We start from the raw sequence: 40644 nt of genomic DNA, 5'->3' as shown, positions 1-40644 counted from the left end.
CTCGGCGAGCACGCCCCGCGCATCGAGGTCATGCAGATCCCGACCGACAAGATCCGCGACGTGATCGGCACCGGCGGCAAGGTGATCCGCGAGATCGTCGAGAAGACCGGCGCCAAGATCAATGTCGAGGACGACGGCACGATCAAGATCGCCTCGTCGGACGGCAAGCAGATCACGGCGGCCCGCAACTGGATCCGCTCGATCGTGGCGGAGCCCGAGGCCGGCACGATCTATGACGGCACCGTCGTCAAGACGATGGAGTTCGGCGCCTTCGTCAACTTCTTCGGGCCCAAGGACGGCCTCGTCCACATCTCCGAGCTGGCCCCGCAGCGGGTCGCCAAGGTCACCGACGTCGTCAAGGAAGGCGACAAGGTGAAGGTGAAGTTCCTCGGCCAGGACGACCGCGGCAAGATCAAGCTCTCGATGAAGGTCGTCGACCAGCAGACGGGCGAGGACATCACCGAGAAGCTGCGCGCCCTGCGCGACGCCGACCGGGCCGAGCGCGAGGCTCGTGGCGAGGTCGTCGAGGACCGCGAGGAGCGGGGCGAGCGCCGCCGCGACCGCGACCGGGGCAGCCGTGACCGCGGCCCGCGCCGCGACCGGGACCGCGATTTCCGCGAGCGTGACTTCCGCGAGGAGCGCCCGCGCCAACAGAGCGACGAGCCGGCCGACGCCGGCGAGTAGGCCTTCCCCCAGGTCCCAAAAAGCGAAGAAGCCCCGGCCCCGGCCGGGGCTTCTCTTTTGTGGCGCCTCCTCCCTCGCGCCTGCCCGTGGCGAGCACGGCTTCAGGGCAATTGGAAAAAACTCCCTCCCTGTCATCCCCGGCCGCGCTCTTCACCCGATCGCCTCGAGGGAGGCCCTTCTCCCCATTGCCCCCCGCCCCCGGATGTGAAAAGCGCCTCGCATCCGCCGGCGCCCGCCGGCTCGCATCCGAGGGTCCCGTGTCGCATCCCGTCTCGCCCCTGGCGCCGAAATCGGTGCCCGCCCTGCCGCCGGTCGCCGGCGTCCGGCTCGCGACCGCGGAGGCCGGCATCCGCTACAAGGGGCGAACCGACGTGCTCTTCGCCCTGCTCGACGAGGGAACCCAGGCCGCCGGCGTCTTCACCCGCTCCCGCTGCCCCTCGGCCGCGGTGGATTGGTGCCGGGCCCATCTCGGCGGCGGCACGGCGCGCGCGCTCGTCGTCAATTCCGGGATCGCCAATGCCTTTACCGGCCTCAAGGGCCGGCAGGCGACGGAACTCACCGCGCAGATCGCCGCGAAGGCGGCCGGGTGCGGCCCCCACGAGGTGATGCTGGCCTCGACCGGCGTCATCGGCGAGCCGCTCGACGCGACGAAATTCGAGGGCGTCCTCGCCGATTGCGCGGCGCGCGCGGAATCCGGCCGCTGGCTCAATGCGGCCCGCGCCATCATGACCACCGACACCTTCCCGAAGGTCGCGACGCGCGTGGCCGAGATCGGCGGGGTGCGCGTCATCCTCAACGGCATGGCCAAGGGCGCGGGCATGATCGCGCCGGACATGGCGACCATGCTCTCCTTCTGCTTCACCGATGCCGCGATCCCGGCCCCCGTCCTCAGCGAGCTGCTGGCGGCGGGCGCCGCGCAGAGCTTCAATTGCTGCACGGTGGACGGCGACACCTCGACCTCCGACACGCTGCTTCTCTTCGCCACGGGCAAGGCCGGCCACAAGCCGGTCACGCGCGCCGACGACCCGGCGCTCGCCGGGTTCCGCGCCGCCCTCGACAACCTTCTCGCCGACCTCGCCCAGCAGGTGGCGCGGGACGGCGAGGGCGCGCGGAAATTCGTCACGGTGCGGGTGCGCGGCGCCGAGAGCGACGCCTCCGCCCATCGCATTGCGATGTCCATCGCCAATTCGCCACTGGTGAAGACGGCGGTGGCCGGCGAGGACGCCAATTGGGGCCGCGTCGTGATGGCGGTCGGCAAGGCCGGGGAGCCGGCCGACCGCGATCGCCTCGCCATCTGGTTCGGCGATATCCGGGTCGCCTGCGAAGGCGCGCGCGATCCGGCCTATGACGAGGCCGCAGCCTCGGCGGTCATGAAAAAGGACGAGGTGACGATCACGGTCGATCTCGGCCTCGGCCAGGGCTCGGCGCGGGTTTGGACCTGCGACCTGACCAAGGCATATGTCGAGATCAACGGGGATTACCGTTCGTGAAGCATCATCTGGCGGCCCTCGCCGCGCTCTCCTTCTCCCTTCTGCCGGGATTCGCCATGGCCGAGACCAGCGGGGCGAGCCGGCCCCTCATGACGGTGACCGGCCGGGCGACGCTCGAAGCCGCGCCCGATTTCGCCTCGATCTCGATCGGCGTGACCAACAAGGCGCCGACGACGGCCGCGGCGATCGACGCCACCTCGGCCGCGGCCGGCAAGATCGCGACCTCGGCCATCGCCTTCGGCATCGCCCCGCGCGACATCCAGACGAGCTATGTCGCGCTCCAGCCCGCCTATAAGAGCGTGCGCGACCCGAACGGCAACATGGAGCCGCGCCCGGACGGCTATGTCGCGAGCAATTCCGTGGTCGTGCGGGTGCGCGACCTGGCCAAGCTCGGCGGGTTCCTGCGCAGCGTGGTCGATGGCGGCGCGAACCAGATCGGGGGCATCTCCTTCGAGCTGGCCGATCCCGGCAAGCTCGAGCGCGACGCGCTGGCCGCCGCGGTCAAGGATGCCCGCCGCCAGGCCGAGGTCATTGCCGGGGCGGCGGGTGTGAGGATCGAGCGCATCGAATCGATCAATGCCGGCGGCTCCTACCGGCCGATGCCCCGCCCCGCCCCCATGTCCGCGCGGGCCGCGCGAGCCGACGTCCCCGTCCAGCCCGGCTCCCTCGAAGTCTCCTCCGAGATCCAGATGACCTTCTCCTTCGAGCCTGCGCAGTAGCGGGGACGCCCCCCGCCGCCCTCCCCTCTTCCCGGCCCGGATCCATGAAGCTCCTTCTCGTCGCCGCGGTCGCGCTGATCGATGCGGATGGCCGCGTCCTCATCTCCGAGCGCCCGGCCGGCAAGGCGCTCGCGGGCCTCTGGGAATTTCCCGGCGGCAAGGTCGAGGCCGGCGAGCGGCCCGAGGAGACGCTGATCCGCGAATTGCGCGAGGAAATCGGCATCGAGGTCGCGGAGCCCTGCCTCGCGCCCCTGACCTTCGCGAGCCATCCTTACGAGGATTTCCACCTCCTGATGCCGCTCTATGCCTGCCGGCGCTGGCAGGGGACGGCGCGGCCGCTCGAAGGCCAGCGTCTCGCCTGGGTCAAGCCGGCGAAGCTGCGCGACTATCCGATGCCGCCGGCCGACGCGCCGCTGATCCCCGCCCTGATCGACCTCCTCTCTCCCTTCGGAAACTGAGTGCTTGCCCCGGCCGCCCCCGCCGGGCGAGATGCGCAAGCGGAGCGGCGGGCGAAGCCGGATCAGGGGGCGCAGATGCAAGGGGTCACGGTCGTCGGGCATCCGCTGGTGCAGCACAAGCTGACATTGATGCGGGAGAAGAACCGCTCCACCAAGGGCTTCCGCCAGCTCCTCAACGAGATCGGCATGCTGCTCCTCTACGAGGTGACGCGCGACCTGCCGCTGGAGGAGGTGGAGATCGAGACGCCCCTCGCGCGCATGCAGGCGCCCCAGCTCGCGGGCAAGAAGCTGGTCCTGGCGCCGATCCTGCGCGCCGGCGTGGGCTTCCTCGACGGAATGCTCGGGCTCGTGCCCTCCGCCCGCGTCGCCCATATCGGCCTCTACCGCGACCCGGAGACGCTCTCGGCCGTCGAGTATTACTTCAAGGCCCCCTCGGATCTCGGGGATCGCCTCGTCCTCGTGCTCGACCCGATGCTGGCCACGGGCCATTCGGCCGTCGCGGCGGTGGACCGGCTCAAGGAGCGCGGGGCCCGCGACTTGCGCATGGTCTGCCTGCTCGCGGCGCCCGAGGGCATCCGCCACCTGCGCGATATCCATCCCGACGTGCCGGTCTGGACCGCCGCCATCGACGAGAGGCTGAACGACCACGGCTATATCGTGCCGGGCCTCGGCGATGCGGGCGACCGCATGTTCGGCACGCGGTAGAGGAAGAAGGCCGGGGACGCATCGCATTCGAGCGCCCGCCTTCACCATCCGGCGATCATTGACGCGCAGGGTGGGAGCGGCGGGAGGCCTTAAGCGTGACACGACCCATTGTCTGGGCGCTCGGAACCTTCGCGAGCGTCGGGCTCGCGGTGATGGGGGCGGGCGAGAGGCTCGCCTCGCTCGGCCTCTCCGGCGACCGCCCGCCGCGGGAGCAGGGCTTTGTCGCGCGCAACGCCGCAACCCTCCCGGCCGCCTCCTTCGAGGCAGGCTCCCGCACCGAGACCATCGCCGGCGACCGGCGAGGCCATTTCGCGGTCGAGGGGCGCGTCGAGGGGACACCCGTCCCGCTCATGGTCGATACGGGCGCGAGCCTCGTCGTCCTGCGCGAGGAGGATGCCGAGCGCATCGGCATTCATCTGCGCCGCTCCGATTTCACGGGGCGCAGCAGGACCGCCAACGGCACCGGAACCTATGCCCCCGTGACCTTGCGCCGGCTGAGCGTCGGCGGGATCGAAATCCGGGATGTCGAAGCGGCCATCGTCCCGCGCGGGCGGCTCGGCGTGAACCTCCTCGGCATGTCCTTCCTCCGGCGCCTGCGCAGCTTCGATATCTCCGGCAACCGCCTCACGCTCCAGGGCTGAGCCGGCGCCGCGGAATCACACCGGCCACAGCCCTCCCAGCACGATCGCCGCGATCAGGACGAAGGAGCCGGCGACGGCGAGCACTTCGAGAATGCGGCGCAAATTCGCGCCCGCGGGAAGTCCGAGACTGCTCATCATCTTCGTTGTCTTTCTCTCGACGACGGATGATGGGGCGAAAGACAGGAGGCGGACAAGTAGTTCGGAATATTTATTATGGCGGACTACGGAGAGATCCGCCTCCCGGCGGGGCGCAGGCGGAGAGGTTCCGTCTCTCTCTTCACCGCGCCGGGAAGATGCGGGCGGCCTCGATCGTCACGCCCACGGCCTGACCGACCGCGAGGCGCTGCTCCGGGTCGTCGGCCTCGATCTCCACGCCGGCCTCGTCCAGCCTGATATCCGCGCGGCGGACACGCCCCACCCGCCGCACGGCCACGACGCGGCCGGGCAGCTCTCCCTCACCCCCGGGGGAAAGACGCAGGGCATGGGGCCGCACATGGAGCACGGCCTCGCCCGGCGCCTGCCCGGCGGCGGAAACGGCGAGAGCCCGGCCGCCCACATGCGCGGCGCCGGCCTCGATCCGAACCGGGATCGCGCTGCTCTCGCCGACGAAGGACATGACGAAGGCGGAGGCCGGATCGTCATAGACCTCGTCGGGCGAGCCGAGCTGCTCCAGCCGGCCGCGATTGAGGATCGCCACCCTGTCGGCGAGTTCCAGCGCCTCGTCCTGGTCGTGGGTGACGAAGATCGTGGTCTGCCCGGTCTCGCGGTGGATCTCGCGCAGCCAGCGCCGCAGGTCCTTGCGCACCTGGGCGTCGAGCGCTCCGAAAGGCTCGTCGAGGAGGAGGACGCGCGGATCGGTCGCGAGCGCCCGCGCCAGCGCCACGCGCTGGCGCTGCCCGCCGGACAACTGGGCCGGAAAGCGCCCGCCGAGCCCTTCGAGCTGCACGAGGGCGAGCAATTCCTCGACCCGCCGCTTCAGCGCGGCCTCGGCCGGCCGGTGCCGGCCGCGCGTACGCGGCCCGTAGGCGATGTTGTCGTGGACGCTCAGGTGTCTGAACAGCGCGTAATGCTGGAATACGAAGCCGATGCCGCGATGCTGGACCGGCCGGTCCGTGACGTCGTCCGCCCCGAAGAAGACACGGCCGGTATCGGGAATCTCGAGCCCCGCGATCACGCGCAGCAGCGTCGTCTTGCCCGAGCCGGAGGGCCCGAGAAGCGCCAGCAGTTCCCCCTCGCGCACCGTCAGGTCGACATCGGCGAGCGCGGACGCCTCGCCGAAGATCTTCCCGATGCCCGCGGCTCGAACCTCGGTGGCCTGCACGCGATCTCTAATGTCCGGTTCGGGAGGCGAGCTTATCAGCGTGCCGCCATTCCAGGAAGGATTTGATGACGAGCGTGACCAGGGCCAGGAGGGCAAGGAGCGAAGCGAGGGCGAAAGCCGGATAGATGGGGTATTCATTGTACAGGATCTCCACCTGTATCGGCATGGTGGTGGTGAGGCCGCGGATGCGGCCGGACACCACCGCGACGGCGCCGAACTCGCCCATCGCGCGGGCATTGCAGAGCAGGACGCCGTAAAGGAGCGCCCAGCGGATATTGGGCAGCGTCACCGTGAGAAAGGTGCGCAGGCCGGAGGCGCCGAGCGTCAACGCCGCCTCCTCGTCTCCCGTTCCCTGCTCCTGCATCAGCGGGATCAGCTCGCGGGCGACGAAGGGAAAGGTTACGAAGACCGTCACGAGCACGATGCCCGGAAGCGCGAACAGCACCTTGAGGTCGTGCGCCTGGAGCCATCTCGCGACCGTCCCGTCGCCGCCGAAGACGAGGACGAAGATCAGGCCCGCCACCACGGGCGAGACCGAAAAGGGAAGATCGATCAGCGTGATGAGGAGGCTCTTGCCCGGAAACTCGAATTTCGCGATCGCCCAGGCCGCCGCGATGCCGAAGACGAGGTTCAGCGGCACGACGATCGCCGCGACGATCAGCGTCAGCCGGATCGACGCGACCGTGTCGGGCTCGCGCAAAGCCTCGACGGCCGCCGCCGCGCCCTGGCGGAAGGCTTCCGCCAGGACGACCGCGAGGGGCAGCGCGATGAACAGCGCGAGGAAGCCCAGGGCCAGGACGATCGCGAGCCGGCGGACCAGCGGCGATTCGGTCCCGACCTGATAGGTCTGGCGCGGAGCGGCGGGCTCAGACATGGCCGTATCTCCGGCGGGAAGCGGCCTGGATCAGGTTGATGACCAGGAGCGCGGCGAAGGAGATCGCCAACATCACGACGGCGATGGCTGTCGCGCCGCGATAGTCGAACTCGTCCAGCTTGATGACGATGAGGAGAGGCGCGATCTCCGACACATAGGGCAGGTTGCCGGCGACGAAGATCACCGAGCCGTATTCGCCGACCGCCCGCGAGAAGGACAGCACGAAGCCCGTCAGAAGGCCCGGCACGAGCGGCGGCAGGATCACCCGCCGGAGCGTCTGGGCGCGCGAGGAGCCGAGCGTCGCCGCCGCCTCTTCCAGTTCCCGGTCGATCTCCTCGATCAGCGGCTGGAGGGTGCGGACCGTGAAGGGCAGCGAGACGAAGACGAGCGCCAGATAGATGCCGAGCGGCGTGAAGGCGATCCGCGTGCTGAAGAGGCCGCCCACCCAGCCATGCGGCGCATAGAGGGTCGCGAGGGCGATCCCCGCCACCGCCGTCGGCAGCGCGAAGGGAAGGTCGATGATCGCATCCGCAAGGCCCCGGCCGGGAAAGCGGTAACGCACCAGCACCCAGGCGATCAGGAGCCCGAAGACCGACGCCGTCAGCGCCGCCGCGAAGGAGGCGCCGAAGCTCACCGCCAGCGCGTGCCGGACGCGCGGATCGGACAGGACCTCGGCGAAGCCGGACAGGCCGATGGCCGAGGATTCGAGGATCAGCACGCCGAGCGGCAGGAGGACGATCAGCCCGAGCCAGGTCAGCGTGTAGCCGAGCGCGATCCCGAAGCCCGGGATGATGGCCCGCCGGCGCCGGGCCGGCGGCGCGAGGGTCAGGGCGGCCCCGGCCATGGCGTCCTCAACGCCTCGCCTTGGCGAAGCCGTCGAAGATGCCGCCATTGCCGAAATGGGCCGGCTGCGCCTTGGCCCAGCCCCCGAACACCTTGTCGATGGTGAAGAGCTGGATCCTGGGCAGGGTCTCGAGGAGTGTCTTGTCCACGGTCTCCGGCCGCGAGGGCCGGTAGTGGTGCTTGGCGATGATCGCCTGGGCCTCGGGGGTATAGAGGAACTCCAGATAGGCTTCCGCCACCTTTCGGGTGCCCTTCTTGTCGACATTGGCGTCGACGAGAGAGACGGGCGGCTCGGCGAGGATCGAGATGGAGGGCACGACGATCTCGAACTTGTCCGCGCCGAATTCCTGGATCGCGAGATAGGCTTCGTTCTCCCAGGCGATCAGCACGTCGCCGAGGCCGCGCTGGGCGAAGGTGATGGTCGAGCCCCGCGCCCCCGTGTCGAGCACGGGCACGTTCCGGTAGATCGCGGCGACGAAGTCCTTGGCCTTGTCCTCGCTGTCCCCCCTGTTCAGCGCATAGCCCCAGGCGGCGAGATAATTCCAGCGCGCCCCGCCGCTGGTCTTCGGATTGGGGGTGATGACCTGGATGCCGGGCTTCACGAGATCGTCCCAGTCCCGGATCGCCTTCGGGTTCCCCTTGCGGACCAGGAAGACGATGGTCGAGGTATAGGGGGAGGAATTGTTGGGCAGCCGCTTCTGCCAGCCGGAGGGGATCTTGTTGGTGCGCTCGGCGATGGCGTCGATGTCGGAGGCGAGCGCCAGCGTCACGACATCGGCTTCGAGCCCGTCGATCACCGCCCGCGCCTGCGCGCCCGAGCCGCCATGCGAGGCGCGGACGGTGACGTCCTGCCCCTCCTTCTCCTTCCAGTACTTGGTGAAGGCGGCGTTGATGTCGCGATAAAGCTCGCGCGTCGGGTCGTAGGAGACGTTGAGGAGCGAGGTCTGGGCCACGGCAGGACTCGCCGCGAGCGCCAGCGCGAGCAAAGCCCCGCGCAGCTTGGTCGAGAGGGTCATCCGATGTCCTTTCGGGCGTGGTCGATCATCGTCCGGAGGCGGAGGGCAACGCGCGAAGTCCGAGACCGATCCGGGCCCAGAGACGCTCGTGGCCGAAATAGAGGACGAACTTGGCCAGGATCTCGATCCCGCCCAGCACCAGCGCGAGGCGGAGATTGCGGGTCAGCGCATAGGCGACGAGCACGGTCAGGAAGGTGCCGAGCAGCCGCCAGGTGACGGTTTTGAGGATGCTCCGCCAGGGCGCGGCGAAGGGCACCGCGAGCCAGGCCGCCGCCTCGCGCGGAGCGGGCGCCGCCTCCCTCTCCTCGCTCTCGCCGGGACCGGCCGCGGCCTTCTGCACGAGGCCGAGCGCGACGGTCGCGAAGCTCTCCCGCTCGATCAGGATGAGGCCGCCGAGGTCGCGGCTGTCCCGATAGGGCTCGACGACGACCGGCCGGTCGAAGACGAGGGCGACGTCGCCGACGTCGTTCGGGCCGAGGGCGGCGGCCGGCTCTTCGCCGAGCGGCTCGAGCGCGATGCGTCCGGCAATGGCGGTCACCGTCGCGGGGACGAGCTGGGTGCCGATCTTGGCGAGATAGGAGGCGCCGGGACGCAGGGGCTCCGGCGCCATCCAGAACAGGCGCGCCGAGACGCGCCCGGTCACCGCCGGAGCCGGGCCGGCCGCGATCACGCAGCCGCGCGAGACGTCGACCTCGTCGGCGAGGGTCAGCGTCACCGACTGGCCCGGGAGCGCGAGGTCGAGATCGCCGTCATAGGTCACGATGCGCGCGATGCGGGTTGCCTTGCCGGAGGGATAGACCGTCACGGCCTGTCCGGGCCAGGCCGGCCCGCCCGTGACGAGGCCGGCATAGCCCCGGAAGGAGGAATCGGGACGGCTGACAGACTGGACCGCGAGGCGGAGCGAGCCCGTCTCCTCCTCGCCGACAGCGAGAGTTTCGAGCCATTCGAGGAGATGCGGCCCCTGGTGCCAGGGCATGGCGGCGGAGCGGGCGGCGACGTTGTCGCCGGTGAGCGCCGCGATCGGCACGCCCGTCAGCCCGAGCCCGAGCGCGTCGGCGAGACGGCGCGCTTCAACCATCACGGCCTCGTAGGGCTCGCGGGCGAAGCCGGCGAGGTCCATCTTGTTCACCGCGAGCGCGACATGGCGGATGCCCAGCATCGCGACGAGCACGGCGTGGCGGCGCGTCTGCGTGGTCACACCCTTGCGCACGTCGACGAGCAGGATGGCCGCATCCGCCGTCGAGGCGCCGGTCGCCATGTTGCGGGTATATTCCTCGTGGCCGGGCGTGTCGGCGACGATGAAGGAGCGCCGCGCGGTCGAGAAATAGCGATAGGCGACGTCGATCGTGATCCCCTGCTCGCGCTCGGCCGCGAGGCCGTCGAGGGCAAGCGCGAGGTCGAGCGCGCCGCCCTGCGTGCCCATCCGGGCGGAATCGCGCGCCAGGGCTTCGAGCTGGTCCTCGAAGAGGTGACCGCTATCGTGCAGCAGGCGGCCGATCAGGGTCGACTTGCCGTCATCGACCGAGCCGCAGGTGATGAAGCGCAGGAGATCGCGCCGGCGGGCGGAAGAGGACTCGACGGCCCCGGCGGGCGCCGCCGCGAGGATCGGGAGGGCGGACATCAGAAATAGCCTTCCTGCTTCTTGCGTTCCATGGAGGCGGCGCTGTCCTGGTCGATGGCGCGGCCGCTCCGCTCCGAGACGCGGGCCGACAGGGTCTCGGCGATCACCTCGGGCAGCGTCGTCGCATCGCTCTCGACCGCGCCCGTCAGCGGGTAGCAGCCGAGCGTGCGGAACCGGACGCGGCGCAGTTCCGGCCGCTCGCCGGGGCGAAGCGGGAGCCTTTCGTCATCCACCATCACGAGGAGCCCGTCGCGCTCGACGACGGGGCGCTCGGCGGCGAAATAGAGCGGCACGATCGGGATGTTCTCCTGCTCGATGTAGAGCCAGACGTCCCGCTCGGTCCAATTGGAGAGCGGGAAGACGCGCAGGGAATGCCCGGCGGGCTTCAGCCCGTTGTAGAGCCGCCAGGGCTCCGGGCGCTGGAGCTTCGGGTCCCAGCGATGCTGGGGCGTGCGCAGCGAGACGATCCGTTCCTTCGCGCGCGAGGCTTCCTCGTCGCGCCGCGCGCCGCCGAAGGCCGCGTCGAACCCGCCCGCATCGAGCGCCTGGCGGAGCGCCTGCGTCTTCATGACGTCGGTATGGATTTCCGAGCCGTGGCTGATCGGCCCGATTCCCCGAGCCACCCCGTCCGGGTTCGTGTGGACGATGAGGTCGAGGCCGAGTTCGACTGCGCGCCGGTCGCGGAAGGCGATCATGTCGCGGAATTTCCAGCCCGTATCGACGTGAAGCAGCGGGAAGGGCAGCCGGCCGGGATGGAACGCCTTCAGCGCCAGATGCAGCAGGACCGAGGAATCCTTGCCGATCGAGTAGAGCATGACGGGATTGCGCGCCTCCGCGACGATCTCGCGCATGATGTGGATGCTCTCCGCCTCCAGCCTCTGGAGATGCGAAAGCCCTGCGCGGGGACGCGCCGCGATATCCGAATAGGCCATGATGTCCTCACGCCGCCTCGGCGGATGGAAGGGGGATTGCGGAAGCCCGGCCGTGCAGGCCGCATTCCTTCTTCTCCTCGCTCTCCCACCACCAGCGGCCGGCGCGCTCCGGCTCGCCGACCCGCACCGCGCGGGTGCAGGGCGCGCAGCCGATCGAGGGGAAGCCGCGATCGTGCAGGGCGTTGTAGGGAACGCCCTCGGCGCGGACGAAATCGGCGATTTCCGACCTGGTCCAGTCGGCGAGCGGGCTGAGCTTGAGGAGCCCGAAACTCGCATCCACCTCGACGAAGGGGGTCGCCGAGCGGGCGGCCGATTGCTCGCCGCGCAGGCCCGTCAGCCAGCCCGCCGCGCCCGCGAGGACGCGACCGAGCGGGCGCACCTTGCGAATGTCGCAGCAGGCCCGCCGCGCCTCGGGGGAGCGGCGAAATCCCATCGGGCCGTCCCGGCCGAGCAGCTCTTCCAGTTCCTGCCGCTCCGGCGTGAAGGCGCGAATGGAGAGGCCGTAGCGGAATTCCGTCTCGGCCCAGACCTCCAGCGTCTCGTCGAAGAGGCGGCCGGTATCGAGCGTGACGATCTCGGCCCCGATGCCGCTCGCGGCAAGGGCATGGGTCAGGACCTGGTCCTCGATGCCGAAGCTCGTCGTGAAGACGAGCCGGCCCTCCACCGCATCGCGGATAGCCCGCAGGCGGTCGGTCAGGGGCAGGCCGGCAAGGGCATCGGACAGGATGGAGAGGCCCGGCCTGTCGGCGGGTTCACGAACATCATGGAAGGTCATGGCCTTGCGAAGCTCGGATCACGTGGTCGGAAGGAAATCGGAGACGTGACGGCTTCGACAGCCCTGCGCGATGCGGGCCGCGCCCCCGGCCCCTTCCTCCGCCTCCTCGACGAAGGCCCCCTCGGCGCAGAACAGCCGCATGTCCGTGGCCGCCAGCAGGGCGAGGCCACGATCAAGCAGGCGGGACAGCACCGAAAGCGTCATGATGCGAGTGGCCAGATCCTGGACATGGTCACGAAGACAATGTCCTGCGAAGTAAAACCTGACCGAAAACTGATATCCAGCCGCCCCGAAGTCAATGCGGATGGAATATCAAAGATATGAGAGGATGGAGAAGACTGGTTTCTCGAACCGGGCGTCCGGGAGAAATTATTGTCTCGACCGAAGGCCGGACCCGCTGGCTCCGGCCGGGATGACGGGGGGCACTCATCCGGTACCCTGCGAGAGAGCATCCTCCATCGGCACGGGCCCCCGGCCCACCGTCCCTTACGGCTTGGCGGGCTTCGGCGCCTCGGCCGGCTTGTCGAGCCGCTCGACCTTGCCCGTCTTGCGCAGGGCGAGGACGGCGTCCTGCTGGGCCTTGCGCGTGAGGTACTGGTCGATCTGCTCCTGCATCTCCTCGAAGGTCGGGAGCGGCTTCGAGCGGCGCTCCAGGACCTGGATGACGTGCCAGCCGAACTGGCTCTTCACCGGCTCGGAGATCTCGTTCGGCTTGAGCTTGAAGGCTGCCTCCGCGAAGGGCGCCACCATCCGGTCCTTGGTGAAGAAGCCGAGATCGCCGCCGTCCTTCTTCGAGCCCGGATCCTTGGACAATTCGCCGGCCACCTTGGCGAAATCCTCGCCGGCCCTGACGCGGGCGGCAGCCTTCTTCGCAAGCTCCTCGCTGTCGACGAGGATGTGCCGGGCATGAATCTCCTCCTCCGGCTTCATGTCCTTGAGCGTCTCCTCGTAGAGCTTGCGCGCCGCCTCCGGCGTCACGGCCGCCTTGGTCTGCCCGTCGATATACTCGTCCACGAGGAGCTTGGTCCGCAGATAGGCGAGGCGCTTCTTGAAGGCGTCGGTGTCGCCGAGCTTCGCGGCCTCCGCCGCCTTCGCGCCGAGCTTGAGATCGATCAGGTAGCCGATCAGGATGTCCCGCTTCTGGGCTGGCTCGGTATTGGGCAGCGCCAGCGCGGGGTCCTCCGACGCGATGGCAAGGTCGCCCTCGGTGATCGGCTCGCCGTCGACACGGGCGATCACCGTGTCCGGGCTCGGCGCCGCAGCGGGAGCCGCCGGCTGGGCCGGCGCCTTCGGCGCCTGGGCCGCGGCGGCCCCGGCTCCCGCCAGGGCCAGCGCCAGGATGCCGGCATGGGAAAGGCGGGAGAGCGTCGAAGCCATGGTTCGTGAATCCTGAAGGGAAGCGCCCGGCTTTGCCGCGGCGCGGGCCCCCACTGCCGCAGGCGCGGGGGAACCGCAAGCCCGCCTCTGGACGGAGGCGGGGGCAGATCGCCGCGCCGCCTCAGCGCCGCGACTGGCGGAAGACGACCGGGACGGTGAAGGTGAGCCCCTCGTCGGCGACGAGCGGCGGAGGTGCGGGGACGGGATCGGCCCGCCGCATCATCGCGAGGGCGGCCTCGTCGAAGGCCGGCTCGCCCGAGCTTCTGGCGATAGCCGTCGCGACGACCTTCCCCGTCCGGTCGAGCGTGAAGGAAATCAGGACCTCGTGCGCGGCCCGCTTGCCGCCCGCGGGATAGCGCTTGTGGCGGTCGAGATGGGCCACGAGCTGGCGCTGCCAGGTCGTGCGGACGCGCGACGCGCTGGCGCCCGTTCCCTGGACCGGAGCGCGGGAAACCGGAGCCTCCTGCGCCTTCTCGATCACGGGTGGAGCCGTGGCCTCGGCGGCGGCGGATTCCTCGGAAGCCTGGGAGGCCCGGGTCGCCGGCGCCTCGGTCTCCTCCTTGGGCTTCTCGGTCGGGGCGGTCGAGACGACGCGGTCGGGATCCTCGCTCTCGACGGGCGTGTCCTTGGGCTTGTCGCTCTGCTCCTCGACCTGCTTCTGCTCGACCTGCGCGGTCGAGGCGGTCGAGGCTTCCGATTCCGGGCCGGGCGGCAGGTCGGTCGGCTCGGTCTGGGGCGAGGCCAGCTCGATCCCGACCTCGATCGCCGGCGCGCCCATCTCGTCGTCAGCCGCCGCCGCGCGCATGTCGAGAAGCGCCGCGACGAGGCCGCCCGCATGCAGCGCCAGCGCCAGCGCGAAAGCGGCGCCCCACATGATCCGGGTGCCGCGGTGCCTCACGAGCTTGGCGGAGGGGTCGACGTCCATGGCCCTCAGGGTCCTCCGGCGGCCGGAACGGCGGGAGCCGCAGGGGTGGCCGGGGCCGCCGCGCCTTCGGGCACGCCTTCGAGCGCGACCAGCGCGACCTTGAGATAGCCGCCCGCGCGCAGGATCTCGAGCACGCTCATCAATTCGCCGTAGGGGACCGTCCTGTCGGCGCGCAGGAAGATGCGCCGGTCCCGCGAGCCGTCGCCGAGCCGGTCGAGTTCCCGCGCCAGATCCAGGCGCTTGACCTGCTGCTCGCCGAGATGGACCGCGAGATCGGCCTTGATGCTCACATAGGTCGGCTTGTCGGGTTTCTTGATCGGCTGCGCGGTCGAGGTCGGCAGGTCGATCGGCAGGTCGACGGTCGAGAGCGGGGCCGCCACCATGAAGATGATGAGCAGGACCAGCATGACGTCGATGAACGGCGTCACGTTGATCTCGTGGGATTCCGCGAAATCGTCGTCGTCGTCGGCGGCTTCGCCGAGGGAAGCGCCCATCGGCCTATTCCGCCGCCTGCGCCACGGCGCGGGCCTCCGCCACGGCGCGCGCTTCCGCCGCATGCGTGAGCGGGCGGCCGCGGGCCCGGTCGAGATCGCGCGAGAGGAGCCGGCCGACGGCCCCCGCCGCCCGGCCGACGCTTTCCATGTAGCCCTTCGTCGCGCGGGCGAAGTGGTTGTAAACGATCACGGCGGGGATCGCGGCGACGAGGCCGATCGCGGTCGCAAGCAGCGCCTCGGCGATGCCGGGCGCGACGACGGCGAGATTGGTCGTCTGCGACTTCGAGATGCCGATGAAGCTGTTCATGATGCCCCACACGGTGCCGAACAGCCCGACGAAGGGCGAGGTCGACCCGATGGTGGCGAGAATGCCCATGCCGCGCCGGATGATGCGGCCCTCCGTCTTCTGCACCTCGCCGAAGCGCGAGACGACCCGCTCGCGCAGGCCCCCGTCGCCGGGAATATCGGCCGAGAGCCGCGTCTCCTGGACGGCCTGCTGGACGAGCACGGCCGTCACGTCCCGCTGCTTGGCCATCATCATCTGAGCCTCGAGCAGGCTGGAGCAGCCCTCGAGCGCCTTCATCGATTTCCTCAGCCGCGCCTGCGCGACCATGAGTTCCGCCGTCTTGCCGAGGAAGATCGTCCAGGTCAGCACCGACGCGAAGGCGAGGCCGAGCATCACCCCTTTCACCAGGATGTCGGCATCCATGAACATGGACCAGGGCGAAAGCTCGGGCATCGGCTTGCCGTTCGCGCCGAGCGGCCGTCCGCTGGCCGGATCGACGGCGCCGGGCGCCGGCTGGGCGGGAGCCGGCCCGGCCGAAGGCGGGGAGGAGGTGGGCTCGGGAGCCGGCGCCGGGGGGGAAGCCGGCTCGGAGGCCGCGGCGGGCGCCGCGGATGCCGGAGCTGCGACGGCGGGAGTTCCGGCGGCTTTGGGCTCGGCCCCGCCGCCGGGAGCCGTCACCTGCGCCGAGGCGGAGGCTGCCAGCAGGGTCGATGCCAGGACGAAGGCAAGCAGGCGGGGACGAGAGGAAACCACGGATTCAGACCTCCGCCCAGTGCCGGATCGGGTTGCGGTGCCGGATCATGCCCTGCCGCCAGAAGAAGGACGCGCCCCGCATGACGCGGGCCGCGAGGTGACCATGCGCAGGCCGGTTGCCGGATCGAGCACGTGGCTTTTCGCCGGCAGCCTCACCTGACACGGGCTGCAATAGTCCTCGACCGGCAGCCCGCCCCCCGTCATACTCCGCCGGTCCGGCCAAGAAAAGGGCCGCAGAGAAATCTGTCGTGATCCACGGGCCCGGCAAGTTGTCGCCGCGGATGCCATTGTCTGCATGCGTTCTAAAGTGAAGTCCTTGCCGAGCGATAGAATAGACCTGGAAGAATTCTAAGCAGGCTCGTTCGCAGGCGGGAGGGCACGGGCCGCAATCCAGCCATCCTGGCACGATCCGGCCCGGCTCAACAAGAAGCCCCGCGCGCCCGCGGCGGAACGCTATCTCGTTTTCGCACGTTCACAACGAGAAGCGGCATCCTCCCACAAGGGCCGAATGCCGAAAAAGTGAGGACAGAAAAGGATATGGCTGAATTTTCGGTCAGCAACCGTCTGTTGCAGATGCTTCCGCCAGATGCATTTGCGCGTATACGCCCAGATTTGGAGCGCATCCGGCTCGCGCCCGGGGAGAGGGTTCGCCGCGCCTTCGAACCCATGACGGATGCGCTGTTCCCGGAAAGCGGCCTCCTGTCTTTCTTCGCCGGCCGGGGCGGCCGCGACCAGACTGAAGTCGCGCTTCTCGGCCGCGAGGGCATGGCGGGGCTCTGCGCCCTTCTCGGACCGGCGGGCGGTCCGTTCGACCTCGTCTCGCAAAAAGCGGGGGAGGCTCACCGCATGCCCCTGGAGCGCCTGAAGGCCGCCTGCGAGGGCTGCCCCTGCCTGAGCGACCTTCTCATGCGATATGCCTATGCCCTCACGGTCCAGATCGCCGAGACGGGCCGGGCCAATGCGCGCCAGACCGTCGAGACCCGCCTCGCGCGCTGGCTGCTGATGGCGCATGACCGGATCGACGGCGACGAGATCGAGCTGACGCACGAGACCCTGTCGCTCATCCTGGGGGTCCGCCGTCCCGGCATCACGGTGGCCCTGCACATGCTGGAAGGCGAGCGCATGATCCGCGCCCGCCGGGGCGTCGTCGAGATCCTGGACCGCCCCAGGCTGAGGCAGGCCACCAACGGCGCCTACGGCCTGCCGGAACAGGAATACGAGCGGGTTCTCGGTCCGCCGCGACCCGGGCGCGACGGGACGCGTCGTGCAGCCTGACAGCCGGGCCTTCCGCGCGAGGTGAAGGCCCGGCCTGTCCTCTCTCTTACCGGGGCGCAGGCGCGGCGCCTGCCGGACCCGCCTCGGCCAGGAGCGGGGTGATCCGCCGCACGGTCACGCGCCGGTTCCGCCGCTCCGGCCCCTGGCTCTGCACCTTGAGCTGCTGCTCTCCGTAGCCCTGCGTCGTCAGGTTCTCGGCCGGAACGCCGAATCGCTCCTGCAAGGCGACGGCGACCGATTCGGCCCGCCGGTCGGACAGGGACAGGTTGTCCTCGGGCGAGCCGACCGCATCCGTATGCCCCTCGATCAGGAACACCTCGCGCGGATTCCTGTCGATGGCGGCCTTCAGCGCCTGCGCGATCACCCCGAGCCGCCCGATCTGGTCGGGCGAGAGCACCCACGATCCCGTATCGAAGGTGAGGCTGTCGAGGTCGACGCTGGGCATGCGGGCGCGCACCTGCGGACTGTAGCGGATCTCGTCCAGGGTGAAGGGCCGCGGCAGGCGCTCGACCGGCGGCGCGACCAGCGCCCCGTAGACGTCGGCATAGGGCGCATCGTCCCCTTCCACGATGTAGCGCTCGCGGGGGATGGCGATCACCGGCGGCGGCAGCGGCACGAAATAGCTCCCGCCGGGACGCGGGGCATTGTCGATGAGGATCACCTCGCGCCCGTCCGGGCCGAGCATCGAGCGCCGGATCAGGCGTCCGCCGGGATCGGTATAGGTGACGATCATCGGGCCGCCCGGGCGCCGGGCGTAATAGACGAACTCGCCGCCCCGCCGCTCCATGCGATGCTCGCCGGGGCCGGACCGGAAGCGGTCCGCATCGTCGCTGCGAATGATCATCCGGCCGTCCTCGCGGAAGATCGTGCGGCCGCCCGGCTCGCGGATGACGGTCCGGCCGCCCTCCTGAACCTCCCGCCGCCCGGCGCGAAGCTCGTCGAAATTGGCCGGATCGCGTTCGACCGTGCCGTCCGGCCGGCGATGCTCGCGGCCGGACATGGCGGCGCCGAGCCCCGCCCCGACCGCCGCGCCGCCCACGGCTCCCCCCACGACGCCGCCCATGCCCGGGCGCGCGCCGCCAGGAGGCACCGGGGCGCCGGGAGGCACCGGGGCGCCGGAAGGCGGCGCAGGCATGGCGCCGTGCGCACCCGGCTGCATGCCGCCCGAGGCGGGCGGCCCCGCATTCGGCCCGCCGGGCGTCACGGGCCGGCGCGCATCGGGAGGCGTTCCCGGAGCTCCCGCGCCGGGCGGCGTCGCGGGGGACCCGGCGCCCGGCCGCGCAGGACCGGCGGGCATGGCGCCGTGCCCGCCCGGCTGCATTCCACCCGAGGCGGGCGGCGACCCCGCATTCGGCGCGCCGGGCGTCACCGGCCGGCGCGCATCGGGAGGCGTTCCCGGAGTTCCCGCGCCGGGCGGCGTCGCGGGGGACCCGGCGCCCGGCCGCGCAGGACCGGCGGGCATGGCGCCGCGCCCGCCCGGCTGCATGCCGCCCGAGGCGGGCGCCCCCGCATTCGGCCCGCCGGGCGTCACGGGCCGGCGCGCATCGGAAGGCGTTCCGGGAGTCCCCGCGCCGGGCGGTGTCCCGGGGGACCCGGCGCCCGGCCGTGCGGGAACGGGGGGCATGGCACCGCGTCCGCCCGGCTGGGTGACGGCCGGCGGCGGACTGCCCGAAGCGGGCGCTCCGGCATTCGGACCGGCCGGGGGTGCTGGCCGGCGGGCATCAGGCATGGCGGGGCGAGCCCGGGAAGACGGCGGGGCATGGGGCGCGGGGGCGGCGGGCTTCGGAGCGGGCGCAGGGGGCGCAGGGCGGGGAGCAGCCGGAGCGGGAGCCGCGTGAGGAGCGGGAGCGGCAGGCGCAGCGGGAGCGGCCCGGGGCGCGGGAGTGGGTTTCGGGGCCGGAGCGGGCTTCGGGGCCGGAGCGGGCTTCGGCGCGGGAGCCGCATGGGGGGCGGGAGTCGCGGGACGGTGCGGATGCTCGCCGGCTCCCGACGGCGCCGGCTGGGCCGAGGCCGAGAGCGGCACGAGCATCACGGCGCCGGCCAGGAGGCCGCGCCGAAGGGCCGGAAGACGGGCCGGGAAGGTATCGAATCGGGTCATGTCCATCTCCGCCAAGGGAGGCCCGCGCCCAGGGCGACGGGCGGATGGCGGGCATCCTGCGCGCCCGTTCCTGAATCCCGGCTGTCCGTCCACGCGGACGGACAGAAGCATGCTGGCTATCTTTTGGGCATGGTCGGGCGCCTCACGGGCCGGCCGCCGATCCGGCCCGCCTCAGGCGCAGCGTCACATGGCCCTCGCCCGCCTCCGCCCCCTCGAAGAGGTCGCCCGTTTCCCGGACGAGATTGGGGATATCGAGCCGTGCCAGCGGATCGGTGCATTGCACGAGCAGCACGGCGCCGGGCTCGGCCGCCGCGAGCGCCTTGCGCGTGAAGAGGACGGGCAGCGGGCATTTCAGCCCGCGCAGGTCCAGGACCGTCTCGGAGTCCGTCTCGGCCATGGCCGGCCGCTCAGGCGGCCCGGCGCAGGACGCCCGACAGGCGCTCGAGCGCGGCGTCGAGCGTCGCATCGCGCTTGGCGAAGCAGAAGCGCACCACCGTCTTCACCTCTCCGCGCGCATAGAAGGCGCTGACCGGGATGGCGGCGACGCCGTGGTCGAGGACGAGCCGGCGGCAGAAGGCGACGTCGTCCGTCTCCCCGAGCGCGCCGATGTCGATATTGACGAAATAGGTGCCCTCGGCCGGGATCACCGCGAAGCCGAGATCGCGCAAGCCCCCCGTCAGCCGGTCGCGCGCCCGGGCGAATTCGGTCCGCATGGCCTCGAAATGGGCGTCGTCCTTGGCGAGGCCGTAGGCGACGGCGGCTTGCAGGTTCGGAGGCGTGGTGAAGGTGACGTATTGATGCGCCTTCGCGAGCACCTTGAGGATATGCGGAGCGGCCATCACGAAGCCGACCTTCCAGCCCGTCAGGTTGAAGATCTTGCCGGCCGAGCCGACCTTCACCGTGCGCCCGCGCATGCCGGGAAAGGCGATCAGCGGCTTGTGCCGGCGCCCGTCGAAGACGACATGCTCCCACACCTCGTCGCAGAGCGCGACCGCGTCGTGTCGCACGCAGAAATCGGCGAGGAGGGCGAGATCCTCGTCGGGGAAGATGGTCGCGGTCGGGTTCAGCGGGTTGTTCAGGAGGACGACGCGCGTCTTCTCGCCGAAGGCGGCGGCGAGCGCCTCCTCGGTGAGCCGGAAGCGCGGCGGCTGGAGCGTGACGAAGCGCGGCACACCGCCCGCCCGCAGGACGAGCGGCAGATAGGCGTCGTACATCGGCTCGAACAGCACCACCTCGTCGCCGGGCCGGACCAGGGCGAGGAGCGCACCGGCCAGGGCCTCGGTCGCCCCCGAGGTAACCATCACCTCGGTCTCCGTATCGAGGTCGAGCCCCTGCCAATGGCGGTAATGGGCTGCGATCGCCCCGCGCAGCTCGGGCAGCCCCATCATGGGCGGATATTGGTTCCAGCCGTCGATGACGGCCTCCGCCGCCTTGTGGCGCACGTCGAGCGGGCCTGGATCGTCGGGGAAGCCCTGGCCGAGATTGACCGCCCCGGTCTCGCGGGCGAGGCGCGACATGACCTCGAAGACGGAGGTTTCCAGCTCGGCGAAGATGGGATTCATGCGGGGCGTCCGGCGTTCCGGCACGCCTCTAGCACAACCGTCCTTTAGACAGAACGGGGCGTGGCGAAGAGCCGGAGCACGAGCCCGACCAGCGCCGCCCCGGCGAGAAGATCCGGCCAGACGAGAGCGGGCCACGCGATCGTGGCTGCGGCCAGGGCCGCGAGGGCGAGATTGAGGGCGAGGATGCGGGCATCGACCTCCAGGACGGAGAAGCCGTTCGCGGTTGCCTGCTGGTAGAAATGCGAGCGATGCGCCTCCCAGACCCTTTCTCCCCGCGCCGCGCGGCGGACCAGGGTCAGCGTGGCATCGGCGACGTAATAGAGTGGAAGCAGGAGCGCGGCGGCAAGATGGCCCGAGGCGGCGAGGGACAGGAGCAGCCAGCCGCTCAGGAGCCCGATCGGCAGCGAGCCCACATCGCCGAGGAAGAGGCGCGCCACCGGCCGGTTCGCCGGCGCGAAGCCGAGAAGCGCGCCGCAAAAGGCCGCGGCCAGGGGCCCGGCTGCCGCCTCGGTGATCCCGAGGACGCCCAGAGCCGCGAGAAAGGCCGTCATCGGCACGAATTCGGCGAGCGTGATCCAGTCGATCCCGTCCATGAAATTGGTGAGGTTGACCCACCAGGCGCCCGCCAGGACCAGGAGGCTTCGCTCCAGCCAGAGCGGCACCGCCTCGGGGAGGATGCGTCCCGGACCGGCCCACACCACCACCGCGGCGACGGCGCCGAGCTGGACGAGGAGCCGCGGCAGGGCCGGAAGCGGGCGGATATCGTCGACGGCGCCGAGCACGGCGAGGACGAGGATCGCAGCGGCCAGCACCGCGAAGGACGGGAGCGCCGCAGCCCCCGCCACGGCGACGAGCGCGGGCAGCCCGACGACGAGAAAGGCCGCGACGACCGCGATCCCCCCTCCTTGCGGGGTCGGAACCTTGTGGCTCGAGCGGGCGTTGGGCCGCGCCAGCGCATAGCGCACGAGCAGCGGGTGCAGGAGGCGGATGAGGCCGAAGGACAGCACAGCCGCGCCGAGAAGCGCGGCCAGGGAGGCCACGAGGCTCAAGAGCGGGACCGGTAGGTCAGGACGAGTCCCTCGCGCGCCAGGAAGGCGCCGGGCATGGCGGCCTTGATCTCCGTCTCCACCTCGTCGAGATGCGCGTCGTCATGCATGGGATGCAGGTGGAAGACCGCGAGATGCGGCACGCCCGCCGCCTGGGCCAGGGCGACGCCCTTCTGCCATGTCGAATGCCCCCAGCCCTGGCAGCACAGATATTCCGTCTCCGAGAACATGCCGTCATAGATGACGAGATCGGCGCCGCGCAGGAAATCCTGGAGATCCTTCGGCGGCCAGGGATCGCTATGCTCGATGTCGCTGATGTAGCACACGGCGCGGCCCCCGAAATCGAAGCGGTAGCCCGTCGCCCCGCCGGGATGGTTCAGGGGGATCGTGCGCAACCTGAAGCCGTCCGCGAAGACGAGGTCGTCGCCCGCCTTGAAGCCGTGATGCTCGAAGCGGCCGGGAAGCTGCGAGAGGGAGATCGGGAAAAGCGGCGGCGAGAAGAGGCGCGTCAGGGCCTCTTCGGCGCTCTCCCCGCGCAGGTTGCCGCAATGGAGCCGGATGCGGCATTGCGGCGACAAAGCCGGCTTGAAGAAGGGGATCCCGAAAACGTGGTCGAGATGGAGGTGGCTCAGCACGATGTCGATCTCGCGCGGCGGATCGGCGGCGAGGATGCGGCCGAAAGGCATGATGCCGGAGCCGCCGTCCACCACGAAGAGGCGGTTTCCGCAACGGATCTCGACGCAGGGGGTATTGCCGCCGAAGCGCTCGAACTTCGCCCCCGCCGCGGGGATCGAGCCCCGCACGCCCCAGAACCTCACGGAGAGCGTCTCCGCATCGGGCAGGCTATCGCTACTCATGACGCAACTCGCTTCCCGGCCTCCTCCGCGGAGGCCGCGGCCGGGATTTTCGACACGGCATCTTCGGCGGCCCGGCCCGCCTCGAAGCGGACCGTCGCGGCGAAGAGATCGCGCGTCGCGGCCCAGACCGGCTCGGGCAGGGCCAGGACGAGGCCGCGGCCGGACATCTCCGCGGCGAGCCGGCGAGCCGTCGCCACCGCCTCGTCCTCGGAGAGATGGTCGAGCGCATGCTCCACCACAAGGTTGTCGGGCGCCCTGACGAGGCAGCGCGCCACCTCGACGGCCGCCAGCTCCGCCATGGTCATGCCGTGATCCACCGGATCGAGCCGGCCGGTGAGGCCGATCCGGGCGATCTCGGGCCGCAGCCCGAACTCGTCGAGAATCATTCGGATCTCGCCCATGACGTCCCGCTCGGCATTCGCCCTTCCCTGCACGATGCGGCCGAACAGGAGATTGTCGCGGACGCTCGCCGCGGCGCAAACCCGATCGGCAGCAAAGACCTCCACGGCCGGTTCCAGACTCTTGGGCAGCTTTTCCGCGAATTGCGTGCGCACGCGCACAATCCGATCCTCGATCTCCGGCGAAAGCAGCCCGAGGCGGTGCCGCGGCTCGTTGTAATGCATCGCGAGCGCGATCAGCCGCTCGCCGTCGCGGCTGGAGGCGGCCCCGCGCCGGCCGGCGGCGCGCCGGCCGAGAATTCGCTCCATGTCCTCGCGCTCGTCGAGCGAGACGAGGGAATAGCCCGCCAGGATCGAGGGCCCCTCCGGAAGATCCGCGAACATTTCGAGCGTCGCGCGGGCGATCTCCGCGCCCATCTCGGTGAGCGGCTTCGTCAGGCCCTCCGCATCCAGCAGGCTGCGCATGAAGGGCTGGGAGGGAAGCCGGTCCTCGCGGAAGGTGTCGCCGATCGCCGCCCCGAACAGCAGGTTCTCGCCGACCGTCGCATGGAGGTTGTAGGACAGGGGATCGAAGGGCGCGACGAGATCCGACAGCCCCTTCGCCGCGAGCGCCCCGCGAAGCGCGCCCCGCGCCGCGAGAAGCGCCTCGGCGAGCCTGGGCTCGCGCCGGGGATCGACCTTGCCGAACAGGCCCCGCCGCTCGACCAGGGGGGAGAGGCCCGCCGCCGCGACGGCCGCCGCGAGACGCCCGTCGAGCGCGGGATTGTCGAGGGCGCCGTAGGCGAGATTCGAGCGGAGCGTCCCCGGAAAGAGATAGGTCTCGCCGCCCGCGAAGGCGAAGTGGCGCGCGCGCCAGACGGGATCGGCGCCCGCGAGATCCTGTCCGGCGAGGGTCAGGGTGCCCCGGCTCGGCGGAATCTGTCCGCCGAGGAGCGCCGCGGCGATTCGCGCCCCGCCCCAGCGGGGCCCGGTCAGGGCGACATGCCCCGGCAGGTCGAAGGAGAAGGAGGCGCCCGTGAGCCGCCCCTCGGGCGCGGGAGCCGTCGCGACCTCGCTCGCCTCGATCAGCCCCGCGAACGGCGGAGCCGGCGCCTCGCGGCCCCTGCGGCGGGACTGGAGCCCGCCGAGGATACGCCCCAGCTCGGTCAGGACGGGGACGGTCTCGGCCTGCATCCGCCGCGCGGATTGATGCGCCACGAGGGCCGCGACCGCGACGACGGCGGCGGCGACGGAGGAGGCGGCCTCGCCCGGCCCCAGCTCCCGCGCGCCGGAGGCCCACAGGCCCGCGGACAGGACGGCGAGCGGCCCCGCCAGCATGAGGAGCGCCGTCACCGCCGCGCCCGCCACCGCCCGCGCCTCCAGGGAATCGGCCCGGCGCTCGGCGGCGGCCAGGTTTTCCGCGATCCGCCCACTCTCCGACGCCCGGGTGCCGTGGCGAGCGACAGCCGAGAGATTGCGCGCGAGCCCCGTGAGGGACTCGAGCAGGCTGCCCGCGACTTGCCTTTCCGCCTCCGCCAGCCTGCGCCGGAGCGCCGATTGGCGGTCGGCCACGAGCGCGAAGGCGCTGAGCGCGACCAGGAGCGCCACGGCGCTCTCGACGTCGCGCAGGAGAACCCACGCCACGCAGGCGAGAAGCGCTGCACCCACGAGGACAGGCATGGCCGGGAGCAGGCCGAGCCGGCGCCGATCCCGCCCGATCGCCTCGACCGCGAGGGCGGCCGCATGGCGCGCCTCCTCCGAGGCCGAGACCGGCGCCGAGGCGATGCCCTCGCTGATGCGCGCGATCAGGAGATCGTGCACCTTGCGGCCGATCCGGGCGGCGAGGAACCCGGCGATCCCCCAGAGGAGGGTCGCGGCGGCGACGACGCCCGCCACCCCCACGGCCATGGTCTGGGGCAGGATGCGCCGGGCGACCGTGACTCCCGGCAGAAGCACGAGTGGCGCGCCGGGGGGACGGCCGGGCAGCGCGATCGTCCAGCGCAGCAGCGTGGCCTCGCCGGAGCGCCCCCCGGCGGCGGCGGCGTCGATCGCCGCGCCCACCAGTTCGAGCACGACGCAGAGGAGCGGCAGGCCCGCGAGAAGGGCCACGAGGATCAGGGCGGCGGTCAGGCCGGGAGCGGCGCGCCAGACCAGCCGGAGAGGATCGCGCTCCATGGGGCATCCGTCGGAGGGGAGCGGGAACGTTAGAGCATTTTCAAGCGAGGTGGAGCCGGCCCGCACGAAGAAAACGCGCCGGAGCAAAAATCGCGGGCGAAGGGCCGCCGGCCTGTTCCGCCGAGGTTGCGCCCGCGACATCGGGGCGAAACGCCGCCCGAGGATGGCTGGGCTCCCGTCGGAATCGACCAGGAGTCCCGATTGCCTCTGAGAATCATTGCCGCCGCCCTCCTTCTTTCGGCGCTGGCCTCGTCCCCGGATGCGCGCGCCGGGGGGCCGGACGGCCGCAAGCAGGCCGCCGGAACGCCCCTGCCGCGATGCGTGCTCTATTCCTCGGTCCGCCTGACGCCGCAGGGGATGATGCAATGCTCCTATCAATGCGGCGACCGCATCGTGGTCCGGGGCGGCTACAATTCCTGCGCCTCGAGCGTCGCCCGCCCCGCGCCGAACGCTTCATAAGAAGCCCACGCCTCACGCCGGGAAGCTCCCCTGTCATCCCCGGCGCGCCGGAGGCGCGGGAAGGGGATCCAGAGCCGCCTGCGAGCCCTCCTGGATCCCCTTCCCCTCCGCTTCGCTCCGGCCGGGGATGACAGGGCGGTGGGAAGACAGCAGAGTGGCATGAAACGAATCGTGAACGCGCGGCGCCCCGCATGAGCCTCCAGGCCACGCCCCTCCCTGTCCGACCCGACGGCCGTCAGTCGCCGGCGGCGCTCGCCGTGGCGACTGGCGTGCGCCGGCTCCTCGCCGCGCAAGGCTGCGCGAGCGTCACGGAACTGACCCTCGCGACCGGCCGGCGGGCCGACATCGTCGCCCTGACGCCGGCGGGCTGCCTGTGGATCGTCGAGGTCAAGTCCTGCCTCGCCGATTACCGCGCGGATGGGAAATGGGGCGAGTATCGCGCCTTCTGCGACCGATTCTTCTTCGCCGTCCCGCCCGATTTCCACACCGGGCTGCTCCCCGCCGAGACCGGGATCGTGGTGGCCGACGCCTTCGGAGCGGAGATCCTGCGGGAGGCGCCCGAGCAGCGCATGGCGGGGGCCCGGCGCAAGGCGATGCTGCTCCGCTTCGCCCATGTCGCCGCCAACCGCCACCACGCCCTGGTCGACCCGGCGGCGGCCTTCGGCTGGATGGACTGAGTCGGGGCGTCAGCGCGGCGCGCGCTTGGCCAGAATGCGCTGGAGCGTGCGTCGATGCATGTTCAGCCGCCGCGCCGTCTCGGACACGTTGCGTCCGCACAGCTCGTAGACGCGCTGGATATGCTCCCAGCGCACCCGGTCGGCCGACATCGGGTTCTCGGGCGGATTGGCGCGCTCGCCGGGCTCCGCCATCAGGGCCGCATGGATCTCGTCGGCATCGGCGGGCTTGGCGAGATAGTCGAAGGCGCCGAGCTTCACGGCCGTCACGGCGGTGGCGATATTGCCGTAGCCGGTCAGGATCACGCCGCGCGCATCGGGGCGGCGCTCCTTGAGCTTCGCGATCACGTCGAGGCCCGAGCCGTCGCCGAGCCGCATGTCGATCACCGCGAAGCTCGGAGCCTTCTGGTCGATCGCCGCCATTCCCTCCTGGACGCTCTCGGCGACGCGGACCTCGTAGCCGCGCCCTTCCATGGCGCGCGCGAGGCGGCTGGAGAAGGGGCGGTCGTCGTCCACGATCAGCAGGGTCGCGTCCCTGGCGGGAGCCGGGGCCGGATCTGAACTCACGCTGTGCAGTTGCGCCATCGGACGTTCCTCGGAATGATTCCCATTTTCTATATAGGTACGATTTCCGCTTCCGGGATGTTTCGCCGCACATCCTCCGCGCCGGGATGTGCATCGCGCTCGAATTCCTCGCGCGGCCACACGATGCGGGCGACGGCGCCGCCGCCCACGGCATTGACCAGCGCGAGATGGCCGCGCGAGCGCTCGATCAGGGTCTTGGCGATGAAAAGGCCGAGCCCGAGCCCCGAGCCCTCCCCGTCCCGCCCCCGCCCGCGCGTCGTCACATAGGGCTCGCCGATCCGCAGGAGCACCTCGGGGGCGAAGCCGGGGCCGTCGTCGCGGATCTCGATCGAGACCGTGTCCCCGGTCCAGGTGGCGGTCATGGCGACCTTCGAGGCGGCGAAATCGGCGGCGTTGTCGAGGAGGTTGCCGAGCCCGTAGATCAGGCCCGGCGAGCGCCGGCACATCGGCTCCGGCCCCTCTCCCGACCGCCTCACCTCGATCTCGACGTCGAGATTGCGGTCGGGCCCCGCCACCTCCTCGAGGAGCTGGCCGAGCGACATGACCGCGAAGAAGCCCCCTCCCTCGTCGTCGCCGAGGGAAGTCAGCTTCGAGAGGATCACGCGGCAGCGCTCGACCTCGTCGCGCAGGAGCGCGACATCCTCCGCGATGGGGCTGTCGGGGCCGGTCTCGCGCGCCAGTTCCTTCACCACGAGCCGGATCGTCGCGAGAGGCGTGCCGAGCTCGTGGGCCGCGGCCGCGGCGAGCCCGTCCAGCTGCGAGAGATGCTGCTCGCGCGCGAGCACGATCTCCGTCGCCGCGAGCGCGTCCCCGAGCTGGCGCGATTCCTCCGCGATGCGATAGGCGAAGACGCTGGTGAAGGAGAGGCCGAGCAGGATCGCGGCCCAGATGCCCACCACATACATCCAGGGCAGTTCCAGGCCGCCGGGCTCGCTCCAGGGCAGCTTCAGGTGATAGCGGGCGAGCAGCGTCGCGCAGCCGGCGGCGAAGAGGCCGAGGCCCAGGGTTCGGACCGGCGACAGGGAGGCGGCGGAGATGAGGACAGGCACCAGGAACAGGATCGAGAACGGATTCTGCAGCCCTCCCGTCAGGAAGAGCAGGACGGCGAGCTGCACGATGTCGAAGGCGAGCAAAGCCGTCGCCACGCCGTCGCTGAGCCGGTGGCTCGCGGGCCGCCGGATCTGGAGCCAGACGTTGAGCGCGGCCGACATCGCGATGGCGGTGAGGCAGGCGGCGAAGGGCAGCCGGTAGCCGAGCTGGAAATGGACCAAGGCGACGGCGAGGCACTGTCCCGTCACCGCCAGCCAGCGCAGCCTGACGAGGGTATCGAGCTTGAGGCGGCGGGCCTCGCTGCCGAAGGCGGCGATCTCCGGGCCCCCGCTCATCTCCCGATCGGCCGACACGGCCCCTCCTCTCGCTGTCTCGCCGCCGCGCGGGCCGAGCCTGTCCGCCCCTATCTAGGAGGAAAGAAGGCGCTCGTCAGGGGCCGGCAGGGGGGCGGCGTGGCGTAAATGTCGCGATCCGTGGTTTTTCATCCTATTCCGAGTCGAAAAACAGTTGAGCGTGATCACAGTCCGGGGTTCATTGGACGTTCAAGAAGTCTCAGCCATTGTCTGGAGCTGAGACGTAGCGTACCGGGTGGACACGCATGGACAACGCGTATTTCTGGTATGATGCAGCGCAGATGTGGCTGGCGCCCGCGCGAGCGGCCACCGATCTCGCCAGGCTGATGCTCGAGAACCCGATCAACCCGATCAGGACCACCCATTTCGCCAAGTCCGTCGTCGCGGCCTGCGAGCTGTTCGAGCGCACGACGCGCCGATACGACAAGCCGTCCTTCGGCCTGCACTCGACCCTCCTTGGCGGCGAGCGGGTCGCCGTCTCGGAGGAGGTGGTCTGGGACCGGCCCTTCGTCCAGGTGATCCGCTTCGCGCGGGCCGGACGTTGCGGCCCGCAGCCGAAACTGCTGATCGTCGCGCCCATGTCGGGGCACTACGCGACCCTGCTGCGAGGGACCGTCGAGGCATTCCTTCCGACCCACGACGTGATGATCACCGATTGGGCGGACGCCTCCCTGGTGTCCCTGACCGACGGCTCCTTCGATCTCGACGTCTATATCGACTACGTGAAGGAGATGTGTCGGGATCTCGGGCCCGACCTGCACCTTCTCGGCGTCTGCCAGCCCTCGGTTCCGGTCATCGCCGCGGTGGCGCGGCTCGAGGCCGAGAACAGCCCCCACATTCCGCTGTCGATGACGCTCATGGGCGGGCCCGTCGACACGCGCCGCTCGCCGACCGCCGTCAACCTTCTCGCGGAGAAGCGGGGAGTCGAGTGGTTCAAGCGCCATTGCATCCACACCGTGCCCTTCGGCTATCCGGGCGCGATGCGGCAGGTCTATCCGGGCTTCCTCCAGCTTTCCGGCTTCATGGCCATGAACATGGACCGGCACGTCTCCGCGCACCGGGACATGTTCAACCACCTGATCACCGGCGACGGCGACGCCGCCGAGAAGCACCGGGAATTCTACGACGAATACCTCGCCGTCATGGACCTCACGGCCGAATACTTCCTCCAGACGGTGGAGACGGTCTTCGTCGAGCATCTCCTGCCCAAGGGCGAGATGACCCATCGCGGCGAGCCCGTCGACCTCATGGCGATCCGCCGCTGCGCGATCATGGCCGTCGAGGGCGAGAAGGACGACATTTCCGGCATCGGCCAGACGCTCGCGGCCCTCGAACTGACGCCCAACCTTTCCTCCGACAAGAAAGCCTATTACCTCCAGGCCAAGGTCGGCCATTACGGCGTCTTCAACGGGGCCCGCTTCCGCTCCGAGATCGCCCCCCGGATCGCCGATTTCATCATGACCCACGACATGGCGGCGCACGGCGTGCCGATGCGTCCGCAGAACGACGAGGCCAAGGCCGCCGACAAGACCGCCGAAACGCGCGTCCTGGCTTTCGCGGCCGGCTGAGCCGCGCCGCCGGCCCCCTCCCCCCGGCCGCAACGGCCGGGCGGGATGACAGGGGGCCTCCTCGCGGGCAGAATCGCGGCATGCTGCGGCTTCGCCGATTCTTCCGCCCCCCTGCCGCGGCCGAGCCGGACAGGCTCGACGTCGATCTCGGCGACCGCATCGTCGCGGTCGCCCTGCGGCGGCGCGACGGCGCCCGGCGCATGACGCTGCGGGTCTCGGCCGCGACCGGCGCGGTCACGCTCACCCTGCCGCCGAGGGCTCCGCTGGCGGGCGCCCGGACTTTCCTCGATGCCCATGGCGGCTGGATCGCCCAGCGCCTGTCCCGCCTGCCCGAGCGGATTCCCTTCCGGCCCGGTACGATCCTCCCCCTGCGCGGCGTTCCCCATCGCATCGTGCACGAAACGCAAGGACGAGGCACGACGCGGGTCGTGCCGGACGAGGCGGGCGAGCCCGCCATCGCGGTTCGCGGAGAGGAGAGCGCGATTCCCGGCCGGGTCCGGCGCTTTCTCGTCGCGGAGGCCGAGGCCGATCTGCGCGAGGCGGTGGCGCGCCATTGCGCGGGCCTCGGGGTCTCCTCGCGGCGCCTCACGCTCCGCGACACCCGCAGCCGCTGGGGCTCCTGCTCCGCGAACGGCTCCCTCAGCTTCTCCTGGCGCCTGATCCTCGCCCCGCCCCACGTGCTCGACTATCTCGCCGCCCACGAGGTCGCGCATCTGAAGGAGATGAACCACAGCCACCGCTTCTGGCGCATCGTCCACGGGCTCTGCCCGCGCACGGAGGAGGCGGAAGCCTGGCTCGACCGCCACGGCACCGGCCTGCATCGCTACGGGTGACGGACCCGCCGGCCGCCCTTTAAGGCTGCGCCCAGGCTTTGAAGGCGTCCGCGACCACCCGCTCGCCGGCCACTCCCTTCTCGAAGATCAGCGTCGCCCGCGCGCCCGAGGCGAAGAGCAGCGGGATCTCGATCAGGTTGCGGTTGAGGATCAGATCGGTGTTCCGCTCGACGTCGCGGCGCAGATCCGACAGCCCGATGAGGAACAGGTTCTCCTTCACGGGAACGGGAAGGGCCGCGAGCGGCACCCCGCGCGCGCGATCGTCGATGCCGAACAGCGGCAGGTTGACGTCGCGCACCATCCGGCCCGGATCGCCCGCGGGCGTGGTGAAGCTCAATTCCATCGTATGCGAGGCCGGGAGCGTCGTATCGCGATTGCGCTTCAGGGTGAGCAGAAGGGAAATCCCCGCCTGCGGAACCTCGACCGTGGCCCTCACCACCGTCTCCAGCGGCTCGCCCTGCCCGCTGTTGACCGCGTCGAGGCGCCAGAAGGCCCGCCCCTCGGTGACCTTGGGCTGCTGCGGATTCTGCTGATTCTGCTCGATCAGGGCGGCCTTCTGGGCCACCGCGAGGGCGGGCTGGGCGGGGCCCGCCGGAGCGGCCTCGCCGCCGGCCCCTCCGCCGACCCGCTCGGGGAATTTGGGCTCCGAGCCCGCCTGCGGCGAGGCGGGCTGCGCGACGGGCGGATTGGCCGGCGGGACCTCGGGAGCCGGGCGGTCCCGCCAGAGCCAGGCGAGGACCGCGATCGGCATGATCGCCGCGGCGAGACCGGCGGCGGTCAGGACCGAGCGGTTGCGCCGCCCTCCGAGCCGGATCCGGCCCGGATCGACCTTCGGCCTCTCGATCCGGGGCTCGGGCGGCGGGGCGGCCTCGGGAGGGGGCGCCGCATGGGCGCGCTCGATCCGGGCGATCGCGTCGTCCAGCGAAGCCAGCTCGCGCGTGACCGCCTCTTCCGCGAGCGGCGGCTGGATATTCCGCAACTGCCCCGTCAGGGCCGCCTTGGCGCGCTCATAGACCTGGCTGCGCGCATCCTGGGTCTTCTCGGGCAGGCTCTCCAGGGCACGCGCCAGAAGGGGGTAATAATCCGCCATCGTCCGGTCGATCCGACCCCTGTCCGTCAATTCTCAAAGGGATTTTTCACGAGGATCGTATCGTTCCGCTCGGGCGAGGTCGATAGTACCGTCACCTGCGCCCCGATCAGTTCCTCGATGCGCCGCACATACTTCACGGCCGCGGCCGGCAGCGAGGCCCAGGAGCGGGCGCCCGCAGTCGATTCGCTCCAGCCCTCGATCTCCTCATAGATCGGCTCGACCCGCGCCTGGGCCGATTGGCAGGCCGGCAGGTGGTCGATCTCGGCGCCGTCCAGCCGGTAGCCCGTGCAGACCTGCAACGTCTCGAAACCGTCGAGCACGTCGAGCTTCGTCAGGGCGATGCCGTCGATCCCGCAGGTCTTGACGGTCTGGCGCACCAGCACCGCGTCGAACCAGCCGCAGCGTCGCTTGCGGCCGGTGACCACGCCGAATTCGCGCCCGCGCGAGCCGATCCGCTCGCCGGTCTCGTCGTGCAGCTCGGTCGGGAAGGGGCCCTCGCCGACGCGCGTCGTGTAGGCCTTGGCGATGCCGAGGACGGTCCCGAGCGCCTTCGGGCCGATTCCCGACCCGGTCGCGGCCTGGGCGGCGACGATGTTGGAGGAGGTCACGAAGGGATAGGTACCGTGGTCGACGTCGAGAAGCGCGCCCTGCGCGCCCTCGAACAGGATGCGCCGTCCCGCCCGATGCGCCTCGTCGAGCAGCGACCAGACCCGGTCGACATAGGGCAGCACCTTCGGGGCCAGCTCCAGCAATTCGGCCCGGAGCGCCGCGCCGTCGACCTCCTCGATCCCGAGGCCACGCCGCAGCGCGTTGTGATGGGCGAGGAGCCGCTCGACCTTGCCGGCCAGGACGGTCTCGTCCGAGAGGTCGATCATGCGGATCGCGCGCCGCCCGACCTTGTCCTCGTAGGCCGGCCCGATGCCGCGCTTGGTGGTCCCGATCTTGAGCCCGGCATTGGCCGTCTCGCGGAAATGGTCCAGCTCGCGATGCAGCGGCAGGATGAGGGTGGCGTTGTCGGCGACGCGCAGCGTCTTCGGCGAGACGGCGACGCCCTGGCCCCGGATCGATTCGATCTCCTGGACCAGGTGCCAGGGATCGACCACGACGCCGTTGCCGATGACGGCGAGCTTTCCGGGGCGGACCACCCCGGACGGAAGCAGGGAGAGCTTGTAGGTGGTGCCATCGATGACGAGGGTGTGGCCGGCATTGTGGCCGCCCTGGAAGCGGACGACGACATCGGCCTGCTCGCTCAACCAGTCGACGATCTTGCCCTTGCCCTCGTCACCCCACTGGGCGCCGACCACAACCACATTCGCCACGGCATCACCTCGGGACGTCGCGGGCGCGGCTGCAACGGGAATCGGCACGGCGCCCACATAAAAAACCCGGCTCAAGGCCGGGCAACCTCAGTCACGATGTTGCGGGTTCTTCTCTCCGATCGGGCCCTCCGGGTCAAGCGCGCAGCTTCCGCCGAGGGGGCGCGACCCACATCGCCCGCGGACTGTTGCCCCCGCGCGCCGGAACCCGCAGGCTCCCTCGCGCTTGTCCCGGTCGGTCGAGGAGCGCCGAAACGATGAGACGGATCGCCGCCGCCATTCTCGCCGGGTGCCTCGTCGCGGGAGAAGCCGGCGCGCAGATCGAGGCGCCGCTCGGCGGCCGCACGAAAGGCATGCTCGGAATCCCGCCGGTGACGGAACCGGCAACCCCGCCGGGAGCGGCCGAGCCCCCAGGCCCCGCGAGGCGGACCGGCAAGGCCAAGCCTCCCGGCAAGGCGCTGGGAGAGGGCGACCAGTTGCCCACGGATCTCGAGCGGCGCCAGGAGGAACTCGACCGCCGCATCCGCAAGGGAATCTGCCGGGGCTGCTGACCTGGGCCGCGATCTATTTCAGCGGGGGCGCGTAGAGGATGCCGCCGTTGGACCAGAGCTGGTTGAGTCCGCGCGGAATCCCGAAGCGGGAACCGGACCCGATATTGCGCTCGAACATCTCGCCGTAATTTCCGACCGCGCGCACCGCCTGGAGCGCCCAGGCATCGTCGAGCCCGATCATCTTGCCGAAGCCGCCCTCCGCTCCAGCGAAGCGCCGGACGTCCGGCTTGGCCGATTTGGCGGCATCCTCGATCGTCGCCGTCGCGACGCCGAGATCCTCGGCATCGATCAGCGCGAAGAGCGTCCATTTCACGAGGTTGAACCAGCGGACATCATCCGCGCGCACGACCGGCCCGAGCGGCTCCTTCGAGATCACGTCGGGCAGGACGGCGGCCTCTTCGGGCTTGGCGAGGTTGAGGCGCTCCGCATAGAGGGCCGACTGGTCGGCGGTGAAGACGTCGCAGCGACCGCTGTCGAGCGCCTTCACGGCGTCAGCCGGGGAGGAGACGAGTTCCTCCCGGAAGGTCATCCCGTTCGCCTTGAAGAAATCGGCGAGGTTGGCGCGGGTCGAGGTGCCGTCCTGCACGCAGACCGCCGCGCCGCCCAGTTCCAGGGCCGTCGTGGTCGCGGGCCGGCGCATGGCGAGGAAACCCTGCCCGTCGTGATAGGCGATCCCGGCGAAGAGGAGGCCGAGCCCCCCCTCGCGCTCGAAGGTCCAGGTGGAATTGCGCGACAGCAGGTCGATCTTCTTGTCCCGCAGCGCGTCGAATCGCTCCGTCGCCGAGAGCGGCACGAAGGACACCTTGCCCGGGTCCTTGAAGATCGCCGCGGCGACGGCCCGGCAGAAATCGACGTCGAACCCGCTCCACTGGCCCTTGGCGTCGCGCGCGGAGAAGCCCGCGAGCCCCTGGCTGACGCCGCAGGTGAGCGTGCCGCGCTGGCGCACCTCGTCGAGCGTGCCCGCCTGCGCGGACCCCGCGGAAGCTGCGAGACCCGCCGAGGCGGCGAGAGCCAGGCCGAGAATCAATCCGAGACTGCGTCTCGCGCCCATCACCATCACGTTCTCCGAGAAAGCAGAGGCCGGCCGCGCTCAGATCTGCGCGGCGTGCCTGATGACCACCTTCGCGCCGAGGGCGACGCGGGGATAAAGGTCCACCACGTCGCCGTTGGCGAGGCGGAAGCAGCCCGAGGAGACCGCCTGCCCGATCGTCTCCGGCTGGTTGGTGCCGTGGATGCGATAGACCGTCGAGCCGAGATAGAGCGCCCTCGCGCCCATCGGATTGCCCGGGCCGCCGGCCATGAAGCGGGGCAGGTAGGGCTGGCGCGTGATCATCTCGGGCGGCGGGGTCCAGTCGGGCCATTCGGCCTTGCGCGAGACCTTGACGAGGCCCGACCACTGGAAGCCCTCGCGGCCGACGCCGATGCCGTAGCGCAGCGCGCGGTTATTGGGCATGACGACGTAGAGGAAGCGCTCCGAGGTGTGGATGACGACGGTCCCCGGCGTCTCGTTCGAGCGGAAATAGACCATCTGCCGGGCGAAGGGCCCGCTGCGGATGACGACCTCCTCGGTCGAGATGCGGCCGGGCTCGTCGCCGATATCCATCGTGATGCGCTCGGTCGCGGGCGAGGCGGACCGCGTCTGCGCCGCGGCCGGGACCGCGAAAGCCAGGGCGCCCGCGAGCGCGAGCAGCGGAAGGCGGAGAAACAGCGGTCTCATGGATCGGCGGGCGGACTCTTCGGCAGGGACGGTGGCGGGCCGCATCATCCGGCTTTCCTCTCAGCAGCGCACATAGACGAAGGTGCCGTAGCGCTGGTTGATGTCCGGATCGAGGAATTTCATGGTCATTTCATTGGCGCCGGACATGGTCACCTCGCGATCGTTCCGGTCTCCCGGCGGCGTCTCGAAGCCGAGATAGGTCTTGCCGTCGCTCCCCTTCTTCAGGGCCAGCTCGTGAAGCTTGGGATCGTCGGCGACATGCATCATCACGCCGTCGGTCGGCCCCTTGGCGATGACATAGGCGTTCTTGCACTGGGAGCGCGCCATCGCGATCGTGCGCGGGCGGTCCTTCTCCACCCGGTAGGAGGCCATGCCCCAGCGGCCGACGAGGCCGTCCGCCGGCAGGGTCTGGTACGCGGCGGAAACCGGCTTGGACGCGGGAGCCCCGGCCATGTCGGCCGCGCATCCCGCCAATCCGGCGGCCAGGACAATGGCTGCCGCTCCCGCCGCATATCTGCCGACCATTCCGCCCCTCCGTCCGCCCCTCGCCGACTCTGTCTCGCCGACTGTCTTCCGGGGCGGCATCGCACCGGACCTTATTCATGGAAGCCGCAAGGCCGGCAATGCTCCCGCCTTCCGGGAGCGAACGCGCCCCGCAATGTGTGGCTTTTGCGCCGCGCGCCTCTGTTGCCCGAATGTCCCTTCGCGGCCGGATCGCCCCGGAGGGGGGTGGGATGGTTAATCTCCACCCTCTAATGTGAGCCCTGCCGAAGCAAAGGGACCGAAGAGATGGCGGCCGAAGCCGCCGCCGGCGGAGGGTTGATGCGTTGCGTGTACCGGGCCCGGATCTCGCCTCCGGCCCTCGCTTTGCTCCTGACGGTGAGCTTGACGGGCGGCCTCGCGGCCGGCCGCGCGCAGGCTTTCGATTTCTTCGGCCTGTTCGGGGACAGCATCCCCGAGCCGAGTCAGGCTGCCCTCCCCTATGAGGTGACCTTCGAATCGCAGGGGGGGAGCGTCGACGGCCTGATGGAGCAGGCGTCGAATCTCTACGGCCTGCGGCGCGACGCGCCCCCGGACGGCAGGTCGCTGACGGCGCGGGCCCAGACCGACTTCGCTCCCGTCATCGACGCGCTCTGGAGCGCCGGCTACTACAATGCCCGCGTCTCGATCCTGGTCGCCGGCCAGCCGCTGCGGATCGGCGGAGACGATTCCCCCACCGCCGCGCGTGCCGCCGAAGCCTATCGCGGCCGGGCGCGCGTCCCGGTGAAGGTCGTGGCCGAGACGGGCCCGCAATTCCCCCTGCGCAATGTCGTCGTGATCAACCGGGCGACGGGGGCTCCCTTCACCCCGGAGCAGTTCCCGCCCCGCATCCTCAAGCTGTCCCCGGGCGATCCTGCCGTCACCGCGAGCATCCGGGGCGCGGTCGCGCGGATCACCGACTGGTTCCGCTCGCAATCCCATCCGCTGGTGAAGGTCGAGCCTCCGGCTCCCGTGGTCGACCATGCGGCGCAGGTGGTCGACGTCGCCTTCGTCGTGGATGTGGGGCCGCGGGCGGGGATCGGCCCCGTCTCGATCAAGGGGCCGGAGGGGTTTCCGCAGGAGATCGTGCGCTCCTTCATCTATCTCGAGGAGGGCGAGCCCTATTCGCCCAAGCGCCTCGACGATACCCGCCGCTCGATCGCGACCATCCCCGCGGTCGGCTCCGTCCGCATCCGGGAGGGGACCGCGCTCGACGCCTATGGCAACCTGCCCATCTTCGTGGACGTGGCGGACCGGGCGCCGAACCTCATCGGCTTCCAGGCCGCCCACTCGACCGTCGACGGCCCCACGGGCCGCGTCTTCTACGAGAACCGCAACCTGTTCGGCGGGGCCGAGCGGCTGCGGATCGAGGCCGCGGCCTTCCTCGCCCCGCGCATCGACGGCAGCCGTATCAACAGCCCGAAGGACCTGACGAACAGCGATATCGGGGGGCGCTTCACCATCGGCTTCATCAAGCCCGCCCTTTGGGGCAGCCCCTTCGACTACACCTTCGACGCGATCGCCGAGCGCAACCGCGTCGGCAGCGCGCGGTTCGGCGGCTATACGGACAGGTTCGCGGGCGCAACGACCGGCTTCCGCTACCGCTGGGACGAGACGCTCTCCTTCACCGGAGGGATCAAATACGAGAAGGGCCAGACCTCCGACTCGATCTCGAACGTCCACTACGACCTCGTCGGCATCCCGGTCGGGCTGAAATTCGACAATACCGACAACCTGCTCGACCCGACCCGGGGCTTCCGGGTCAATGCCAACCTGACCACCTATCCGACCTTCCTCGGCTCGAGCGTCGGGCTGACGCGCGCCACGGCCGACGTCTCCACCTATTACGCGCTCGACGAGGAGGCGCGCTTCATCCTCGCGGCGCGCGTCGGGGGCGGGACGCTGTTCGGCGATCCGGGCAACCTCGCCGACGTCCCCTCGAACTACCGCTTCTATACCGGCGGCGGCGGCACGGTCCGCGGCTACCGCTTCCAGACGATCGCCCCGATGGGGCCCTACGGCTTCATCACGGGCGGCCGCTCGCTCTTCGAGGCGAGCCTGGAGGCGCGTATCAAGGTGACGGACACGATCGGCGTGGTGCCCTTCTTCGATGCCGGCGGCGCCTACGCCCACAGCGCGCCCGACTTCGTCAAGGGCGATACCCGCATGTCCGCCGGCATCGGGCTGCGCTATTACACCGCCATCGGCCCCATCCGCCTCGACGTCGCCATGCCCCTCAATCCGCGCAAGGGAGACCAGCCCGTGGTCCTCTACGTCTCGATCGGGCAGGCATTCTGATGAAGATCCGGCGCGCCCTCGCGACCACCCTCGTCGCGGCCACGCTCGCAAGCGCATCGGCCGCGGCCCTCGCCCAGTTCGGCTGGTTCGGGGGGAGCCGCGACACGGCCCCGCCTGCCGCTACGGCCCCCGGAGCCCCGGCCGCGCCGGCCACGGCGGACCCTCCGCCCGAGGAGGAAAAGGGCGTCCTCGCGAGCCTGATCTCGCGCGTGCTGTCCACGCCGGCGACGCGCGTCTCGATCGGCGCGGTCGAGGGCGCCCTCTCGTCGAACGCGACCATCCGCAACATCCAGATCGCCGACCGCGAGGGCGTGTGGCTGCGCCTCGACCAGGCCCGCATCGTCTGGAGCCGCCTCGCACTGCTCCGGCGGCGGCTGCAGATCGACGAGTTGACCATCGGGCATCTGGAGATCCTGCGCCGGCCTCTCCCCGCCGAGGAGGCGCCGGCCGCGGCGAATGCGGACCAGCCGCTCCTTCCCGAATTGCCGCTGAAGGTCGAAGTGACGGGGTTCAAGCTGGAGGAGCTGGCTCTCGGCGAGCCCATCCTCGGCGCGGCGGCGCGGCTGACCGCGGAGGGCAATGCCCGGCTCGGCAACGACCCGCAGGACGGCCTGTCGCTCGTCTTCGACGCGCGCCGCCTCGACCAGCCGGGCACGATCGCCCTGCGCCTCGGCCTCGTGCCCGAGGGGCAGCGCCTCGACCTCCTCGTGAAGGTGGACGAGCCCGAGGGCGGCCTCATCGCCCGCGCCGGCAACATACCCGGCCTCCCCCCGGTCACGCTGAACCTCGACGGCAAGGGCACGCTCGACGCCTTCGGCGCGAAGCTCGCCTTCACCGCGGGCGAGTCCATCGGCGCGACCGGCCGTGCCGACATCGCGCGCCAGGGCGCGGCCCGGAACGTCGATCTCGACCTCGAGGCGCGGATCGAGGGACTCCTGCCGGACGTCGCGGCGCCCGTCTTCGCCGGCACGACCCGGCTCACCGGCAAGGCCGCGATCGGCGACGATGGCTCGGTGAGCATTCCGGGCATCAACCTCGTCGCCGCCGCCGCGAGGCTCGACATCGCGGGCTCCGTCAAGGACGGCCAGGCCGATCTCACCGTGACCTCGGAGAACCTGCCCAATCGCGGCGGGCACACCGCCGCGGCGGGCGTCGAGATCAAGCGCCTCGCCTTCAAGGCGCGCATCCTGGGGCCCCTCGTCGCTCCGAGCGTCGAGGCGACGCTCCAGAGCGAGGATGCGAAGCTGCCCGCCGGCCGGCTCGGGCATCTGGAGGCGAGCCTCAAGGTCGCGCCCAAAGCCGGCACCGATCCCTCCGGGAAGAAGCGCCTCGACGTCGCCGCGGATCTGCGCGCCACGGGCCTCGCCCCGAAGGATGCGGCCATTGCCAAGGCCATCGGCGACAGCCTGACCCTGGCGCTCCGCGGCGTCGCCGATACGGGCGGCACGCTCGCCGCCGAGCGGATGAGCGTGACAACGCCGACGGCCTCCCTGCGTTATGCCGGCACGCTGGGCTCGCAGGAGGTGCGCGGCAAGCTCGGCCTCGCGGCGGAGAACCTGCGCGCCTTCAGCGAGATCGCCAAGCTCCGCCTCGCCGGGGCGGCCGATCTCGAAGCCGATCTCGAAGGCGCCCCCCGCGACCATCGCTTCAGTGCGAAGCTCAACGGGCGCATCTCCCGCTTCGCCACCGGCATCGCCCAGGTCGACGGCCTTCTCGGCGGCAAGCTCGGCCTCGGCGGAACGGTGCGGATGGAGCCGGACGGCGCCTATTTCGCCGACAACCTCGCGCTCACCGGCGAGCATGCCGATCTGCGGGTCGACGGCGAATTGCGCCAGCGCAGCGCCGATCTGAGGATCACCGGCACCCTGCCCGAGCTGAAGCGGGCCGATCCACGCCTCACCGGGCGCGGCACCCTCCAGGCCCATGTCACCGGCGGCCTCGCGGCGCCGAACGTCACCGGCGAGATCGCCCTCGCCAACGCCTCGGCGATGGGGCGGCCGATTCCCCGGCTCGCCGTCTCGGTCGATGCGAAGGACGTCACGGGGGCCATCGACGCGACGGTCAAGCTCGACGGCATGGTGGACGGCAAGCCGGCCCGCGGCGGCCTGCGCCTCGCGCGCCCGGCGGGCGGCGCCACGGTGCTCGACAATCTCGACCTCGCCATCGGCTCGGCCAGGGCGAAAGGCGGCGTGACCCTCGATGCCGCGCGCCTCGCGAGCGGCCGCCTGACCGTGGATGCGCCCGACCTCAACGACCTCTCCCCCCTCCTGCTCCAGCGGGTCTCGGGCACGCTGCGGGCCGACATGACCTTCGAGAGCGCCGGAGGC

The 40644-nt window shown here is 70.8% G+C and carries 39 protein-coding genes and 1 pseudogene; 14 read left to right on the top strand and 26 right to left on the bottom strand.

What is annotated here, in order from left to right; all coding sequences use genetic code 11:
• The 6 genes from PKD06_RS07770 to PKD06_RS07745 form a co-directional block, all read left to right on the top strand.
• The coding region (locus PKD06_RS07770) for a S1 RNA-binding domain-containing protein (RefSeq protein WP_324379250.1) at positions 1–684 on the top strand (684 nt) is incomplete at its 5' end.
• 257 nt (positions 685–941) lie between these two features.
• Positions 942–2174, top strand: a complete 1233-nt coding sequence (argJ, locus tag PKD06_RS07765; protein WP_324379249.1) for a bifunctional glutamate N-acetyltransferase/amino-acid acetyltransferase ArgJ — start codon at positions 942–944, stop codon at positions 2172–2174.
• Positions 2171–2893 (top strand): SIMPL domain-containing protein, encoded by a 723-nt coding sequence (locus PKD06_RS07760; protein ID WP_324379248.1) that lies wholly within the window; start codon positions 2171–2173, stop codon positions 2891–2893. Before argJ ends, PKD06_RS07760 begins: the two co-directional genes overlap by 4 nt.
• Positions 2894–2937: 44 nt before the next feature.
• Positions 2938–3351 carry a (deoxy)nucleoside triphosphate pyrophosphohydrolase gene (locus PKD06_RS07755; RefSeq protein ID WP_324379247.1) on the top strand — a complete coding sequence of 138 codons (414 nt, stop codon included), beginning with the start codon at positions 2938–2940 and terminating at the stop codon, positions 3349–3351.
• Between the two features lie 75 nt (positions 3352–3426).
• Positions 3427–4056, top strand: a complete 630-nt coding sequence (gene upp / locus PKD06_RS07750; RefSeq protein WP_324379246.1) for a uracil phosphoribosyltransferase — start codon at positions 3427–3429, stop codon at positions 4054–4056.
• A gap of 95 nt (positions 4057–4151) precedes the next feature.
• Positions 4152–4697: a TIGR02281 family clan AA aspartic protease gene (locus PKD06_RS07745; protein ID WP_324379245.1), complete on the top strand. Its 546-nt coding sequence runs from the start codon at positions 4152–4154 to the stop codon at positions 4695–4697.
• 15 nt (positions 4698–4712) lie between these two features.
• Here PKD06_RS07745 and PKD06_RS07740 read toward each other — a convergent pair whose 3' ends face one another.
• From PKD06_RS07740 to exbB, 13 genes are all read right to left on the bottom strand, one after another.
• Positions 4713–4835 (bottom strand): hypothetical protein, encoded by a 123-nt coding sequence (locus PKD06_RS07740; protein WP_324379244.1) that lies wholly within the window; start codon positions 4833–4835, stop codon positions 4713–4715.
• 139 nt (positions 4836–4974) lie between these two features.
• The gene (locus tag PKD06_RS07735) at positions 4975–6018 is read right to left on the bottom strand and encodes a sulfate/molybdate ABC transporter ATP-binding protein (RefSeq protein ID WP_324379243.1); all 1044 of its coding nucleotides are present in this window, start codon (positions 6016–6018) and stop codon (positions 4975–4977) included.
• 7 nt (positions 6019–6025) lie between these two features.
• Positions 6026–6892 (bottom strand): sulfate ABC transporter permease subunit CysW, encoded by an 867-nt coding sequence (gene cysW, locus PKD06_RS07730; protein WP_324379242.1) that lies wholly within the window; start codon positions 6890–6892, stop codon positions 6026–6028.
• Positions 6885–7736 carry a sulfate ABC transporter permease subunit CysT gene (gene cysT, locus PKD06_RS07725; protein WP_324379241.1) on the bottom strand — a complete coding sequence of 284 codons (852 nt, stop codon included), beginning with the start codon at positions 7734–7736 and terminating at the stop codon, positions 6885–6887. The genes cysW and cysT overlap by 8 nt, the downstream gene beginning before the upstream one ends.
• Before the next feature lie 7 nt (positions 7737–7743).
• The gene (locus PKD06_RS07720; protein WP_324379240.1) at positions 7744–8751 is read right to left on the bottom strand and encodes a sulfate ABC transporter substrate-binding protein; all 1008 of its coding nucleotides are present in this window, start codon (positions 8749–8751) and stop codon (positions 7744–7746) included.
• A gap of 25 nt (positions 8752–8776) precedes the next feature.
• A complete protein-coding gene (locus PKD06_RS07715; RefSeq protein WP_324379239.1) occupies positions 8777–10372 on the bottom strand; it encodes a GTP-binding protein in 1596 nt (531 codons plus the stop codon).
• Positions 10372–11304 (bottom strand): sulfate adenylyltransferase subunit CysD, encoded by a 933-nt coding sequence (cysD, locus tag PKD06_RS07710; protein WP_324379238.1) that lies wholly within the window; start codon positions 11302–11304, stop codon positions 10372–10374. The genes PKD06_RS07715 and cysD overlap by 1 nt, the downstream gene beginning before the upstream one ends.
• A 7-nt stretch (positions 11305–11311) precedes the next feature.
• Positions 11312–12079, bottom strand: coding sequence for a phosphoadenylyl-sulfate reductase (locus PKD06_RS07705; RefSeq protein ID WP_324379237.1), 768 nt, complete (start codon positions 12077–12079; stop codon positions 11312–11314).
• Between the two features lie 18 nt (positions 12080–12097).
• A complete protein-coding gene (locus tag PKD06_RS07700; protein WP_324379236.1) occupies positions 12098–12283 on the bottom strand; it encodes a hypothetical protein in 186 nt (61 codons plus the stop codon).
• A gap of 282 nt (positions 12284–12565) precedes the next feature.
• Positions 12566–13456: a peptidylprolyl isomerase gene (locus tag PKD06_RS07695; protein ID WP_324379235.1), complete on the bottom strand. Its 891-nt coding sequence runs from the start codon at positions 13454–13456 to the stop codon at positions 12566–12568.
• A 121-nt stretch (positions 13457–13577) separates the two neighbouring features.
• Complete coding sequence (locus tag PKD06_RS07690; RefSeq protein ID WP_324379234.1) at positions 13578–14381, bottom strand: TonB family protein; 804 nt, start codon at positions 14379–14381, stop codon at positions 13578–13580.
• 5 nt (positions 14382–14386) lie between these two features.
• Positions 14387–14875, bottom strand: coding sequence for a TonB system transport protein ExbD (exbD, locus tag PKD06_RS07685; RefSeq protein ID WP_324379233.1), 489 nt, complete (start codon positions 14873–14875; stop codon positions 14387–14389).
• Positions 14876–14879: 4 nt separating this feature from the next.
• Positions 14880–15914 carry a tonB-system energizer ExbB gene (gene exbB, locus PKD06_RS07680; protein WP_324379232.1) on the bottom strand — a complete coding sequence of 345 codons (1035 nt, stop codon included), beginning with the start codon at positions 15912–15914 and terminating at the stop codon, positions 14880–14882.
• Between the two features lie 666 nt (positions 15915–16580).
• On the opposite strand from exbB, the gene PKD06_RS07675 reads away from it, so the two are divergent.
• Positions 16581–17189: a Crp/Fnr family transcriptional regulator gene (locus tag PKD06_RS07675; RefSeq protein ID WP_324379231.1), complete on the top strand. Its 609-nt coding sequence runs from the start codon at positions 16581–16583 to the stop codon at positions 17187–17189.
• A gap of 46 nt (positions 17190–17235) precedes the next feature.
• Here PKD06_RS07675 and PKD06_RS07670 read toward each other — a convergent pair whose 3' ends face one another.
• From PKD06_RS07670 to PKD06_RS07645, 6 genes are all read right to left on the bottom strand, one after another.
• Positions 17236–18252, bottom strand: a complete 1017-nt coding sequence (locus PKD06_RS07670; RefSeq protein WP_324379230.1) for an OmpA family protein — start codon at positions 18250–18252, stop codon at positions 17236–17238.
• A 1177-nt stretch (positions 18253–19429) separates the two neighbouring features.
• Positions 19430–19684, bottom strand: a complete 255-nt coding sequence (locus tag PKD06_RS07665) for a sulfurtransferase TusA family protein (RefSeq protein WP_324379229.1) — start codon at positions 19682–19684, stop codon at positions 19430–19432.
• 10 nt (positions 19685–19694) lie between these two features.
• On the bottom strand, positions 19695–20849 hold the full coding sequence (locus PKD06_RS07660) for an aminotransferase (RefSeq protein ID WP_324379228.1): 1155 nt from the start codon (positions 20847–20849) through the stop codon (positions 19695–19697).
• 44 nt (positions 20850–20893) lie between these two features.
• Positions 20894–21898 carry a glycosyl transferase gene (locus PKD06_RS07655; RefSeq protein ID WP_324379227.1) on the bottom strand — a complete coding sequence of 335 codons (1005 nt, stop codon included), beginning with the start codon at positions 21896–21898 and terminating at the stop codon, positions 20894–20896.
• Positions 21895–22752 carry an MBL fold metallo-hydrolase gene (locus tag PKD06_RS07650; protein WP_324379226.1) on the bottom strand — a complete coding sequence of 286 codons (858 nt, stop codon included), beginning with the start codon at positions 22750–22752 and terminating at the stop codon, positions 21895–21897. Before PKD06_RS07650 ends, PKD06_RS07655 begins: the two co-directional genes overlap by 4 nt.
• On the bottom strand, positions 22749–25304 hold the full coding sequence (locus PKD06_RS07645; RefSeq protein ID WP_324379225.1) for a hypothetical protein: 2556 nt from the start codon (positions 25302–25304) through the stop codon (positions 22749–22751). Before PKD06_RS07645 ends, PKD06_RS07650 begins: the two co-directional genes overlap by 4 nt.
• 201 nt (positions 25305–25505) lie before the next feature.
• Between PKD06_RS07645 and PKD06_RS07640 the strand changes: the two genes are divergently transcribed.
• Complete coding sequence (locus tag PKD06_RS07640) at positions 25506–25763, top strand: hypothetical protein (RefSeq protein ID WP_324379224.1); 258 nt, start codon at positions 25506–25508, stop codon at positions 25761–25763.
• A gap of 191 nt (positions 25764–25954) precedes the next feature.
• The gene (locus PKD06_RS07635) at positions 25955–26440 is read left to right on the top strand and encodes an MmcB family DNA repair protein (protein ID WP_324379222.1); all 486 of its coding nucleotides are present in this window, start codon (positions 25955–25957) and stop codon (positions 26438–26440) included.
• 9 nt (positions 26441–26449) lie between these two features.
• Here PKD06_RS07635 and PKD06_RS07630 read toward each other — a convergent pair whose 3' ends face one another.
• The gene (locus tag PKD06_RS07630) at positions 26450–27022 is read right to left on the bottom strand and encodes an ActR/PrrA/RegA family redox response regulator transcription factor (RefSeq protein ID WP_324379220.1); all 573 of its coding nucleotides are present in this window, start codon (positions 27020–27022) and stop codon (positions 26450–26452) included.
• A 29-nt stretch (positions 27023–27051) separates the two neighbouring features.
• Complete coding sequence (locus PKD06_RS07625) at positions 27052–28407, bottom strand: ActS/PrrB/RegB family redox-sensitive histidine kinase (protein WP_324379251.1); 1356 nt, start codon at positions 28405–28407, stop codon at positions 27052–27054.
• 263 nt (positions 28408–28670) lie between these two features.
• On the opposite strand from PKD06_RS07625, the gene phaZ reads away from it, so the two are divergent.
• Together phaZ and PKD06_RS07615 are read left to right on the top strand one after the other, a co-directional pair.
• Positions 28671–29993 carry a polyhydroxyalkanoate depolymerase gene (gene phaZ / locus PKD06_RS07620; RefSeq protein ID WP_324379218.1) on the top strand — a complete coding sequence of 441 codons (1323 nt, stop codon included), beginning with the start codon at positions 28671–28673 and terminating at the stop codon, positions 29991–29993.
• A gap of 80 nt (positions 29994–30073) precedes the next feature.
• On the top strand, positions 30074–30826 hold the full coding sequence (locus tag PKD06_RS07615; protein WP_324379216.1) for a SprT family zinc-dependent metalloprotease: 753 nt from the start codon (positions 30074–30076) through the stop codon (positions 30824–30826).
• A 19-nt stretch (positions 30827–30845) separates the two neighbouring features.
• On the opposite strand, the gene PKD06_RS07610 is transcribed toward PKD06_RS07615, so the two are convergent.
• Together PKD06_RS07610 and PKD06_RS07605 are read right to left on the bottom strand one after the other, a co-directional pair.
• A complete protein-coding gene (locus PKD06_RS07610) occupies positions 30846–31916 on the bottom strand; it encodes a histidine kinase (protein WP_324379214.1) in 1071 nt (356 codons plus the stop codon).
• Between the two features lie 26 nt (positions 31917–31942).
• Positions 31943–33235 (bottom strand): adenylosuccinate synthase, encoded by a 1293-nt coding sequence (locus PKD06_RS07605; protein WP_324379212.1) that lies wholly within the window; start codon positions 33233–33235, stop codon positions 31943–31945.
• A gap of 254 nt (positions 33236–33489) precedes the next feature.
• Here PKD06_RS07605 and PKD06_RS07600 point away from each other — a divergent pair, with 254 nt between their 5' ends.
• Positions 33490–33783 (top strand): hypothetical protein, encoded by a 294-nt coding sequence (locus PKD06_RS07600; RefSeq protein ID WP_324379210.1) that lies wholly within the window; start codon positions 33490–33492, stop codon positions 33781–33783.
• 13 nt (positions 33784–33796) lie between these two features.
• Here PKD06_RS07600 and PKD06_RS07595 read toward each other — a convergent pair whose 3' ends face one another.
• The 3 genes from PKD06_RS07595 to PKD06_RS07585 are packed head-to-tail and all read right to left on the bottom strand — an operon-like array spanning position 33797 to position 36025.
• The gene (locus PKD06_RS07595; protein WP_324379208.1) at positions 33797–34840 is read right to left on the bottom strand and encodes an amino acid ABC transporter substrate-binding protein; all 1044 of its coding nucleotides are present in this window, start codon (positions 34838–34840) and stop codon (positions 33797–33799) included.
• A gap of 33 nt (positions 34841–34873) precedes the next feature.
• Positions 34874–35500, bottom strand: coding sequence for a L,D-transpeptidase (locus PKD06_RS07590; RefSeq protein WP_324379206.1), 627 nt, complete (start codon positions 35498–35500; stop codon positions 34874–34876).
• A 60-nt stretch (positions 35501–35560) separates the two neighbouring features.
• Positions 35561–36025: a hypothetical protein gene (locus PKD06_RS07585; RefSeq protein ID WP_324379204.1), complete on the bottom strand. Its 465-nt coding sequence runs from the start codon at positions 36023–36025 to the stop codon at positions 35561–35563.
• A 297-nt stretch (positions 36026–36322) separates the two neighbouring features.
• On the opposite strand from PKD06_RS07585, the gene PKD06_RS07580 reads away from it, so the two are divergent.
• Complete coding sequence (locus PKD06_RS07580) at positions 36323–38317, top strand: BamA/TamA family outer membrane protein (RefSeq protein WP_324379202.1); 1995 nt, start codon at positions 36323–36325, stop codon at positions 38315–38317.
• Positions 38317–40644, top strand: a pseudogene (locus PKD06_RS07575) (hypothetical protein); the annotation flags it as partial. The gene PKD06_RS07580 and the pseudogene PKD06_RS07575, both read left to right, overlap by 1 nt.

Origin of the sequence: Enterovirga sp. (assembly GCF_035325185.1) — a bacterium.
Taxonomy (GTDB): Bacteria; Pseudomonadota; Alphaproteobacteria; order Rhizobiales; family Beijerinckiaceae; genus Enterovirga.
The sequence above is the reverse complement of the archived record's forward strand: the minus strand, read 5'-3'. Positions and strand labels throughout refer to the sequence as shown.

Excerpts from the sequence above, each read along its gene's own strand:
- PKD06_RS07630 (WP_324379220.1), bottom strand. The coding sequence starts at position 27,022 with ATGGCGCAACTGCACAGCGTGAGTTCAGATCCGGCCCCGGCTCCCGCC.
- PKD06_RS07675 (WP_324379231.1), top strand. The coding sequence starts at position 16,581 with ATGACGGATGCGCTGTTCCCGGAAAGCGGCCTCCTGTCTTTCTTCGCC.
- PKD06_RS07755 (WP_324379247.1), top strand. The coding sequence starts at position 2,938 with ATGAAGCTCCTTCTCGTCGCCGCGGTCGCGCTGATCGATGCGGATGGC.
- PKD06_RS07600 (WP_324379210.1), top strand. The coding sequence starts at position 33,490 with ATGAGACGGATCGCCGCCGCCATTCTCGCCGGGTGCCTCGTCGCGGGA.
- PKD06_RS07740 (WP_324379244.1), bottom strand. The coding sequence starts at position 4,835 with ATGATGAGCAGTCTCGGACTTCCCGCGGGCGCGAATTTGCGCCGCATT.
- PKD06_RS07700 (WP_324379236.1), bottom strand. The coding sequence starts at position 12,283 with ATGACGCTTTCGGTGCTGTCCCGCCTGCTTGATCGTGGCCTCGCCCTG.
- PKD06_RS07690 (WP_324379234.1), bottom strand. The coding sequence starts at position 14,381 with ATGGACGTCGACCCCTCCGCCAAGCTCGTGAGGCACCGCGGCACCCGG.
- cysW (WP_324379242.1), bottom strand. The coding sequence starts at position 6,892 with ATGTCTGAGCCCGCCGCTCCGCGCCAGACCTATCAGGTCGGGACCGAA.
- PKD06_RS07635 (WP_324379222.1), top strand. The coding sequence starts at position 25,955 with ATGAGCCTCCAGGCCACGCCCCTCCCTGTCCGACCCGACGGCCGTCAG.
- PKD06_RS07615 (WP_324379216.1), top strand. The coding sequence starts at position 30,074 with ATGCTGCGGCTTCGCCGATTCTTCCGCCCCCCTGCCGCGGCCGAGCCG.
- PKD06_RS07610 (WP_324379214.1), bottom strand. The coding sequence starts at position 31,916 with ATGGCGGATTATTACCCCCTTCTGGCGCGTGCCCTGGAGAGCCTGCCC.
- PKD06_RS07670 (WP_324379230.1), bottom strand. The coding sequence starts at position 18,252 with ATGGGCGGCGTCGTGGGGGGAGCCGTGGGCGGCGCGGCGGTCGGGGCG.
- PKD06_RS07645 (WP_324379225.1), bottom strand. The coding sequence starts at position 25,304 with ATGGAGCGCGATCCTCTCCGGCTGGTCTGGCGCGCCGCTCCCGGCCTG.
- PKD06_RS07590 (WP_324379206.1), bottom strand. The coding sequence starts at position 35,500 with ATGAGACCGCTGTTTCTCCGCCTTCCGCTGCTCGCGCTCGCGGGCGCC.
- PKD06_RS07650 (WP_324379226.1), bottom strand. The coding sequence starts at position 22,752 with ATGAGTAGCGATAGCCTGCCCGATGCGGAGACGCTCTCCGTGAGGTTC.
- PKD06_RS07625 (WP_324379251.1), bottom strand. The coding sequence starts at position 28,407 with ATGAGCGGGGGCCCGGAGATCGCCGCCTTCGGCAGCGAGGCCCGCCGC.
- PKD06_RS07580 (WP_324379202.1), top strand. The coding sequence starts at position 36,323 with ATGCGTTGCGTGTACCGGGCCCGGATCTCGCCTCCGGCCCTCGCTTTG.
- exbD (WP_324379233.1), bottom strand. The coding sequence starts at position 14,875 with ATGGGCGCTTCCCTCGGCGAAGCCGCCGACGACGACGACGATTTCGCG.
- cysT (WP_324379241.1), bottom strand. The coding sequence starts at position 7,736 with ATGGCCGGGGCCGCCCTGACCCTCGCGCCGCCGGCCCGGCGCCGGCGG.
- PKD06_RS07715 (WP_324379239.1), bottom strand. The coding sequence starts at position 10,372 with ATGTCCGCCCTCCCGATCCTCGCGGCGGCGCCCGCCGGGGCCGTCGAG.
- PKD06_RS07660 (WP_324379228.1), bottom strand. The coding sequence starts at position 20,849 with ATGAATCCCATCTTCGCCGAGCTGGAAACCTCCGTCTTCGAGGTCATG.
- PKD06_RS07695 (WP_324379235.1), bottom strand. The coding sequence starts at position 13,456 with ATGGCTTCGACGCTCTCCCGCCTTTCCCATGCCGGCATCCTGGCGCTG.
- cysD (WP_324379238.1), bottom strand. The coding sequence starts at position 11,304 with ATGGCCTATTCGGATATCGCGGCGCGTCCCCGCGCAGGGCTTTCGCAT.
- PKD06_RS07585 (WP_324379204.1), bottom strand. The coding sequence starts at position 36,025 with ATGGTCGGCAGATATGCGGCGGGAGCGGCAGCCATTGTCCTGGCCGCC.
- PKD06_RS07595 (WP_324379208.1), bottom strand. The coding sequence starts at position 34,840 with ATGGTGATGGGCGCGAGACGCAGTCTCGGATTGATTCTCGGCCTGGCT.
- phaZ (WP_324379218.1), top strand. The coding sequence starts at position 28,671 with ATGGACAACGCGTATTTCTGGTATGATGCAGCGCAGATGTGGCTGGCG.
- PKD06_RS07705 (WP_324379237.1), bottom strand. The coding sequence starts at position 12,079 with ATGACCTTCCATGATGTTCGTGAACCCGCCGACAGGCCGGGCCTCTCC.
- PKD06_RS07665 (WP_324379229.1), bottom strand. The coding sequence starts at position 19,684 with ATGGCCGAGACGGACTCCGAGACGGTCCTGGACCTGCGCGGGCTGAAA.
- PKD06_RS07720 (WP_324379240.1), bottom strand. The coding sequence starts at position 8,751 with ATGACCCTCTCGACCAAGCTGCGCGGGGCTTTGCTCGCGCTGGCGCTC.
- upp (WP_324379246.1), top strand. The coding sequence starts at position 3,427 with ATGCAAGGGGTCACGGTCGTCGGGCATCCGCTGGTGCAGCACAAGCTG.